General features: G+C 64.5%; 52 protein-coding genes and 1 pseudogene (1 of these 53 running past the window's edge). 37 read left to right on the forward strand and 16 right to left on the reverse strand.

The genetic code is table 11. From position 1 onward, the window contains the following. Positions 1 to 358 (forward strand): annotated as a pseudogene (locus AC0L3J_RS33195) (MFS transporter); the annotation flags it as partial. Positions 359 to 471: 113 nt separating this feature from the next. Further along, complete coding sequence (locus AC0L3J_RS33200) at positions 472 to 1,359, forward strand: dienelactone hydrolase family protein (protein ID WP_473349868.1); 888 nt, start codon at positions 472 to 474, stop codon at positions 1,357 to 1,359. 58 nt (positions 1,360 to 1,417) lie between these two features. Here AC0L3J_RS33200 and AC0L3J_RS33205 read toward each other — a convergent pair whose 3' ends face one another. Then, entirely contained in the window at positions 1,418 to 2,683 is a 1,266-nt protein-coding gene (locus tag AC0L3J_RS33205; protein ID WP_473349869.1) for a serine hydrolase domain-containing protein, read from the reverse strand. Positions 2,684 to 2,803: 120 nt separating this feature from the next. Next, positions 2,804 to 3,655 carry an SDR family oxidoreductase gene (locus AC0L3J_RS33210; RefSeq protein WP_473349870.1) on the reverse strand — a complete coding sequence of 284 codons (852 nt, stop codon included), beginning with the start codon at positions 3,653 to 3,655 and terminating at the stop codon, positions 2,804 to 2,806. A 144-nt stretch (positions 3,656 to 3,799) separates the two neighbouring features. Between AC0L3J_RS33210 and AC0L3J_RS33215 the strand changes: the two genes are divergently transcribed. Then, on the forward strand, positions 3,800 to 4,516 hold the full coding sequence (locus AC0L3J_RS33215; protein WP_473349914.1) for an HAD family hydrolase: 717 nt from the start codon (positions 3,800 to 3,802) through the stop codon (positions 4,514 to 4,516). Between the two features lie 68 nt (positions 4,517 to 4,584). Here AC0L3J_RS33215 and AC0L3J_RS33220 read toward each other — a convergent pair whose 3' ends face one another. Both AC0L3J_RS33220 and AC0L3J_RS33225 read right to left on the reverse strand, forming a co-directional pair. Continuing rightward, complete coding sequence (locus AC0L3J_RS33220) at positions 4,585 to 4,992, reverse strand: nuclear transport factor 2 family protein (RefSeq protein WP_473349915.1); 408 nt, start codon at positions 4,990 to 4,992, stop codon at positions 4,585 to 4,587. Between the two features lie 100 nt (positions 4,993 to 5,092). Continuing rightward, the gene (locus tag AC0L3J_RS33225; RefSeq protein ID WP_473349871.1) at positions 5,093 to 6,577 is read right to left on the reverse strand and encodes a mannitol dehydrogenase family protein; all 1,485 of its coding nucleotides are present in this window, start codon (positions 6,575 to 6,577) and stop codon (positions 5,093 to 5,095) included. A 144-nt stretch (positions 6,578 to 6,721) separates the two neighbouring features. Between AC0L3J_RS33225 and AC0L3J_RS33230 the strand changes: the two genes are divergently transcribed. The 6 genes from AC0L3J_RS33230 to uxuA all read left to right on the forward strand — a co-directional run bounded on the left by AC0L3J_RS33230 (position 6,722) and on the right by uxuA (position 12,971). Then, positions 6,722 to 7,531, forward strand: coding sequence for a FadR/GntR family transcriptional regulator (locus tag AC0L3J_RS33230; RefSeq protein ID WP_473349872.1), 810 nt, complete (start codon positions 6,722 to 6,724; stop codon positions 7,529 to 7,531). Positions 7,532 to 7,634: 103 nt separating this feature from the next. Beyond that, positions 7,635 to 8,594, forward strand: a complete 960-nt coding sequence (locus tag AC0L3J_RS33235; protein ID WP_035963484.1) for a sialic acid TRAP transporter substrate-binding protein SiaP — start codon at positions 7,635 to 7,637, stop codon at positions 8,592 to 8,594. A gap of 135 nt (positions 8,595 to 8,729) precedes the next feature. Beyond that, complete coding sequence (locus AC0L3J_RS33240; protein WP_018454000.1) at positions 8,730 to 9,308, forward strand: TRAP transporter small permease; 579 nt, start codon at positions 8,730 to 8,732, stop codon at positions 9,306 to 9,308. 4 nt (positions 9,309 to 9,312) lie between these two features. Next, the gene (locus tag AC0L3J_RS33245) at positions 9,313 to 10,719 is read left to right on the forward strand and encodes a TRAP transporter large permease (RefSeq protein ID WP_473294910.1); all 1,407 of its coding nucleotides are present in this window, start codon (positions 9,313 to 9,315) and stop codon (positions 10,717 to 10,719) included. Then, a complete protein-coding gene (locus AC0L3J_RS33250; RefSeq protein ID WP_473349873.1) occupies positions 10,716 to 11,765 on the forward strand; it encodes an L-idonate 5-dehydrogenase in 1,050 nt (349 codons plus the stop codon). The genes AC0L3J_RS33245 and AC0L3J_RS33250 overlap by 4 nt, the downstream gene beginning before the upstream one ends. A gap of 15 nt (positions 11,766 to 11,780) precedes the next feature. After that, complete coding sequence (gene uxuA, locus AC0L3J_RS33255) at positions 11,781 to 12,971, forward strand: mannonate dehydratase (RefSeq protein ID WP_473349874.1); 1,191 nt, start codon at positions 11,781 to 11,783, stop codon at positions 12,969 to 12,971. 140 nt (positions 12,972 to 13,111) lie between these two features. On the opposite strand, the gene AC0L3J_RS33260 is transcribed toward uxuA, so the two are convergent. Beyond that, the gene (locus AC0L3J_RS33260; RefSeq protein WP_473294907.1) at positions 13,112 to 14,050 is read right to left on the reverse strand and encodes a LysR family transcriptional regulator; all 939 of its coding nucleotides are present in this window, start codon (positions 14,048 to 14,050) and stop codon (positions 13,112 to 13,114) included. Between the two features lie 212 nt (positions 14,051 to 14,262). Here AC0L3J_RS33260 and AC0L3J_RS33265 point away from each other — a divergent pair, with 212 nt between their 5' ends. From AC0L3J_RS33265 to AC0L3J_RS33320, 12 genes are all read left to right on the forward strand, one after another. Continuing rightward, the gene (locus tag AC0L3J_RS33265) at positions 14,263 to 15,345 is read left to right on the forward strand and encodes an ABC transporter ATP-binding protein (protein ID WP_473349875.1); all 1,083 of its coding nucleotides are present in this window, start codon (positions 14,263 to 14,265) and stop codon (positions 15,343 to 15,345) included. A gap of 36 nt (positions 15,346 to 15,381) precedes the next feature. Continuing rightward, positions 15,382 to 16,098, forward strand: coding sequence for an HAD family hydrolase (locus AC0L3J_RS33270; RefSeq protein WP_473349876.1), 717 nt, complete (start codon positions 15,382 to 15,384; stop codon positions 16,096 to 16,098). A 17-nt stretch (positions 16,099 to 16,115) separates the two neighbouring features. After that, a complete protein-coding gene (locus AC0L3J_RS33275; protein WP_473349877.1) occupies positions 16,116 to 17,423 on the forward strand; it encodes an NAD(P)/FAD-dependent oxidoreductase in 1,308 nt (435 codons plus the stop codon). A gap of 22 nt (positions 17,424 to 17,445) precedes the next feature. After that, positions 17,446 to 18,495, forward strand: coding sequence for an ABC transporter substrate-binding protein (locus tag AC0L3J_RS33280; RefSeq protein WP_473349878.1), 1,050 nt, complete (start codon positions 17,446 to 17,448; stop codon positions 18,493 to 18,495). Positions 18,496 to 18,568: 73 nt separating this feature from the next. Then, positions 18,569 to 19,381, forward strand: coding sequence for an ABC transporter permease (locus tag AC0L3J_RS33285; protein ID WP_473349879.1), 813 nt, complete (start codon positions 18,569 to 18,571; stop codon positions 19,379 to 19,381). Further along, on the forward strand, positions 19,378 to 20,163 hold the full coding sequence (locus AC0L3J_RS33290; protein WP_473349880.1) for an ABC transporter permease: 786 nt from the start codon (positions 19,378 to 19,380) through the stop codon (positions 20,161 to 20,163). Before AC0L3J_RS33285 ends, AC0L3J_RS33290 begins: the two co-directional genes overlap by 4 nt. A 198-nt stretch (positions 20,164 to 20,361) precedes the next feature. Then, complete coding sequence (locus tag AC0L3J_RS33295; RefSeq protein WP_473349881.1) at positions 20,362 to 22,023, forward strand: thiamine pyrophosphate-binding protein; 1,662 nt, start codon at positions 20,362 to 20,364, stop codon at positions 22,021 to 22,023. A 3-nt stretch (positions 22,024 to 22,026) separates the two neighbouring features. Next, positions 22,027 to 23,292, forward strand: a complete 1,266-nt coding sequence (locus tag AC0L3J_RS33300; protein WP_473349882.1) for an NAD(P)/FAD-dependent oxidoreductase — start codon at positions 22,027 to 22,029, stop codon at positions 23,290 to 23,292. 9 nt (positions 23,293 to 23,301) lie between these two features. Continuing rightward, positions 23,302 to 24,045 carry an aspartate/glutamate racemase family protein gene (locus AC0L3J_RS33305; protein ID WP_473349883.1) on the forward strand — a complete coding sequence of 248 codons (744 nt, stop codon included), beginning with the start codon at positions 23,302 to 23,304 and terminating at the stop codon, positions 24,043 to 24,045. Between the two features lie 315 nt (positions 24,046 to 24,360). Next, entirely contained in the window at positions 24,361 to 24,900 is a 540-nt protein-coding gene (locus AC0L3J_RS33310; protein ID WP_473349884.1) for a phosphonopyruvate decarboxylase, read from the forward strand. 5 nt (positions 24,901 to 24,905) lie between these two features. Next, positions 24,906 to 25,490, forward strand: a complete 585-nt coding sequence (locus tag AC0L3J_RS33315; protein WP_473349885.1) for a thiamine pyrophosphate-dependent enzyme — start codon at positions 24,906 to 24,908, stop codon at positions 25,488 to 25,490. A 54-nt stretch (positions 25,491 to 25,544) separates the two neighbouring features. Continuing rightward, positions 25,545 to 26,327, forward strand: coding sequence for an SDR family NAD(P)-dependent oxidoreductase (locus tag AC0L3J_RS33320; RefSeq protein WP_473349886.1), 783 nt, complete (start codon positions 25,545 to 25,547; stop codon positions 26,325 to 26,327). Between the two features lie 149 nt (positions 26,328 to 26,476). Here the strand turns inward: AC0L3J_RS33320 and AC0L3J_RS33325 are convergent, their stop codons facing one another. Genes AC0L3J_RS33325 through AC0L3J_RS33335 form a run of 3 tightly spaced genes read right to left on the reverse strand, consistent with a single transcriptional unit; the run spans position 26,477 to position 30,244 of the window. Then, positions 26,477 to 27,271 (reverse strand): IclR family transcriptional regulator, encoded by a 795-nt coding sequence (locus AC0L3J_RS33325; protein ID WP_473349887.1) that lies wholly within the window; start codon positions 27,269 to 27,271, stop codon positions 26,477 to 26,479. A 17-nt stretch (positions 27,272 to 27,288) separates the two neighbouring features. Next, positions 27,289 to 29,022 carry an FAD-dependent oxidoreductase gene (locus AC0L3J_RS33330; RefSeq protein ID WP_473349888.1) on the reverse strand — a complete coding sequence of 578 codons (1,734 nt, stop codon included), beginning with the start codon at positions 29,020 to 29,022 and terminating at the stop codon, positions 27,289 to 27,291. A 7-nt stretch (positions 29,023 to 29,029) separates the two neighbouring features. Then, a complete protein-coding gene (locus AC0L3J_RS33335) occupies positions 29,030 to 30,244 on the reverse strand; it encodes an ABC transporter substrate-binding protein (RefSeq protein ID WP_473349889.1) in 1,215 nt (404 codons plus the stop codon). A 370-nt stretch (positions 30,245 to 30,614) separates the two neighbouring features. On the opposite strand from AC0L3J_RS33335, the gene AC0L3J_RS33340 reads away from it, so the two are divergent. The 9 genes from AC0L3J_RS33340 (at position 30,615) to AC0L3J_RS33380 (ending at position 41,759) form a co-directional block, all read left to right on the forward strand. Then, a complete protein-coding gene (locus tag AC0L3J_RS33340; RefSeq protein ID WP_473349890.1) occupies positions 30,615 to 31,916 on the forward strand; it encodes an MFS transporter in 1,302 nt (433 codons plus the stop codon). A 263-nt stretch (positions 31,917 to 32,179) separates the two neighbouring features. After that, on the forward strand, positions 32,180 to 33,529 hold the full coding sequence (locus AC0L3J_RS33345) for an ABC transporter substrate-binding protein (protein WP_473349891.1): 1,350 nt from the start codon (positions 32,180 to 32,182) through the stop codon (positions 33,527 to 33,529). An 82-nt stretch (positions 33,530 to 33,611) separates the two neighbouring features. Further along, a complete protein-coding gene (locus AC0L3J_RS33350) occupies positions 33,612 to 34,490 on the forward strand; it encodes an ABC transporter permease (RefSeq protein WP_473349892.1) in 879 nt (292 codons plus the stop codon). Next, positions 34,487 to 35,422, forward strand: coding sequence for an ABC transporter permease (locus AC0L3J_RS33355; protein WP_473349893.1), 936 nt, complete (start codon positions 34,487 to 34,489; stop codon positions 35,420 to 35,422). The genes AC0L3J_RS33350 and AC0L3J_RS33355 overlap by 4 nt, the downstream gene beginning before the upstream one ends. Positions 35,423 to 35,430: 8 nt before the next feature. After that, positions 35,431 to 36,537, forward strand: coding sequence for an ABC transporter ATP-binding protein (locus AC0L3J_RS33360; RefSeq protein WP_473349894.1), 1,107 nt, complete (start codon positions 35,431 to 35,433; stop codon positions 36,535 to 36,537). A 21-nt stretch (positions 36,538 to 36,558) separates the two neighbouring features. Further along, complete coding sequence (locus AC0L3J_RS33365) at positions 36,559 to 37,050, forward strand: (2Fe-2S)-binding protein (RefSeq protein ID WP_473349895.1); 492 nt, start codon at positions 36,559 to 36,561, stop codon at positions 37,048 to 37,050. A gap of 2 nt (positions 37,051 to 37,052) precedes the next feature. Next, entirely contained in the window at positions 37,053 to 39,440 is a 2,388-nt protein-coding gene (locus tag AC0L3J_RS33370; protein WP_473349896.1) for a xanthine dehydrogenase family protein molybdopterin-binding subunit, read from the forward strand. An 11-nt stretch (positions 39,441 to 39,451) separates the two neighbouring features. Further along, positions 39,452 to 40,249 (forward strand): FAD binding domain-containing protein, encoded by a 798-nt coding sequence (locus AC0L3J_RS33375; RefSeq protein WP_473349897.1) that lies wholly within the window; start codon positions 39,452 to 39,454, stop codon positions 40,247 to 40,249. 16 nt (positions 40,250 to 40,265) lie between these two features. Continuing rightward, complete coding sequence (locus AC0L3J_RS33380; RefSeq protein WP_473349898.1) at positions 40,266 to 41,759, forward strand: amidase; 1,494 nt, start codon at positions 40,266 to 40,268, stop codon at positions 41,757 to 41,759. A 173-nt stretch (positions 41,760 to 41,932) separates the two neighbouring features. On the opposite strand, the gene AC0L3J_RS33385 is transcribed toward AC0L3J_RS33380, so the two are convergent. Continuing rightward, complete coding sequence (locus AC0L3J_RS33385; RefSeq protein WP_027519799.1) at positions 41,933 to 42,832, reverse strand: LysR substrate-binding domain-containing protein; 900 nt, start codon at positions 42,830 to 42,832, stop codon at positions 41,933 to 41,935. A 180-nt stretch (positions 42,833 to 43,012) separates the two neighbouring features. On the opposite strand from AC0L3J_RS33385, the gene AC0L3J_RS33390 reads away from it, so the two are divergent. Further along, positions 43,013 to 43,810, forward strand: coding sequence for a fumarylacetoacetate hydrolase family protein (locus AC0L3J_RS33390; RefSeq protein WP_027519798.1), 798 nt, complete (start codon positions 43,013 to 43,015; stop codon positions 43,808 to 43,810). Between the two features lie 99 nt (positions 43,811 to 43,909). Here the strand turns inward: AC0L3J_RS33390 and AC0L3J_RS33395 are convergent, their stop codons facing one another. Together AC0L3J_RS33395 and AC0L3J_RS33400 are read right to left on the reverse strand one after the other, a co-directional pair. Then, positions 43,910 to 44,761 carry an HpcH/HpaI aldolase/citrate lyase family protein gene (locus AC0L3J_RS33395; RefSeq protein WP_473349899.1) on the reverse strand — a complete coding sequence of 284 codons (852 nt, stop codon included), beginning with the start codon at positions 44,759 to 44,761 and terminating at the stop codon, positions 43,910 to 43,912. Then, positions 44,761 to 45,264, reverse strand: a complete 504-nt coding sequence (locus AC0L3J_RS33400) for a MaoC family dehydratase (protein WP_446479956.1) — start codon at positions 45,262 to 45,264, stop codon at positions 44,761 to 44,763. The genes AC0L3J_RS33395 and AC0L3J_RS33400 overlap by 1 nt, the downstream gene beginning before the upstream one ends. Before the next feature lie 179 nt (positions 45,265 to 45,443). On the opposite strand from AC0L3J_RS33400, the gene AC0L3J_RS33405 reads away from it, so the two are divergent. Beyond that, positions 45,444 to 46,610, forward strand: coding sequence for an acyl-CoA dehydrogenase family protein (locus AC0L3J_RS33405; RefSeq protein WP_473349900.1), 1,167 nt, complete (start codon positions 45,444 to 45,446; stop codon positions 46,608 to 46,610). 55 nt (positions 46,611 to 46,665) lie between these two features. Here the strand turns inward: AC0L3J_RS33405 and AC0L3J_RS33410 are convergent, their stop codons facing one another. The 5 genes from AC0L3J_RS33410 to AC0L3J_RS33430 form a co-directional block, all read right to left on the reverse strand. Continuing rightward, positions 46,666 to 48,249 carry an AMP-binding protein gene (locus tag AC0L3J_RS33410; RefSeq protein WP_473349901.1) on the reverse strand — a complete coding sequence of 528 codons (1,584 nt, stop codon included), beginning with the start codon at positions 48,247 to 48,249 and terminating at the stop codon, positions 46,666 to 46,668. Positions 48,250 to 48,282: 33 nt separating this feature from the next. Further along, positions 48,283 to 48,918, reverse strand: a complete 636-nt coding sequence (gene upp, locus AC0L3J_RS33415) for a uracil phosphoribosyltransferase (RefSeq protein WP_473349902.1) — start codon at positions 48,916 to 48,918, stop codon at positions 48,283 to 48,285. A 147-nt stretch (positions 48,919 to 49,065) separates the two neighbouring features. Further along, positions 49,066 to 49,194 carry a hypothetical protein gene (locus tag AC0L3J_RS33420; protein ID WP_456768271.1) on the reverse strand — a complete coding sequence of 43 codons (129 nt, stop codon included), beginning with the start codon at positions 49,192 to 49,194 and terminating at the stop codon, positions 49,066 to 49,068. A 125-nt stretch (positions 49,195 to 49,319) separates the two neighbouring features. Next, positions 49,320 to 49,511: a hypothetical protein gene (locus AC0L3J_RS33425; protein ID WP_473349903.1), complete on the reverse strand. Its 192-nt coding sequence runs from the start codon at positions 49,509 to 49,511 to the stop codon at positions 49,320 to 49,322. A 145-nt stretch (positions 49,512 to 49,656) separates the two neighbouring features. Continuing rightward, complete coding sequence (locus tag AC0L3J_RS33430) at positions 49,657 to 50,124, reverse strand: hypothetical protein (protein WP_473349904.1); 468 nt, start codon at positions 50,122 to 50,124, stop codon at positions 49,657 to 49,659. A gap of 411 nt (positions 50,125 to 50,535) precedes the next feature. Here AC0L3J_RS33430 and AC0L3J_RS33435 point away from each other — a divergent pair, with 411 nt between their 5' ends. The 5 genes from AC0L3J_RS33435 to AC0L3J_RS33455 all read left to right on the forward strand — a co-directional run. Next, positions 50,536 to 50,625, forward strand: coding sequence for a K(+)-transporting ATPase subunit F (locus tag AC0L3J_RS33435; RefSeq protein WP_018454042.1), 90 nt, complete (start codon positions 50,536 to 50,538; stop codon positions 50,623 to 50,625). 31 nt (positions 50,626 to 50,656) lie between these two features. After that, a complete protein-coding gene (gene kdpA, locus AC0L3J_RS33440; RefSeq protein WP_473349905.1) occupies positions 50,657 to 52,360 on the forward strand; it encodes a potassium-transporting ATPase subunit KdpA in 1,704 nt (567 codons plus the stop codon). Between the two features lie 65 nt (positions 52,361 to 52,425). Then, a complete protein-coding gene (kdpB, locus tag AC0L3J_RS33445) occupies positions 52,426 to 54,540 on the forward strand; it encodes a potassium-transporting ATPase subunit KdpB (RefSeq protein WP_473349906.1) in 2,115 nt (704 codons plus the stop codon). Between the two features lie 108 nt (positions 54,541 to 54,648). After that, positions 54,649 to 55,251, forward strand: a complete 603-nt coding sequence (locus tag AC0L3J_RS33450; protein ID WP_473349907.1) for a K(+)-transporting ATPase subunit C — start codon at positions 54,649 to 54,651, stop codon at positions 55,249 to 55,251. A gap of 37 nt (positions 55,252 to 55,288) precedes the next feature. Beyond that, positions 55,289 to 56,048 carry the 5' portion of a DUF4118 domain-containing protein gene (locus AC0L3J_RS33455; RefSeq protein ID WP_473349908.1) on the forward strand. The gene runs 1,964 nt beyond the window's last position, so the window shows 760 of its 2,724 coding nt (coding positions 1-760); the start codon lies at positions 55,289 to 55,291; the stop codon falls past the right edge of the window.

Consider the following 56,048-nt stretch of genomic DNA (forward strand, 5'->3'; position numbering starts at 1 on the left):
GCTGCTGCTGACCTACCCGACCTTCCTGTGGATCGTCCATGCGCCCGGCGCGTTGTCGCTCCTGGTTGGTTTCGGTGTCCTGTCCGTCATCGGCTCGCTGCCGTTCACCGCGTTCTACGCGACCTTCACCGAGGCGCTGCCTCAGAACATCCGCGGCGGCGTGTTCGCGACCGTTTATGCGGTCGCGATCGCGAGCTTCGGCGGGACGGCGCAGCTCGTGGTCACCTGGCTCCTCCACGTCACCGGGAATCCGCTGGCGCCGGCCTGGTACCTGCTGCTTGCGGCGATCGTCGGACTTGGCGCAATGAGCCTCATGCCCGAGACTGCGCCGGTGAAACAGCGTCGGAACAAGATCTGAAAACAAGGCCTGAAAGCGCCGCGCTCGCAGGCTGGTGATTTGCGTTTCACCGACAACTATTGGCGAATGCGTCGCCCGACGGATCAGGGCCGCGCATCAGGAAGGACGAACCGATGAGTATCGAAACCACCATGACATCCGACGTCGTCGGGCTGACCAAGGTCGCCCCGGTCTCGCGCCGCGGATTCATGAGCGCCACCGCGGCCGTCGCCGCCGGCTACACGCTTGCGGCCGGGCCCGTGCGCGCCGAGGCGATCACGACCGACACCAGCGGCCTCCAGACCGGGGACGCCAAGATCAAGGTCGGCTCCGAACAGATGCCTGCGTATTTTGCCCGGCCCGCCGGCAACGCCAAGGCACCAGTGATCATCGTGGCGATGGAGATTTTCGGCCTGCACGAATACATCAAGGACGTGACGCGGCGCTTGGCCAAGCTCGGCGCATTCGCGATCGCGCCCGACTACTATTTCCGTAAGGGCGTCGATTTGACCAGGGTCACCGAGATCAAGGACCTGCTGCCGATCGTCAACGCCAAGCCGGACGCCGAGCTGCTGTCCGATCTCGATGCGACGGTGGCGTGGGCGGGATCGCAAGGCGGCGACACCGGTAAGCTCGGCATCATCGGCTTTTGCCGCGGCGGACGCACCGTCTGGGAATATGCCGCTCACAGCGGCAGCCTCAAGGCCGGCGTCGCCTTCTACGGTCCGCCGGTCGATCCAGCCAATCCGCTATGGCCGAAGAGCCCGATGCAGCTCGCGCCCGAGATGAAGGCACCGGTGCTCGGCCTCTATGGTGGCGCCGATACCGGCATTCCCGTCGCCCAGGTCGAGCAGCTCAAGGCAGCCTTGGAGCAGAACAAGAAGACGGCCGAGTTCAAGATCTATCCGGAAGCGCCGCACGGCTTCCATGCCGACTACCGCGGCAGCTACCGCAAGGACGCCGCAGAAGATGCCTGGAAACAGGCCCAGGCCTGGTTCAAGAAGTATGGTGTCCTGAGCTGACGCCGATCTTCAAAAGGGCGGCCCGAGCGGCCGCCCTTTTTATTCCAAGGCGTCGATCTCACTTCACCATCGCGCCATAGACGATGTCTTGAACCTGTTCGCGATAATATTTCCGCAGCTCGCCCGGCGCCGCCGTTCCCACCACGACCACGAGACGCTCCTTGGGGTCGCAGAAGAATTGCGTACCGTACGCGCCATTCCAGGTGAACTCGCCGGGATTGCCGGGGACCGACGACAATCCCTCGCTGGTGCGGACCGCGACCGAGAGGCCGAAGCCGAACCCGGCGCGATGCGGCTCGATGTTCGCCACGTTGTTCTTGATCTCCGGGCCGAGATGATTGGTCGTCATGTGATGCACGGTCCTGGGACCGAGGATGCGCTGGCCGTCAAGATCGCCGCCGTTGAGCAGCATCTGTCCGAAGCGGATGTAGTCGCCGACGGTCGCGAACGAGCAGGCGCCACCGCAGTCGGATTTTGTCGGCGTGTCCAAAAGCTTGATGGCTTGCGGCTTGCCGGTCAGCGGATCGTTGGCGAACGGGCGGGCGAGGCGAGCGCGCTGTGCGTCGGTCGGATGGAAGGTCGCGTCCTTCATGCCGAGCGGCTGCCAGACATTGGCGGCGAGATAGTCGCCGAGCTTCTGCTCGCTGACCTTCTCAACGACGGCGCCGAGCACGTCGATCGAGAAACCGTATTCGAACTCGGTCGAGGGTTGATGCGCCAGCGGCAGCTTTGTGATGCGATCGATGAAGGCCTGAGTGTCGCCTTCGATCGCCGGAGCTGTGCCTTCCGGATATTGCCGTGCCACCGGGCTCGCGCTGTCTGGGCGGCCGCCATACATCAGGCCGGACGTGTGTCGGTACAGGTCGTGAATGAAGATCGGTGACGCCTGCGGCTCGAGCTTCAACGAACCGTCGGCCTGCTGAACGCCGACCTTCATGTCGGCAAATCCGGGATAATAGTCGGACAGCTTGGCCTGGAGCGGCAGCTTGCCCTGCTCCATCAATGTCAGGCCCGCGACCGCCGCCATCGGCTTGGTCATCGAGGCCAGCGCGAAGATCGCGTCGATAGGCATCGGCGTGCCCTTGTCCGGATCCAGCATACCGTAGGCCTTGTAGTGCACAAGCTTGCCGTCACGGGCGATCGCGACGACCGCGCCGGGGACGCGCTTGGCGGCGATCTCACGCGCGAAGAAATTGTCGAGCCGTGCAAGGCCTTGTTTCGAGAAGCCGACGTCGTCTGGATTGGCTTCGGGCAGCGGTGCGGCGCGCGCTGCGCCGAACGTGATGGCGGCAACGGTCGCGGCGATCATGGCGATCGTCTTCATTGGATCCTCCCAAGCGCGGACTCGTTTTGCTGTGGCCCGCTCAGTGGTTAGATCACGACCGTACCGGAGCGAAGTCAAGCGCGAGCAGGGCATGTCTGGGACGCCGGGAATGCCGGAACCCTATCGTCCCTCTCCCGCGTGCCACAACGCATTCAGAGCGTGGCGGTAGGTCGGATACGCAAGCGTGACGCCGAGCTCGCGCTTCATTTTCGCGTTAAAGACGCGGGCGCTGCTCGCATAGAAGCTGCGGGCCATCGCCGACATCTCGGCGGTCTCGAACGGCTCTTCCGGCGGCGGTGCAACGTTCATCAGCTTCGCCGCGTAAGCAATCACGTCCTGCGGCGGCGCCGGCTCGTCGTCACAGACGTTCCAGATGCCGCCGCTCGGGTGATGAATCGCGGCCATGATCGCGCTCGCAATGTCGTCGACGTGGATGCGGTTGAACACCTGTCCCGGCTTGATGATGCGCCGGGCCGTTCCAGCGCGCAGCGTCACCAGCGCGTTACGGCCGGGGCCATAGATACCCGCAAGCCGCAGGATCGCGGCGTCACCACCAGTCGTCTCGGTCCACGCCTGTTCCGCCGCGACCCGCATGCGCGTGCGCTCGAGGCTGGCCTGCGGCGGCGTGCTCTCGTCGACCCAGCCGCCGGCGTGGTCACCGTATACGCCGATGGTGGAGAGATAGATGATCCTGCGGTGGCGGTCCGTGGCCAGCACGTCCGAGAAGGTCGCGATGGCAGGATCGCCGCTGCTGCCGGGCGGGATCGAGACGAGAAGGACGTCGGCGTCGCTGATACGTTCGACTGTCTCGCGCGCCGGACTGCTGCCGGAGAAAGCATGCACCTCGATGCCGGCGAGGTCGCCCCGCTGCGCGGGATCGCGCACCGTGCCGGCGATACGCGAGAAGCGGCCACCGAACAGGCGGACGAAGTGCCGGGCACTGTAGCCGAGGCCAAGGATAAAGAGCCGCATACGTCTTCCTTGCAGGTCGGGGTTCCCGTTCGCGCCGCAGCGCTCCTCCGCTCATAAGAGATTTTTGGGTCGGGCAAAAGATATTGCAATTTGTCTCGCCCGCCTGTGCAGGCGATGGTCGCTCACCGGAGGGACGCATCGATCATGCAGGCAGAAGCGCCAGCTATCATGCTATCTGACGCGGCTGAGCTAGTCCGCCGCGCCGCCGCGCTGATCTTCGACGTCGACGGCACCCTGGCCGAGACCGAAGAGCTGCATCGGCAGGCCTTCAACCATGCCTTCATCGGCCACGGTCTCGACTGGCAGTGGGACCGGGCCGTCTACAAGGACCTGCTGCGGGTTACGGGCGGCAAGGAACGGATCCGCGCCCACCATGAAAGGCTGAGGATCGCCGCGCCATTATCGGATGTCGACGTCGCGGAACTCCACCGCATCAAGACCGCGCATTATGCCGAACTGGTCGAAACCGGCTGCTGCCCCTTACGGCCCGGGGTGACGGATCTGCTCGCTGCTGCCAAGGCGCGCGGCCAGCGGCTCGCGATCGCGACGACCACGTCGCACACCAACATCGACGCGCTGCTGTCGCGGGCGCTGGGAACGGGCTGGGCCGCGGATTTTGATGCGATCGTCGCCGGGGATGACGTGCGGCACAAAAAGCCTGCGCCGGATGTCTATGTCGAGACCCTGGCGCGGCTGAAGCTCAACGCGTCCGACTGCGTCGCGATCGAGGATTCCACCAACGGCCTGATCGCAGCCGCGCGGGCGAACATTCCCGTGCTCATCACCAGAAGCGTGTTCTTCCGGGACGATGATTTCAGCGGGGCGCGGGTCGTGCTGGATGATTTGTCTGGGCTCGGGTGAGGCGCCAAAACAAAAAAACTGAAAAACAACCCCATGCACAGTAGAATGTGCCTGCGGGCCGGCCGCCCTCAATGGACGCGGTGGCTCGCTCTATCGTCCTCAGTTTGCTCGACAATCTGCGCGATCGGGCTCGACTGATGGTGCACCAGGCGCCAGTCGTCGCCGACGCGCCGAAAATGGTTGGCGGCGGCCAATGCTGTGCCATCGACGATCTCGATGCAGAGCACGCGCGCGCTGTCGCCGTCGATGATGGCCTGGGGTTCCGCGCAAACGATCTGCGGCCGTTCCGGACTCTGCAGGATGTCGCGCCAGCTTCCGATCACCGTGGCCCGGCCGATGATGGCCGGCCAGCCGGGATGAATGCAGGAAATGGCGTCATCGTCCGCCCACATCCGCTCCATTTGGTCGAAATCGCCGCTCGAAAAGGCGGCGTAGAACGCTGCGTTCGCGGCGATCACCTTGCTGTCCTTTGCCATGCCTCTCGGGTGGGGCAATGACAGGCAAAAATCAAGCGCGACTTCAGTCGACTTTCCGTTCGATCTGGACCGCAATGCAGCATTGCTGCCCGTTTTGTGGTCACGCCGAGACCAGCGTCTCCACCGCACGCCGCGCGCCATCCTTGTAGAGTCGGCCGAGCGCCGCGGTCACGGCCTCGCGCAGGCGGGGCTCCGCGCCCAGCGGCCCGAACACTTTTGCGACGCCGAGCAGCGCGGGCGCCAATCGTTCGGCGACGGGACCTGCCTCGCGCGCCAAATCGGCGAACTCGGCGGCGAGCGGATCGCGCACGTCGATGGTGCGGCCCTTGTCGTCGAGGCCGGTGACGTAGCGCATCCAGCCGGCCACCGCGAGCGCATGCGTTGCGATCGGCAGGTTCCTGGCGAGACGATCCTGGATCGCGCCGAGCAGGCGCTGCGGCAACTTTTGCGAGCCGTCCATCGCGATCTGCCAGGTGCGGTGATGCAGTGCCGGATTGGCGAAGCGCTTGAGCAGCGAGGCGCGATAGGCGGCCAGGTCTGCGCCGGCAGGCATCGTCAGCGTCACCGCGGCCTCTTCCATCACCTGCGCGGCGAGGCGCGCGAAATGCGGATCCTGCATGGTGTCGGCGATGGTCTCGTAGCCGGCGAGATAGCCGAGATAGGCCAGCGCCGAATGGCTGGCGTTGAGCAGCCGCAGCTTCATCAACTCGAACGGCTTGACGTCGTTCACCAGTTCGACGCCGGCGGCGGCAAGATCGGGCCGGCCCGCCGTAAAGCGATCCTCGACCACCCATTGCGTGAAGGGCTCGGTCATGACGGGCCATGCGTCGTGCAAACCGAACGCGGATGAAACCGCATCGCGGTCACCATCCGTCGTCTCCGGCACGATGCGGTCGACCATGGTCGAGGGGAAGGCCGCCGTATCCGCGATCCACTTGCCGAGATCCTTCGAGCGCAGCGCGGCGAATTGCGTCACGATCCGCTGCACGGTGTGGCCGTTGGCGGCGAGATTGTCGCAGCTCAGCACGGTGAAGGGCGGGGCGCCCAGGGCCCGCCGGCGCGCCAGCGCGGCCACGATGAAGCCGGGAGCCGAGCGCGGCGCGTCGAAATTGTTGAGGTCGTGCACGACATCAGGATGGCGCTCGTCGAGATCGCCGGTCTGCGGCGTGTGGCAATAGCCCTTTTCGGTGACGGTGAGTGAGACGATGCGAATGGCGGGATCGGCCATTCGCTCGACCAGTCGTGCCGGGCTCTCGCGCGCGACCACGCTGTCCAGCAGCGCACCGATGATGCGGTGTTCGGTGCCTTCGGCTGCACGGACGGCAACCGTATAGAGATGATCCTGCGGGGCGAGGGCGTCGCGTGTGTCGGAGCTGCGCAGGCTGGCGCCGACGATGCCCCACGAGGTGGCGCCGGCCGCAAGGCAATCATCGATGACGACGGCCTGGTGGGCGCGATGAAACGCGCCAAGGCCGAGATGCACGATGCCGGAGGTGACGCGCGAACGGTCGTAGGCCGGGCGGCGAATGCCGGGTGGCAGCCGGTCGAGATTGGCGCGGCCAAGGCGTGTCGAACCAGGACGCATGGTCGTCTCTCCCTTGTTTGGCCGCTGCTTGACATGGCGCCTGTCCTCGGTCAATGCTGCGGTCAATTGGTAAGACCAATTTTCCAAAATTGGCGGGCCGCGGGCAGCGAGAGCTGCCGGCATGACCCTTTCGGGAGGACCAGCGTGCCGCTGGAAGCTGTGGAGGCGAGACGGCTTTATCGCCAGGTCGCCGATCAATTGCGAAGCCTGATCGACAGCGGCGAGTACGCGGTCGGCAGCCGCTTGCCGACCGAACGCGAGCTCGCCGAGCAGCTCAGGATTTCCAGGCCGACGGTGCGCGAAGCGCTGATCGCGCTGGAAGTCGAGGGGCGCCTTCGTATCCGCGTCGGTTCCGGCATCTATGTGATCGAGCCCGCGACGGTCGCGGCGACCGCGCCTGCCTCCGTCATCGAGGGCCCGTTCGAGCTGTTGCGCGCCCGCGAGTTCCTGGAAAGTGCCATCGCCGAAGAAGCCGCGCGCGTGGCGACGAAGGACGACGTTGCCCGCATCGATGCGTCCCTTGTGGCGATGGAGAATGTAGAACACCCCGGCGAAGCCTCGATGGTCCACGACCGCGCCTTCCACGTCGCGATCGCCGGAAGCCTCGGCAATGCCGTTCTGGTGCGCGTGGTCGGCGAGTTGTTCGACCAGCGCCTCAATCCCTATTTCGCGCAGCTTGCGCATTATTTCGAGAGCCCGGGCACGTGGCGCACCGCGCTCGACGAGCATCGCGCGGTGCGCGACGCCATCGCCGCACACGATCCTGAAGCGGCGCGCGACGCGATGCGCGATCATCTCGCGCGATCCCAGGAGCGCTTTGCGCAGAACTTCGGCGCCGAGAAAGCGGCAGGACCGTCTTCCGGGCGCACCGCGCGATCGACGGCAAAGCCGTCAAAACCGGAACGTGCGCCGAAGAAGAGCCGAGCTGCGAGCAGCAGTGCGCGACAGCGATGACATTGTGCAGCCCGCACCCGCGTTGGGGCGGGCTGACAAGAAGCGGATTTAAAAGAAGCAGACTTGAAAAATGGAGGAAAAGTCAGTGTTGAAAAAGATGACAATGGTGCTGGCGGTCTCGGCCGCGGCGATGATTGCTACGACTGGCGCCGGCATGGCGCAGACCAAGCTCAAATGGGCCCATGTCTACGAGACCTCGGAGCCGTTCCACACCGCGTCGGTCTGGGCCGCGCAGGAGATCGGCAAGCGCACCAACGGCCGCTATGCGATCGATGTCTATCCGGCCTCGCAGCTCGGCAAGGAGGCCGACATCAACCAGGGCCTCTCGCTCGGCTCGGTCGACATCATCATCTCCGGCTCGAGCTTCGCGGCCAAGAGCTTTCCGCCGATCGGCGTGACCTATTATCCCTACACCTTCCGCGATGCGGATCATCTGCTCGCCTACACCAAGAGCGACATCTTCAAGGAGCTCACCAAAGGTTATGAGGACAAGAGCGGCCACCACATCGTCGCGGTGACCTATTACGGCGTGCGTCAGACCTCGTCGAACAAGCCGATCAAGACCTGTGCCGACCTCAAGGGCCTGAAGATGCGCGTGCCCGACGTTCCCGCCTATCTGGCGATGCCGCGCGCCTGCGGCGCCAACACCGCGCCGATCGCGTTCGCCGAAGTCTATCTGGCGCTCCAGAACGGCACCGTCGAGGCGCAGGAGAACCCGCTGACCACGATCGAGGCCAAGAAGTTCTACGAGGTGCAGAAGCACATCGTGCTGACGGGCCATATCGTCGATCATCTCAACACGGTGGTGGCCGGCGCGCTCTGGAAGAAGCTCAGCGACGAGGACAAGAAGATCTTCACCGACGTGGCGCAGGAAGCCGCCGCCAAGGCGACCGCGGAGATCAAGCAGAACGAGGCCAAGCTGGTCGCCTTCTTCAAGGAGAAGGGCCTGACCGTCACCGAGGTCGACAAGAACGAGTTCCGCGACACCGTGCTGAAGAACGTCGCGTTCGAGACCTTCGGCTACCGCAAGGCCGACTGGGAACGCATTCAGGCGGTGAAGTGACGACATAGTCGTCATCCCGGGCGGTCCGCAGGACCGAACCTCAGGTGCGCAATTGCGCACCTGAGAATCTCGAGGTTCCGCGTTTGGTGCTGACGCACCATCCCGGAACGACGTGACCAGTTTGAGGAGCAACCCATGTCCACCGCCGAAACGCACCGGCAGATCACCGCGGACGAGATCGCCCACACCTTCGAGGAAGAGGCGACACCCAAGGTCGATCTCGGCATCTACGCTTTCGAGGACTGGGTCGCGCTGGCGATCTTCTGGGTGATGGCGCTCGCCGTCTTCCTCCAGTTCTTCACCCGCTACGTGCTCAACGACAGCTACGCCTGGACCGAGGAGATCGCGACCTACTGCCTGATCGGCGTGGTCTTCATCGGCTCCTCGATGTGCGTGCGGCTGTCGCGGCACATCCAGGTCGATCTGCTCTATCGCTATCTGCCGCACCTCGTGGCGCGCGCGTTGTCGACGGTGATCGACCTGATCCGGATCGTCTTCTTCGGCTACGCCATCAAGCTGGTCTGGGTCTACATCCAGATCATCGGCGACGAGTCCATGACCACGATCAATCTTCCCAAGGACTACGTCTATTACGCCGTGCTGGCGGGGTTCGTGTTGATGTTCGTCCGCTCGGTGCAGGTGGCCATACAACATTTGCGGCAGGGCTACTCGATCCTCGAACGTCCCGGCGCCTACGACGGTTTTGAAGGGTAATCCCATGTTGCTGTTGCTTGGAGGCTTTCTCGTCCTGATGCTGCTCGGCGTTCCCGTGGCGATCGCCATGGCCGCGTCGTCGCTGCTCTACATTCTGGTTAGCGGGGTGACGCCCGACGTCACCCTGGCTCAGCGCATGATCGCCGGCGTCGAGAGCTTTCCGCTGCTCGCCGTGCCGTTCTTCATCCTGGCCGGCAATCTCATGAACATCGCCGGCGTCACCGGGCGCATCTACAAGTTCGCCGTCGCGCTGGTTGGCTGGATGCGCGGCGGCCTCGGCCACGTCAACATCATCGGCTCGGTGATCTTCTCCGGTATGTCCGGCACCGCGATCGCGGATGCCGCCGGTCTCGGTACCATCGAGATCAAGGCGATGAAGGACCACGGTTACACCACGGAGTTCTCGGTCGGCGTCACCGCGGCCTCGGCCACGCTCGGGCCGATCATCCCGCCGTCGCTGCCTTTCGTGATCTACGGCATGATGGCGAACGTCTCGATCGGCGCGTTGTTTCTGGGGGGCGTCATTCCAGGCGTCGTGCTGACGCTGCTGATGATGGCCACCGTCACCTACTTCGCGCACAAGAACAAATGGGGCAGCGATACGCCGTTCTCCTGGCCGCAATTGGGATCGGCGGGGCTCGAGATCCTCGTCGTACTGAGCTTCCCGATGGCCGTCTGGCTTCTGACGGTCGCCGGTCTCTCCACCAATTGGGCAGTTGGGCTTGGCCTGGTCGTGCTGCTCGCGCTCGACTGGTACTTCGACTTCTCCGCGGTGATGGCGCTGATGGCGCCGGTGATCCTGATCGGCGGCATGACGCTCGGCTGGTTCACCCCGACGGAAGCGGCGGTCGCCGCCGTGATCTGGTCGCTGTTCCTCGGCCTGGTACGCTACCGCACCATGACGATGAAAACGGTCGCGAAGGCTACTTTCGACACCATCGAGACCACGGCTTCGGTGCTGTTCATCGTCACGGCAGCCTCGATCTTCGCCTGGCTGCTGACGGTGTCGCAGGCAGCCCAGATGCTGTCGGACTGGATGCTCAGCATCACCCACAACAAATGGGTGTTCCTGGCGCTCGCCAACGTCCTGATCCTGTTCGTCGGCTGCTTCATCGACACCACGGCCGCGATCACCATTCTGGTGCCGATCCTGCTGCCCATCGTGCTCAAGCTCGGAATCGACCCGATCCATTTCGGTCTGATCATGACGCTGAACCTGATGATCGGCCTGTTGCACCCGCCGCTCGGCATGGTCTTGTTCGTGCTCGCCCGCGTCGCAAAACTCTCGGTCGAGCGCACGACGGTGGCGATCCTGCCCTGGCTGGTGCCGCTGATGCTCGCGCTGATCGCGATCACCTACATCCCCGAACTGACCCTCTGGCTGCCGAAATACATGGGACTTTCCAAATGACCTCAACTGCTCTCGCCGCAACCCTGTTTGGCCCCGAAGATCTGCGCATGGTCGAGCATCCGCTCGACAAGCTCGCTGAAGGCATGGTGCGCCTCCGTTTCGGCGCCGGCGGCATCTGCGGCTCGGACATGCATTATTTCCGTCATGCTCGCACCGGCGATTTCGTGGTGAAATCGCCGCTGGTGCTCGGCCACGAGATCTCCGGCGAGGTCGTGGAGATCGCGGGCTCCGCGGCGAACCTGAAGCTCGGCGACCGTGTCGCCGTCAACCCGTCGCGCTGGTGCGGCCATTGCGTCGCTTGCCGCCAAGGCCGGCAAAACCTCTGCGAAAATATCTACTTCATGGGCTCGGCCTCAAAGACTCCGCACATGCAGGGCGGCTTCGCCAATTACTTCGACGCGATTCCGGCGCAGTGCGTGAAGATCCCCGATCATGTGTCCTATCAGGCCGCGGCGCTGGCCGAGCCGCTCGCGGTCTGCCTGCACGCGGTCGCGCGTGCCGGCAACATCGAAGGCAAGCGCGGCATCATTTTCGGTGCCGGTCCGATCGGGCTTCTGACCATGCTCGCTGCGCGCCGCGCCGGCATGACCGACATCACGGTGGCCGACATCGCGCCGGCGCCGCTGGCTTTTGCGACCCGGCTCGGCGCATCTCACGTCGAGAATGTCGCGGCCGGCGAGGAAGGCCTGAAGGCGCAGGCCGCGTCGCGCCCCTACGATGTCGCTTTCGAAGTCTCGGGCACGGCTGCAGGCCTTGCCAGTGCGATCGGTATCGTCAGGCGCGGTGGCGTTGTCGTACAGATCGGCAATTTGCCGGGCGGCCAGATTCCAGTGCCCGCCAATGCGGTGATGGCCAAGGAGATCGATTTGCGCGGCTCGTTCCGGTTCGGGCTCGAATTCATGACCGCGGTGGAGCTGATCGCGGACGGCAGTGTCGACGTGCTGTCGCTGGTCACCGCCGAGCGGCCGCTGTCCACCGCGCCGGATGCGCTGCGGCTGGCGCTCGACCGCTCGCAGAGCGTCAAGGTCGTGCTGACCGCGAACTGATCCGGGAGATTTTTTATGATGCTTGAGGGATGGCGCTGGTACGGGCCGGACGATCCGGTCTCGCTCGATGATGTCAGGCAGGCCGGCGCGACGGATATCGTCTCGGCGCTGCATCAGGTACCGATCGGCGAAGCCTGGACACGCAAGTCGGTCGAGGAGCGCAAGAACTTCATCGAGCGTGGCCAGCCCGGCCGCTCGCGATTGACCTGGTCGGTGGTGGAATCGATTCCGATCCCCGACGACGTCAAGCGTCTCGGGGCTAAGGCGACGCGCTCGATCGAGGCGTGGATCGCCAGCCTGGAGGCGGTCGCCGCCTCCGGCATCAAGATCATCTGCTACAACTTCATGCCCGTCGTGGATTGGTGCCGCACCGATCTGGAATGGGAGTTGCCGAACGGCGCCCGTGCCATGCGCTTCGACCAGGACCGTTTCGCTGCGTTCGAACTGCACATTCTGAAGCGTCCCGCCGCCGTCCAGGAATACTCACCCGAGCAGCAGGCTCGCGCGAAAAAGCTGTTCGACCAGATGAGCCAGGCCGATATCGACTATCTCGTCATGGTGATCGCCAGCGCGTTGCCGGGGTCGACCACCGAGCCGATGACGATCCCGCAATTCCGCGATCGACTCGAAACGTATCGCGACATCACGCCGAAAATCCTGCGGCAGCATCTCGCCGAATTTTTGGGTCGCGTCACGCCCGTCGCCGAGCAGCTCGGCGTTTCGCTGACGCTGCATCCGGACGACCCGCCGCGCCCGCTGTTCGGCCTGCCGCGCATTGCCTCCAGCGCCGATGACTATCAGGCGCTGTTCGATGCCGTGCCGTCAAAGGCCAATGGTATCTGCCTGTGCACGGGGTCGCTCGGCGTGCGCGCCGAGAACAATCTCCCCGCCATGGCCGAACGCTTCGGTCCGCGCATTGCCTTTGCGCATCTGCGCGCGACCAAGCGCGAAGCGGATGGTTTGTCCTTCTACGAGTCCGATCATCTCGACGGTGACGTCAACATGGTCGCGGTGCTGAAGGCGCTGCTGAAGGAGAACGCGCGGCGTTCGCCTGACAAGAGAATCGTGTTCCGGCCCGATCACGGCCACCGCATGCTCGACGACCTCGCGGCGACCAAGCGCACCAATCCAGGCTACACCGCCATCGGCCGCCTCCGCGGCCTCGCCGAGCTGCGCGGCGCAATCCGCGCAATCGAGCATCGGTAGAGGCCAAAACTCTATCCACACCGTCATTGCGAGCGCAGCGAAGCAATCCAGAATCTCTCCGCGGAAAGACTCTGGATTGCTTCGCTGCGCTCGCAATGACGTGGAGGGAGAGGTGCCTCACTCCAACACCTCCCGCTCGCTCAATAGCAGGCGGCCATCGCGCCGAGCTTCGGATAGAGCCGGTCGATCGCGGCGATCTCGCTTTTCATCTGTGCAGTGATCCAGTCGCGGATCTCGGCGGCGATGGGGCGCATCGGCCGGTTGCGCGGTGGCAGGAATTCGCAGATGCGGCGCGTGGTGGTGAGCGTGTCGGACGCCGGCACCAGTGCGCCGGTCAGCATCCAGTGCGAGGCGACCGTCAGCCAACCGAGCGCGATGCCCTGGCCGAGCAGGGCGGCCTGCATCACGACGGCATAGTCCGTGAAGCTCAGCGCCTTGGCCGCGCCGCGACGCCCGGTGAGAAGCGATGCGTAATCCGCGGCCCAGTCGCCCGGCGTCTCGGCGAGCCGAATGATGGTGTTGCCCTCGGCGGGATCGGTTTCGCCGAGATAGGCAGGGCTGCACATCGGCAGCATGACCTCCTTCATCACCAGCGTGCCGCCGGATGACGGCTCCTCACGATCGCGGAAGCGCATGCCGAGGTCGACATTCTCCACCGGTCCGCGCAGCGCGCCGGAGATCAGTTGGAAGCGCAAATCGACGTGAGGAAATTGCTTCTGCAGCTTGTCGATGCGCGGCATCAGCCAATGCGTGGTGAAGGCGGAGGAGACCGATAGCGTCACCGTCTCGGTGCCCTTGCGGCGCCGTTCGATCTCGACCAGCCCGCTCTCGATGCTGCGAAAGCCTTCGAGCACGCGGCGATACAAGAGTTCGCCTTCCTCGGTGAGCACCGCGCGTCCCGCCTTGCGATCGAATAGGCGGACGCCGAGATGGTCCTCGAACTGGCCTAGCATCCGGCTCACCGCGGGCTGGGTGACGTTCAATTCGGCGGCCGCAGCCGTGAAGCTGCCATTGCGCGCCGCTGCGTCGAAGACGAACAGGGCGTTACTTGAGGGCAGCATCCGGCGCAGCTCGGGCATAACGCCATGTTATGGGCCAGGTGAGAATTTGGCAATTGCCGAGTTTTGCCAAGTCTGATGTCATCGACGTGACAGCCTAAAGACAGGGCTTGCGAGCGAAGATGTTGGTGCGGTGCACGCTTCGACCGTGAGTGCTCAAATGTCTTGTCTATAAAGCAGGCTTATGGCGCGCAGTGAGGCACGCCATTGCAGGGACATGGCGAGGTCGATCGTTGGACAAACGAGCGGAAAGCGTCGAGATCAGATCCGCGAGCAAGGCCTATGGCGCCGTTCGCGCCCTCGACGACGTGTCCCTCAATGTCGCCGCCGGCGAGTTCGTCTCGCTGCTCGGCCCCTCCGGCTCCGGCAAGACCACGTTGCTCGGCATCCTCGGCGGCTTCATCCTGCCATCGAGCGGAACGATCCTGTTCGGCGGCCGCGACGTCACATGGATGCCGCCGCACAAGCGCGACATCGGCGTCGTGTTCCAGAACTACGCGCTGTTCCCGCATATGAGCGTCGGCGAGAATGTCGCCTTTCCCTTGCGCGCGCGACGGCTGCCGAAGGCGACCTGGCCGGATAAGGTGCGCGCGGCGCTTTCGATGGTCGGCCTTGCCGGCTACGAAGAGCGCGGTATCGCGCAACTCTCCGGCGGCCAGCGCCAGCGCGTGGCGCTCGCACGCGCCATGATCTTCGAGCCGCGGCTGATCCTGATGGACGAACCGCTGTCCGCGCTCGACAAGCAGCTGCGCGAATCCATGCAGATCGAGCTGCGCACGCTGCACAAGCGCATCGGCGCCACCATCATCTACGTCACCCACGATCAACGCGAAGCGCTGACCATGAGCGACCGCGTCGCTGTGATGAAAGACGGCAGGCTGATCCAGATCGACGCGCCCGAGCGCCTGCACGACCATCCCGCGGATTCCTTCGTCGCGAGCTTCATCGGCGAAGCCACGATGCTACCCGTGCGACGCGTCGATGCCTCCGGCGTTGCGCTCGGCAACGTCCTTCTGCGCAGCGCCCGCGCCATTCCCGACGGGGACGCGCTGATGCTCGCCGTGCACAGCGAAAAACTGCTGATCGACGACGGCGCGCCGGACACCGCCTGCAATCGGCTCACCGGCACGGTCACCGACATCGTCTATCAGGGCGAGAGCCTGCGCATCTTCCTGGCGCTCGCCGATGGCATCGTGCTGAGCCTGCGCCAGGCGAGCCATCACGAAGCCTACAGCCGCATCCCGCCGCTCGGCGGCAGCCTCACCGTGACCCTACACCCCGAGGACACCATCGTCGTGCCCAGGGTGAGGGACTGAACCCAAGCCTTGTCCAACCGAGAGAAGAAGCCAAAAATGTCGTCAGCAGCCTCGTTCAGCAATTTCAAGGTTCTCACCTTCGACGTCGTCGGCACCTTGATCGACTTCGAGACCGGCGTGCTCTCCGCGGTGCGTCGGATCTCGGGCAAGTCGCCGGCCGAGCTCAGCGACGACAAGATCTTCGAATCCTACAAGCGCGGTCGCGACAAGCATCACGAGCGTTCGAGCGAGGTGATGTTTCATGTCTATCGCTATCTTGCCAAGGAGCTCGGGCTGCAGGCCGATGACGCCTCCTGCGACGTCTTCCAACTCGCGGTGCTGCGCTGGGGACCGTTCCCGGACTCGGTCGAGGCGCTCAAGCGCCTGCGCACCAAATTCAGACTGGTCGCCATGACCAACGCCGACCGCGTCGCGCTCTCCTGTTACGCGCATGCGCTCGGCAATCCCTTCGACGATACCGTGTGCGCCGACGAGACTGGTGTTGCGAAACCCGATCCGGAGTTCTTCGCGTACAACAAGGGGCGCCAATCTGCTTTCGGCTACAAGCAGTCCGATATCCTTCACGTCGCCCAGAGCCAGTATCACGATATCCGGATCGCGCGGAAGCTCGGCTACAAGGTGTGCTGGATCGAGCGCCGCCAGGGCATGGCCGGCTTCGGAGGCACACCGGCCGTGGAGACGCTGACCAAGCCGGACTTCCATTTTTCGACGTTGAAGGCGCTCGCCGACGCGGCCATCGGGCCGGCGGTGTAACTTTTGTGAGCGCGGAGATGACGCAGAACTGGAGCGCATTGCCGTCGGCCAACTCGCTGTGGGAAGCCACGGCGGAGCCGGCGCGCGCGTTTCCGGTCCTGTCCGGCGAGAGCCAAGCGGACGTGGTGATCATCGGTGCCGGCTATACCGGCCTGTCCGCGGCCCACCACATCGCCAAGAGCGGGCTCAGCCCCATCGTGCTCGAGGCCAACCGCCCGGGCTGGGGCGCGAGTGGCCGCAATGGCGGCGTGATCACCGCAAAATTCCGCCTCTCGTTCCGCGAGATCGACGCCGTGCACGGCCGCGCCATGGCGCAGCGCATGTACGGGATCGCGCATGAATCCACTGATATCGTCGAGGAGCTGGTCTCCGAATTTGGCATCACCAGTGCCGCGTTGACGCGCACCGGCCAGGTCAAGGCCGCCCACAACGAGACGACCCTGAAGGCTGCGATCGACGAAGTGGCGTGGATGAAGCAGGAAATGGGCGATGCGGAGGTCCGCATCCTCGACAAGGGGCAAGTGCGCGACGAGACCGGCTCCGACATCTTCGTCGGCGGCGTGCTCAATCCCGGCTCCGGCGGCATCCATCCACTGAATTATCTGCACGGCCTTGCCGATGGCGTGGCGCGCCGCGGCATCCCCATTTTCCAGGAGTCGCCCGTCGTAAAACTTCGGCGCGACAATAGCGGCATCGTCGCCGAAACGCCGCAAGGCGCGGTGCGGGCGAAACAAGCGATCATCGCCACCAACAGCTATTCCGACCTCACCGGCGCGACCGCGAACATGCAGCGCACGCTGATCCCGTTCCGCAGCGCCATCATCGCGACCGACAAGCTGCCGCGCAACCTCGCGGGAAGCCTGATGCCGACCGGGCGCACCTACACCGAGACCAAGCGCATGATGCGCTGGTTCCGGATGGTCGACAACCGCGTGATTTTCGGTGGCCGCGGCGCGTTCGGCAAGCAGGATTCGGAAACCGCCTTCGACGCGTTGCGCAAGGCGATGGTCGGCATCTTCCCGGATCTCGCCGACGTCCCGCTCGCCTACAAATGGTCGGGCCTGGTCGGGATGACGCTGGACTCGGTGCCGCATATCGGCCGGCTCGACGACCGCACGCTGTTCTCGATGGGCTACAACGGCGCGGGCGTGGCGATGTCGAGCCTGATGGGCCGCTATCTCGCCGCCTTCGTGCGCGGCGAGACGCCAGAGGTCGGGCTGCTCGACGCGCGGCGATTGAAAGCCATCCCGTTCTATCCGTTGCGCGAGCCCGCCGTGCGCATGGTCGCGGGCTGGTACCAGTTTCTCGACGCGATCGGACAGTGAGATTTACCTGGAGGAGGCGAGGATGAATACGAAACGGCTTGTTGGATTTGGCTACACGCTGGTTGGCGCGATCGCGCTCGGCGGCACCGCGGCCAGCGCCGCCGAGCAGATCACCTTCGTCTCACAAGGAGGCGCCTATCAGCAGGCGCAGACGGTGGCGATCCTCGATCCCTCCGCCAAGAAGCTCGGCATCACCATCAATCAGGATTCGATTCCCGACGCCTGGCCTGCGATCAAGACCCAGGTCGGCAGCGGCAAGCCGATCTGGGACGTTGTCGATACCCCAACCGGCAACTGCCTGCGTGGCGGCGAGCAGGGGCTGATCGAGAAGCTCGACTTCTCGAAGATTCCGAATGGCGCCGCGATGCCGGAGGCGTATCGCAGTCCCTATTCGGTGTCCTACGAGTTCTATTCCAGCGTGCTGGCCTATAGTCAGAAAACGTTTCCAAAGGACGCGCCGAACAGCTGGGCCGATTTCTGGGACGTCAAGAAATTCCCCGGCCGCCGTGCGCTGCGCAACCACCCGTTCGCAACGCTCGAGGCGGCGCTGATGGCCGACGGCGTCGCGCCCGACAAACTCTATCCGCTCGAGGTCGACCGGGCCTTCAAGAAGCTCGAAGAGATCAAGCCGCACGTCACGGTGTGGTGGACCTCCGGCGCACAGTCAGCGCAGCTTCTCAATGACGGCGAGGTCGACATGGAGATGGCCTGGAACGGCCGCGTCAGCGCCGTCGCGAAGGAAGGCGCCAAGGTCGCCTTCACCTACAACCAGGGGATTTTGCAAAGCACCTCGCTCTGCATCCTCAAGGGCGCGCCGAACCTCGACACGGCCGTGAAATTCCTCAACGAGGCCGTCGATCCCGTGCACCAGGCCAATCTGCCGCTGCATATCGATTATGGCCCGGGCAACCCGAAGGCGTTCGAGACCAACGTGATCAAGCCCGAGCGCGCCGCGCAATTGCCGAGCGAGCCGGCCAATGCGGCCAAGCAGGCGCTGATGTCCTACGCCTGGTGGTCCTCGCCGGCGGGCGAAGCCGCCGAGAAGCGTTGGGCGTCGTTCATGCAGAAGTAGGCGAAGCGAGGCTGCGTTGACGATATCCGTGCCAGATCCATCGCAAAAGCATCAGCGCCGGGAGCATGCGCTGATGCTGGCATTGGTGTCGCCGGCGCTGCTGGTGATCTTGGCTCTGATCATGCTGCCGGTCGGCTGGCTGGCCTGGCAGTCGATCTACCATGACGGCTTCACGCTGGAGAACTATCGCCGCGTCTTCACCGAAGACATCTACTGGCGCAGCTTTGCGCTGACCTTCGAGATCAGCCTCGCGGTCACGGCAATCGCGCTGCTGCTCGGCTATCCCGTGGCATATCTTGCCAACTCGGTGCCAAAAGGATGGAGTATTCTCATCCTGTCGCTGGTCGTGCTGCCATTCTGGACCAGCGTGCTGGTGCGCGCTTATGCCTGGCTGGCGCTGCTCCAGCGCACCGGTGTAATCAATCAGCTTTTGCGTTATCTCGACGTGACGAGCGAACCGCTCGCGTTGGTGCACAACACCTTCGGCACGGTGGTTGCGACGGTACACATTCTCCTGCCATTCATGGTGCTGCCGCTCTATGCCACCATGCAGAAGATTCCGAGCGATCTCATGCAGGCCGGCGCCAGCCTAGGGGCGAGCCCGTCGCTCACCTTCGTCCGCGTCTTCCTGCCGCTGTCGCTGCCGGGCGTGCTCGCAGGCTCAACCATGGTGTTCGTGCTCTGCCTCGGCTTCTACATCACGCCGGAACTGCTCGGCGGCGGCCGCACGGTGATGGTGTCGATGCTGGTGAGCCGCAATGTCGAGCTCTACAACCAGTTCGGGGCTGCGAGCGCGGTCGCCGTCGTGCTGCTCTTGAGCGTGCTCGCGATCTTCTTCGCCGTCAGCCGCTTCATCTCGCTCGATCGCATATTGGGGCAGAAATGACGCGATGGTCGCCCGCCCGGATCGCTCTCTATGTGATCAGCACGCTGGTGCTGGTCTACCTGATCCTGCCGGTGCTGATCATCGCGCCGATCTCCTTCTCCAGCGCGCGCTTCCTGACCTTCCCGCCGCCGTCGTTCTCGCTGCGTTGGTATCAGCAGTATTTCTCCAACGCGGCCTGGATGCAGGCGACGCGGGTGACACTGACTGTCGCGCTCCTGACCGTGGTGATCGCGACGCCGCTCGGCGTCGCCGCCGCCTATGCCATCAGCCAGTCGAAGCTGCGCATCATGCGGCTGATCCACATGCTGCTGCTGTTGCCGCTGGTGGTGCCGATCATCATCACTGCGGTGGGCATCTTCTTCCTCTATGCCAAAATCGGCCTGGTCGCGACGCTGCCGGGCCTGGTGCTGGCGAACGTGATGTTGGGCCTGCCATACGTCATCATCTCGGTGCTGGCGGGCTTACAGAGCTTCGACCCGGCGCAGGAGATGGTCGCACGCAGCCTCGGCATGAACCGCCTGCGCAGCTTCTTCGCGGTGACCCTGCCGCAGATCAAGTCCAGCGTGATCGCAGGCGGCATCTTCGCCTTCATCTCGGCGATGGACGAGACCATCGTCGCGCTCTTCATCTCCGGCGGCCAGTATCAGCCCCTGACCAAGCGCATGTTCACCGCGCTCCGCGACGAGATCGACCCTACCATCGCTGCCATCTCGACGCTGATGACCGCGGCCTCGTTCATGCTGGTGCTGTTGGCGAGCGCGCGGCAGCGCAAAGGGGCATGACGGCAAGGGGGCCTGCTTCCCGGTCGACGTCCGAGAGAGGCATGGCTGCCGCCGCCATTTGCCGGAGAGGCATGACGAGGCCGTAATGCCGGGCAGCGGTTTCGGCCTTGCACCTTGTTTCCGGCTGTCCTACGCCAGCCCGGAACAAAATTTTCGCGAAGCTGCGAAATGCATTGCCAAAGCCTTGAGGGAGCCGTCATGACCATTCGCAACACCCGCACCGGGGGCCAGATCCTGATCGATCAGCTGGTCGCGCAAGGCGTCGAGCGCGTCACCTGCGTGCCGGGCGAGAGCTACCTTGCGGCGCTCGACGCGCTGCATGACAGCCCGATCGACGTCATGATCTGCCGCGCCGAAGGGGGAGCTGCGATGATGGCGGAGGCCTATGGCAAGCTCACCGGCCGTCCCGGTATCTGCTTCGTCACCCGCGGCCCCGGCGCCACCAATGCCAGCCACGGCGTCCACATCGCGATGCAGGATTCCACGCCCATGATCCTGTTCGTCGGTCAGGTCGACACCGGCATGCGTGAGCGCGAGGCGTTCCAGGAGCTCGACTACAAGGCGGTGTTCGGCACCATGGCGAAATGGGCGGTCGAGATCGATCGTCCCGACCGCATTCCGGAGCTGGTCGCGCGCGCCTTCCGCGTCGCCATGCAGGGCCGTCCCGGTCCCGTCGTGATCTCGCTGCCCGAGAACATGCTGACCGAGGCCGCTGCCGTTGCGGACGCCATGCGGATCGAGCCGGCGGTGAGCTGGCCGGCGCCCGCCGATATCGAGCGCGTTGGCGCCATGCTTGCGAGCGCCAAGGCGCCGTTCGTCATTCTCGGCGGCTCGCGCTGGACCGATGAGGCGACCAGGAGCATCGCGCGGTTTGCCGAGCGCTTCGACTTGCCGGTCGCGACCTCGTTCCGTCGCGCCTCGCTGATCGACGCCGATCATTCGCATTATGCCGGCGATCTCGGCATCGGCCCGAGCCCGGGCCTGAAAGCTCGCATCGACGACGCCGATGTCATTCTGCTCATCGGCGGCCGCATGTCGGAGATGCCGTCCTCATCCTACACGCTGCTCGACATTCCGACCCCGCGGCAGAAGCTGATCCACGTTCATCCCGGCTCGGAAGAGCTCGGCCGCATCTATCAGCCTGAGCTCGCGATCCAGGCCACGCCCGCCGCGTTCGCGGCCGCGGTCGAGACGCTGAAGCCGGCAGGCGCCGTTGCCTGGAAGGGCGAGGCCGCCAAGGCGCATGCCGATTATCTCGCCTGGACCGACAAGGCGCGCGAGCTGCCGGGCACGTTCCAGTATGGTCAGGTCATGACCTGGCTGCGCGATCGCCTGCCCAAGGACGCGATCGTCTGCAACGGCGCCGGCAATTATGCCGGCTGGATCCATCGCCATCACCGCTTCCACAGCTTTGCCTCGCAGCTTGCTCCGACGTCGGGCTCGATGGGCTATGGCGTGCCGGCCGCGGTGCTCGCGAAGCGGCAATATCCGGATCGGACCGTCATCGCCTTTGCCGGCGACGGCTGCTTCCTGATGAACGGCCAGGAGTTCGCGACTGCCGTGCAGTACGACGCAGCCCTCGTCGTCATCGTCGTCGACAATGCGCAATACGGTACCATCCGCATGCACCAGGAGCGCGACTATCCCGGTCGCGTGGTCGGCACCCAGCTCAAGAACCCGGATTTCGCGATGTACGCAAAAGCGTTCGGCGGCCACGGCGAGCGCGTCGAGCGCACCGAAGAGTTCGCGCCGGCCTTCGAGCGTGCGCTCGCCTCGGGCAAGCCGTCGATCCTCCACTGCATCATCGATCCGCGCGCGATGTCGGTCAGCAAGGACTTTACGCCTGCGGTGAAGGCCTAAGCGATGTCGGAGGGCCGCCACGTCGCCATCATCGGTGCCGGCGCGGTCGGCGTGATCAGCGCCATCGAGGCGCTGCGCGAAGGACATCGCGTCACGCTGATCGATCCGGGCGAGCCCGGTGGCGAACAGGCGGCGAGCTACGGCAATGCCGGCTGGCTCTCCTCGCATTCGGTGATCCCGCCGGCCGAGCCCGGCGTCTGGAAGAAGGTGCCGGGTTATCTGATGGATCCGCTTGGACCGCTCGCGATCCGCTGGTCTTATCTGCCGAAGGCGCTGCCCTGGTTGATCAAATATCTGCTCTCGGGCTGGACCGAGGCGCGGGTCGAGACGACGGCCTTTGCGCTACGCTACCTTCTGAAGGATGCGCCGCTGTTGCACAGGAAGCTCGCGGAGGAGGCGGGCGTTCCTGAATTGATCGAGCGTAACGGCGTGATGCATGTCTTCCCGTCGCGCGGCAATTTCGACGATGATCTCGGCTGGCGCGTACGCAAGCGCGTCGGTGTCGAATGGCTGGAGCTTTCGGCCGACGAAATGCGTCAGCGCGAGCCCGATTTGCATCCGCGCTACACGTTCGGCGTGGTGGTGGAAGAGGCCGGGCGCTGCCGCGACCCCGGAGCCTATGTCGCGGCCCTCGCGCAACATGCGCTGGCAAGCGGCGCCAAGCTTGTGCGCGCCAAGGCAATCGGGCTGAAGCTATCCGGCAACAAGCTCGTGGCTGTCCTGACCGAGACCGGTGAGATTGCGTGCGATGCCGCAGTGATTGCCGCCGGCGCGCATTCGAAGCGGCTCACGGCATCCGTCGGTGATCCGCTGCCGCTGGAGACCGAGCGCGGCTATCATGTCATGATCGAGAATCCGGAAACGGGCCCGCGCAGCTCGATGATGGCCTCGGATGCGAAGATGGTGGTGAACTGGACCGACAAGGGTTTGCGCGCCGCCGGAACGGTCGAGATCGCAGGCCTCGAGGCCGCGCCGAACTGGAAGCGCGCCGAGATTTTGCGCAACAACCTCTTCAGCATGTTCCCGAAACTGCCGACGGACATTCCGGCTTCGCGTATCAAGACCTGGTTCGGCCATCGGCCCAGCATGCCGGACGGACGTCCCTGCATCGGTTACGCGCGGGCCTCGCGCGACATCGTCTATGCCTTCGGCCACGGCCATATCGGCCTGGTCGGCTCGGCGCGCACCGGTCGTCTCGTCGCCCAGCTTCTGAGCGGCAAGCCGCCGGAAATTCCGCTCGCACCGTTTTCGCCCGATCGTTTTCTCTGAGATCGCATCATGACCGCTCCAGCCAGCTCGTCCCCCCGAATCGCCCGCGGCGGCAAAGCCATTTATGGGGCGCCGCTCGGCATCCTGATGCTGGAGGCGCGCTTTCCCCGCATTCCCGGCGACATGGGCAACGGCACCACCTGGCCTTTCCCCGTGCTCTATCGCGTGGTGGGTGGGGCTTCGCCGGAGAAGGTGGTGCTGAAGGGTGCGGCCGGTCTGCTGCCTGACTTCATCGATGCGGCAAAGGATCTAGTGCGGCTCGGGGCCGAAGCCATCACCACCAATTGCGGCTTCCTCTCACTGTTCCAGAAGGAGATCGCCGCCGCGGTCGGCGTTCCCGTCGCGACCTCGTCACTGATGCAGGTGCCGTGGGTGCAGGCAACCTTGCCGCCTGGCAAGCGCGTCGGCGTCGTCACGGTGTCCGGTTCGTCCTTGACGCCGGCCCATCTCGCAGGTGCCGGCGTGCCGCTCGATACGCCGCTGGTCGGCACCGAGCACGGCAAGGAATTCTTCCGTGTCCTGATCAAGGCCGAGAAGGACGACATGGATATCGCGCAGGCCGAGCGTGACGTGGTCGAGGCCGGCAAGGAGCTGGTCGCCAGCAACCCGGATGTCGGCGCGATCGTGCTGGAATGCACCAACATGCCGCCTTATGCAGCGGCGCTTCAGGCCGAGGTCGGATTGCCCGTCTATGACATCTATTCCATGATCACCTGGTTTCACGCCGGACTGCGGCCGCGTCGGTTTGGCTAAAGGTCGAGAAGCTGCAGATGGCTGCTCTTCCTTCTCCCCTTGTGGGAGAAGGTGGCGCGAAGCGCCGGATGAGGGGTATCTCTCCGCGCGTGAATGCGCGAAGAGATACCCCTCACCCTAGCGAGTTCGTATCAGCCTGCGGTGATGCCCTCTCCCACAAGGGGAGAGGGCGCAGCAATGCGCATGGTGCTCTGGTCCCGCAGGCGACAGCGAAAGGCAGCTATACAATCCCTCGATACCTGATCGCGCCAGACGGTCAGAGCTTTCGCGCCTGAACATCGCTAGAGTGCTGCTCGGAATCCACGGAGACATGCGGTGCACAGCATTCAATCCAATCCCGACACGCGCGCAGACGATTGGCCGTCAGAGCTCTACCGCATCCTGAAAGCCGCCGACGTGCGGCAGATGTCCTACGTCCCCGATGCCGGCCACAGCCAGCTCATCCGTCTGTTCTCGGCCGACCGCGACGTCACCACCAACGTGCTGACGACGGAAGAGGAGGGCATCGCCGTTGCCGCCGGCGCCTGGCTCGGCGGCCAGCGCAGTGTGCTCTTGATGCAGTCGAGCGGTGTCGGCAATTGCATCAACATGCTGTCGCTGTCGGCGATCGGACGATTTCCACTGCTGATGCTGGTGACGATGCGCGGCGAATGGGCCGAGTTCAACCCCTGGCAGGTGCCGATGAGCCGGGCGACGCAGCCCTCGCTGGAGGCGATCGGCTTGAAGGTAATGCGGGCGGATACGGCGGAAGATCTGGTCGAGACCGTGGAATCGGCCGCAGCGCTCGCCTACGATTCCGATCAGCAGATCGCGGTGCTGATCGGGCAGCGCCTGATCGGCAAGAAGAAGTGGTGATCCCAATGCAAGCTCAACTCGATCGTCGCGCCGCCGTTGCCGCGCTCATGAAGAACCGCAAGGACACGCTAGTCGTCTCCGGCCTCGGCTCGCCGACCTATGACCTTCACTCCGTCGGCGATCATGACGGCAATTTTTATCTCTGGGGCGCCATGGGCGGCGCTGCGTTGATCGGGCTTGGCCTCGCGCAAGCCCAGCCGGGAAAACGCGTCCTCGCTTTGACCGGGGATGGCGAGCAGTTGATGGGCCTCGGCGGCATCGCCACCATCGGCGTCGCACGCCCGCGCAATCTCGACATCGTCGTGATCGACAACCAGCATTTTGGCGAGACCGGGATGCAGGCGAGCCATACCGGGCGCGGCGTCGATCTCACCGCAATCGCTGTGGCTTGCGGCTTTGCCACGACTGGAACCGTGCGGACGCTCGAGGAAGTGGAACGTCTGGCGACGCAGCTCGACGAGCCGGCCGATGGCCCGCGGCTTTTTGTCATCAAGGTTCTGGCCGAAAATCCGCCGCGCTCGCTGCCCTCGCGCGATGCTGTCTTTATCAAAAACCGGTTCCGTGCTCATCTCGGCTTCGCGGCTGCGTAAGCCGGGTCTCACCCGGCGACAGTCTGCCCCAAGCAGCTATCCTGGAGTGAGACCATGAAACTAACCGGCAAGGTCGCCGCCATCACCGGCGCGGCGCGCGGCATCGGCAAGGCCTGCGCGAAAAGATTCCTGGACGACGGCGTCAAAGTCGTCATCTCGGATGTCGATGCCGATGGCTTGGCCGCGACGGCCGCCGAACTCGCGCGGCCGGATGCCTTGCGCACCGTCGTCGGCAATGTCGCCAAGTGTGCTGACGTCGACCAGCTGGTCGCCACCGCCGTGAAGGAGTTCGGCCGACTCGACATCATGGTCAACAACGCCGGCGTCGCCCGCAACCGGGACATCCTGGAGATTTCCGAAGAGGAATTCGACGAAATCATCGGTATCAATCTGAAGGGTGCGTTCTTCGGGGTACAGGCGGCGGCGAAGCAGATGATTGCGCAAGGTAGCGGCGGCGGGGTCATCATCAACATGTCCTCGGTGAATGCACTGCTGGCAATCCCAGCGCTTGCGACCTACGCCATGTCCAAGGGCGGCATGAAGCAGCTCACATCAGTGGCCGCCGTCGCGCTGGCCCCGCACAATATTCGCGTGGTGGCCGTCGGACCGGGCACGATCCTGACCGACATGGTGGCATCGTCCATCTACACCTCAGAGGATGCCCGCAAGACCGTGATGTCACGCACGCCGGCCGGCCGTGGCGGCGAGCCGGGCGAGGTTGCCTCAGTCGTCGCGTTCCTGGCGAGCGACGACGCCTCCTACATCACGGGGCAGACCATCTATCCCGACGGCGGCCGGCTGATCCTGAATTACACGGTGCCGGTGAAGGAGAAATAGGGGGCGAAAGGTCACCGCACTCTTCCGTGTCATCGCCCGCGAAGGCGGGCGATCCAGTATTCCGTGACGCCTGCGAGTGAGCCGAAGGGCCGCGGCGTACTGGATGCCCTGCCTTCGCGGCGCATGACAGCGTTGGTTGCAGGGCAACCTCACTCAGCCGCAGCCGTCATCCCGTAACCCAGCCGTTTCGAGATCCCGCCCGCGCAATCGCGTAGCGCATGAGCGAGCGGGCTGTCCCACCGCGCGTCAAAAGTACCTTCCGGCCCCATCGCGGTGATCACCAGCGCGACATGGCCGGAATGGTCGAACACCGGCGCGGAGAATGCGTTGACGCCGGGCAGGGGGTCGCCGAGCGCGCGGGCGAGGCCGTGCTTGCGGACCTCCGTGAGCATCTCAGTGAGCTTCGCGCCTTTCACGGTGCGCTTCGGATTATAGCCGACGCCGTGACGATCGAGGCCGCTTTCAAGTGCGGCGTTGATCGTCTTCTCCGGCAGGAAGGCCGCAAAGGCCCGACCCGTGGCCGTCTCCAGCAGCGCCATCACCGAGCCGGCGCGCATCACGATATGAATGGGCTGGCCGGGTTCTTCCAGCTGCACCACGGTCGGGCCGTGCGTGCCCCAGACCGCGAGCGAGACCGCATGCCCGATCTGACTCGCGAGCGCCGCGATCTTCGGTCCTGCGATGCGTACGCCGGAGAGGCGGCGTAGGCTGATCAGGCCGAGCTCCAAGGCCAGCGCGCCGATCTCGTAGCGGCCGGTGGTCTCGTCCTGCTCGATCAGGCCGATGCGGGAGAAGCTGGCGAGATAGGGATGCGCCTTGGCCGGCGTCATGCCGGCCTCGCGCGCGAGATCGCGCAGCATCATCGGCTCGCCGCTGCGGGCGAGGGCGCGGAGCAATTCTCCGCCAACCTCGATCGACTGGATGCCGCGGCTTTCTCTTTTCATACGCCTCCGGGCGTGGCTTACGCCGCGTTGCGCTTGGCGGCGCTGTCGGCGAGATGACGGCCGGCAATGTAGCCGAACGTCAGCGCCGGCCCAAGCGTGATGCCGGCCCCGGGATAATTGCCGCCCATGATGCTGGCCATGTCGTTGCCGGCGGCATAGAGCCCCGGAATGACCCGGCCTTCTGCGTCGAGTGCCCGCGCGTTCTCGTCGGTGACGATGCCGGCATAGGTGCCGAGATCGCCGACCACCATCTTGATGGCGTAGAACGGCCCGTTCTCGATCGGCGCGACGCAGGGGTTCGGGCCGTGCAGCGCATCGCCCTGGTAGCGGTTATAGGCCTTCGAGCCCTTGCCGAAGGCGGCGTCGTGTCCCTGTGGTGCGGTCGCATTGAACTGCTTGACGGTCTCGACAAACGCCATGCTGTCGATGCCCGCCTTTGTCGCGAGCGCCTCCAGCGTTTCGCCGCGCATGAGATAGCCGGTCTCGAGGTGATGACCCAGCGGCATCGGGAATGGCGGCACACAGCCGAGGCCGTATTTGCGCAGGGTCGGGTGATCGCACACCAGGTAGGCCGCGATCTCCTCGCCGGGCTTCGCAGCCTTGACCATGGCCTGGACGAAGTCGTGATAGGAATTGCCCTCGTTGGCAAAGCGCTTGCCGTCACGCATTACCGCGATCACGCCGGGTTTGGCGCGGTCGATGAAATGCGGCATCACGCCCTTCGATCCGTCCTTGCGCGTGGTCAGCGACACCGGCACCCAGGCCGCCGCGTTCGGCAAGCGATCCTCGACATGCCCGCCGGCGCCTTCGGCAAGACGCAGGCCGTCGCCGGTGTTGCCGGTAGGTCCCGGCGAAAAATGCTCATTCCCGGTCGGTGCGTGTGGAAACATCTTCTTGCGCCGTTCGACATCATGCGGGAAACCGCCGCAGGCGAGCACGACGCCTTGTCTTGCACGAATGCGGACGTCGCGTCCCTCGCGGGCGACGATGGCGCCGGTGACAGTGCCGTTCTCGACCGTCAGCTCGCGCACCGGGGCGGACAGCCACATCGGAATCTTCAGATCCTGCGCGGATTTTGCCAGTCGCCCGGCGAGCGCATTGCCGTTGGTCAGCGTCATGCCACGGCCATAGCGCAGCACGTCCATCAGATGCCGCGACAGGCGCTTTGCGACGTACACCGCCGAGGTCAGCGACTTCGTCGCGCGCATGAAATGGACGATGTCCTTGCCGGATCCGAGCATCATCCCGAATACGGTCAGCTCGGGCAGGGGCATGCCGAGGGTCTTGATCTGGTCGCCGAGCTCGCGGCCGTCGAACGGGCGTGCCACCATCGAACGACCACCCTGGGTGCCGCCGGGCGCCTCGGCGTGGTAGTCCGGGAACACCAGCGGCATGTCGAAACGGAGCGCAGTCTTACTGGTGAAAAAATCGACCGCCTCGGGGCCAGCGCTCAGGAACGCATCGACGCGTGCGGCGTCAAAATTGTTGCCGGCTTCATGGCGCAGGTAAGTCCGCGCCTGCTCGGGCGTCTCCGCGATGCCGTAAGCCTTGGCCAGCGAGGTGCCGGGAATCCACAACCAACCGCCGGAGCGGGCGGTGGTGCCGCCGAAGCGCGGCTCCTTCTCGACGATCAGGACGTCCAAGCCGCGATCGCGCGCGGTGATCGCGGCCGACATGCCGGAGCAGCCCGATCCGGCCACGAGCACATCGCACTCGTAAGTCTCAATTGCGCTGCGCTCGTTGCCGGTCATGCAGGCCTCACTTCTTGAGCAGCGGACATTTGGATTCGGAGACCGGGCGGAAGGCGTCCTCGCCCTTCACCGTCTTGATGATCTCCAAATAATCCCAGGGTTCCTTGGACTGCTCGGGCGTTTTCACCTTGGCGAGATACATGTCGCGAATGACGCGGCCGTCCTCGCGCAGGCGTCCGCCATGAACGAATGTATCCTCGATTGGCAGCTCGCGCATCTTGGCCATCGCCTTGGTGGGATCATCGGTGCCGGCGGCCTTGATGGCCTTGAGATAATGCAGCACCGAACCGTAAACGCCGGTCTGGATCATGGTCGGCATCACCTTGGTGCGCTCGTAGAATTTTCGCGACCATGCGCGGGTCGCCTCGTCCATGTTCCAGTACGACGCCGTGGTCATGTAGGTGCCCTGCGCGGATTTGAGCCCGATCGCATGCACGTCGGTGTCAAACATCAAGAGGCCGACCAGCTTCTGGCCGCCTTGGACCAGGCCGAACTCGCCGGACTGCTTGATCGCATTGTCGGTGTCCTGGCCTGCATTGGCGAAGGCGACGACGTCCGATTTCGAGCTTTGCGCCTGGAGTGCAAAGGAGGAGAAATCGGCCGTATTGGTCGGGTGCTTCACGCCGCCCAAAACCTTGCCGCCCATCTCGTTGATGAAGCGCGTGGCGTCCTTCTCGAGTTGCTGGCCGAAGGCGTAGTCGGCGGTGATGAAGTACCAGGACTTTCCGCCTTCCTTGATCACGGCGGAGGCCGTCACCTTCGACAGCGCGTAGGTATCGTAGGTGAAGTGGACCGTGTTCGGGCTGCAAAGCTCGTCGGTCAACGAACTCGCGCCGGGGCCGGAGAGCAGCGCAATCTTGTTGCGCTCGCGCACCATATTGTGGACGGCGATCGCGATGCCGGAGTTGGGGATGTCGACGACGGCATCGACCTTGCCGTTGTCGAACCAGCCGCGCACGATCTGCACGCCGACGTCGGTCTTCATCTGGTGGTCGGCGCTAATGATCTCGATCGGCTTGCCGAGCACGGTGGGCCCGAACTCCTCTACCGCCATTTTCGCGGCCTCCACGGAGCCCGGTCCGCTGTTGTCGCGGCCCCAGCTCGACAGATCCGTCAGCACGCCGATCCGCACCGCGTCGTCGGAGATTTGCGCGTTCGCAACGGCGGTCATGGCAGCCGAAGTCATGGCCGCGAGCATGGCGCAGGCCAAAAGCCCTCTCATCGTCGTTCCCTCTCGTTTATGGGCCGCTTGGCGCGGCTGGTCGTTGTGGCGCTAAATTAGATATTAGCTAATAAGTTTGTCAATGGGGAATAATGGCTCTACGTCGTCCCGGCGAAGGCCGGGACCCATACCGCGTGATCTCTCGATGCCGGGCGGTCGCAGCACCGGAGCACGGGTCTTCGCCAAACTCCTCCCTGTGGTTATGGGTCCCGGCCCCCCGTGCGCAATTGCGCACTAGGCCGGGATGACGGTGAGGAGGCAGTGGCGCGAAAAATCTCGCACCGTGATCTGGGGAGAACTAACACTCCCGCAGGTTGCAACCGCAATCATGATTAGCCATGATGCCACCCGGAAATTGTGGGGCATGGCAATGACGGCAGCATCGGGGGTCTCCAGTGCGGCGGAGAAATCGACGACGGCGCATGTGGTGTGGGCGAGCGCGCTCGGCACCGCGATCGAGTGGTACGACTTCCTGATCTACGGCACGGCGGCGGCGCTGGTGCTGAACAAGCTGTTCTTCCCGAGCTTCGATCCCTTCGTCGGCACGCTGGCGGCGTTCTCGACGTATGCGGTTGGCTTCGTCGCGCGGCCGATCGGCGGTGCGATCATCGGGCATTATGGCGACCGGCTCGGCCGCAAGAAGATGCTGGTCGCCACCATGATCGCGATGGGACTGGGCACGTTCCTGATCGGCTGCCTGCCGACCTACAGTCAGATCGGCGTCTGGGCGCCGATCTTTCTCGTCATTTTGCGCTTCGTCCAGGGCATCGGGCTCGGTGGCGAGTGGAGCGGGGCGGTGGTCATGGTGGCCGAGCACGCCGGCAACCGCCGTGGCTTCTACGGCAGCCTGGTGCAGATCGGCTTCCCCGTCGGCGTCGCCGCGTCTACCGGCATTTTTGGTCTGATGACGCAGCTGCCCGAGGCGGACTTCCTGAGCTGGGGCTGGCGCGTGCCGTTTCTGATCAGCATCCTGCTCGTCGGTGTCGGCTTCATCGTGCGGCTGAAACTTGCGGAGACGCCGCACTTCAAGGAGGTGCTCGAGCGCAAGGAGGTTCTGGCGCAGCCGGCGCTGGAAGTCCTGCGCCGCGACTGGCGCGGCTTCCTGCTCGCGATCGGCATCACGGTGTCCGAAGTCGGGCTCGCTTATCTCCTCACTGTTTTCACCGTGGTCTACGCCACGACGCAGCTCGGTCTGCCGCGGCAGGTGATCCTGAACGCGGTGGTCTATGCCGCGCTCGTCGAGCTCGCGACGCTGCCCCTCGCAGGCTGGCTGTCCGACATCTTCGGCCGCAAAGCGCTGTATCTCGCCGGCGGCGTGTTCTCGGTGGCGCTGGCGTTTCCGTTGTTCTGGTTCCTCGACACCAGGGATCCGGCGCTGATCACGCTCGCGCTCGTCGTCACGATGACACTGACGCATGCGTTGCTGTTCGGGCCGAAGGCCGCCTTCATGCCGGAGCTGTTCCGTACTCAGGTGCGCTACAGCGGTGCATCGCTGGGAGCCAACGTTGCCGCGGCGCTCAGTGGCGGCTTCTCGCCGCTGATTGCGACGGCACTGCTGGCATGGGCCGGTTCTTATTGGGCCGTGTCGGTCTACATCATCGCGCTGTCGGTCATCACCATCATCGCAACGCTGATGGCGCCGGAGACGGCGCGGGACCAGCTCAGATCCTGAGGACCGCCTTCATCGCGTCTGCCGCGCGAACGGGCCCGCACGTTCGAAGCTATCGTTTTTGTATGCAGGTCCTGACGCCTTCTTATGCGCGCTGCCAAAAGCCGATGCAGCGGGGCGAACCATTAGCCGCGTTTATGCGGCGAATTTTTACTTCCAATTTTACTTCACCACATCCCGCCCATAGCCTCCCTCGCAATTGATCACATCCGCAGCCGGTCAATGGCGACCGGTGCGCAGCGTTCATCGTAGCCAACGAGGGTTCCATGCTTGACAGGGACAAGGGGACATCCACTGCCAATCCGGCGGGGACGAGCGACAAGCCTGCGAAAAAACTGAGCCGGCGCATGCTGTTGAAGGGCGCTGCGGCGGTCGCTGGCGCGGCCGCAGGATCGGACGCGATCCGCGGATTCCCGACGATCTGGGCGCAGGAGATCAAGGATATCGAGCTGCGCCATGTCGGCGTGTCCTATTCGGTGGTGAAGGCGATCGGCGACCAGGCGGCCAAGGATCTCGGCTTCAAGGTGACGATGCAGAATCTGGACACCTCCGCCGCCATCAACCGCTTCATAAGCCAGCCAAATACGGTCGACATCGCCGATCTCGAGGGCTGGCAGGCCAAGCTCGCTGCCAAGCGCGGCGTGATCCAGGGCATCGAGGTCAAGAAGGTCAAGGAGTTCGACAACATCCTGCCGATCTTCACCAAGGGTGAGATCGACGGTCACAAGATCCCGCGCCAGGGCATCTCGCCCTACGAGGCCATGTATATCGCCAAGCCGGATTCGATCGATTTGAACGACGGCGTGACCGAATGGGCGACCTTCCTGCCGCAGGTCTACAACGCCGACTCCATTGGCTATCGCCCCGACCTCGTCGGCCATGAAGTCACGGAATGGAAGGATCTGATTGATCCGAAATTCAAGGGCAAGGCCGCGATCCTCGACGTGCCCGCAATCGGCATCATGGATGCCGCGCTCTGCTTCGAAAGCGCCGGGCTGATCAAGTACGGCAACAAGGGCAACATGACCAAGGAGGAGATCGACTTCACCTGCAACAAGCTGATCGAGCTCAAGAAGCAGGGCCAGTTCCGCGCGACCTGGACCACCTTCGACCAGTCGGTGCAGCTGATGGCGGCGGGCGAAGTGGTCATCCAGTCGATGTGGTCGCCGGCGGTGGCCGCGGTACGCGTGAAGGAAATCCCCTGCGTCTACGCGCCGGTCAACATCAAGAACGGCAAGGAAGGCTATCGCGGCTGGTGCAACGGCATGGGGCTGATGAAGCATCTCTCCGGCAAGAAGCTGGACGCGGCCTACGAATATCTCAACTGGTATCTGTCGGGATGGCAGGGCGGCTTCGTCGCGCGCTACGGCTATTACAGCCCGGTGCCTTCGACTGCGAAGAAATTCCTCACGCCGGCCGAATGGGCGTTCTGGTACGAGGGCCAGCCCGCGCCCGAGGTGGTCAACGACCCCTATGGCGTGCCAATGGAGAAGAGCGGCACCAAGCGTGACGGCGGCTCGTTCCTCGACCGCGTCAAGAACATCTCCTGCTGGAACACGCTGATGGATGAAGCCGCCTACATGAACAAGCGCTGGAACGACTTCAAGGTGGCCTAAAACCTGCTTCACCTGACGTGAACGAAGCGCCGGCGCGGCGATGCGCCGGTGCGAAAAGACCGACTTCGAGGCGTTTGCCGACATGCAGACCAGTCAAACCCCACCACGCGCAAATCTCGCCGGCTGGCTCTACGTGTCGCCGCTCGTGCTGGTGCTCGTACCGTTCTTCGTGGCGCCGATCCTGGTCGTGCTGGCCGCGAGCTTCTTCGCCACCGACGGCTTTGGCGGGCTGACGCCGGGCTTCACGCTCGCAAGCTATGTCGAGGTGCTGCATTCAGCGCTGACGCTGAAGCTGTATCTGGCGACGATCAAGTTCACGGTGCTGACCTGGATCTTCACACTGATCATAGGCTTCTTCGTCGCATACTTCCTGGTCTTCCACGTCCGCAACCAACTACTGGCGATTGGTCTGTTCCTGCTCTGCACGGTACCGTTCTGGACCTCGAACATCATCCGGATGATTTCCTGGATTCCGCTGCTCGGCAAGGAAGGCCTGATCAACCAGGCGCTGCTGGCAATAGGCGTGATCCGCCAGCCGCTGGAAGTGCTGCTGTTCTCGGACCTGGCGGTCGTCATCGCCTATGTCCACCAGCTTACCATTTTCATGATCGTGCCGATCTTCAATTCCATGGCACGGATCGACAAGAAGCTGATCGAGGCCGCGATCGATGCAGGCGCCAGCCGCTTCGACATCATGCGCCTGATCGTGGTGCCGATGTCCAAGAGCGGCATCGCGCTCGGCACCATCTTCGTCGTCTCGATCGTGATGGGCGATTTCTTCGTCGTCAAAGTGATGTCCGGCGGCGGCTCGGCCTCGGTGGTCAGCGCCTTCTACGAGGACGTCGGCGTGCTGCAATATCCGACCGCGGCGGCCAGCGCGGTGCTGCTGACGCTGGTGCTGGTCGCGATCGTCTCGCTGATCCTGCGCACCGTCGACATCAGGCAGGAGATCACGCGATGAGCGCGGTTCTCGCCGACATGCCCAAGACTGACATTTCCAAGACTGACATGTCAAAGACTGACATGTCAAAGACGGTCGCGCCGGCGACGACCAAGGCGATTGCACCGAGCAAGGGCGGCCGGCCGTGGACGTTCTATCTTCTGGCGACGCTATTCGGGTTCTATGTGATCGCGCTGTACGGCCCGATGTTCTGCATCTACGTCCTGTCGTTCCAGGACATCCGCGGCGGCCTCGTGTTCCCGATGAAGGGGCAGTCGCTGCACTGGTTCGTCGATCTCTTCACCCAGGTGCGAACCGGTGACGTCAAGGGCTCGTTCGATCGTTCGATCAAGCTCGCCGTCATTGTCACTGGCATCACGGTGGTGGTCTCGTTCCTCGCCGGGCTCGGCTTTCGCAAGCGCTTTCGCGGCGACACGGTCGTGTTCTACATGATGATCGGCAGCCTGGTTGCTCCGGGTCTCGTGCTCGGCCTCGGCACCGGTCTGTTGTTCCAGGCGCTCGGGCTCAATGCGAGCTGGTACACCTCGGCGCTCGGCGCGCAATTGTCCTGGACGCTGCCGTTCGGCGTGCTCGTGATGTTTGCGGTGATGTCGCGCTTCAACAACGTCTGGGAGGAGGCGGCCTACGACCTCGGCGCCAGCCGCTGGCAGTCGATCCGGCTGGTGATGATCCCGGTGCTGGCGCCCGGCCTGGTCGCGGTCGCGCTGTTCGGCTTCACGCTCTCCTACGACGAGTTCGCCCGCAGCCTCCAGACCGCGGGCTCGCTCAACACGCTGCCGCTGGAGATCTGGAGCATGACCTTGAACGTCACGTCCCCCTCGCTTTACGCGCTCGGCACGGTCACGACGATCGTCTCCTTCATCGTCATCGGCGCGAGCCTGGGCAGCATCGTGCTGATCCAGAAGAAGCGCGGCAGCAGCACAAAGGGTTGAGCTCGGAAATGAAGAGCGATCGCGGCGATATCGAACTGGCGGGCATCTGCAAGAGCTTTGACGGCGTCACCAATGTGGTCGACGGTGTCAACCTCAAGATCGCCGACGGCGCCTATTGCTGCTTCATCGGCCCGTCCGGCTGCGGCAAGACCACGATTTTGCGCATGATCGCCGGCCACGAGGACCCGACCGCCGGTGAGATCGTGATCGGCGGCCAGAACGTCGTCGGCCTCGCGCCGGTGCAGCGGCGCACCGCGATGATGTTTCAGTCCTACGCGCTGTTCCCGCATCTGACCGTGCGCGAGAACATCGCCTTTGCGCTCCGCGTGCGCGGCATGTCGAAGCCCGATCGCCTGCGCGCAGCCGATGCCATGATCGAGAAGGTGCGTCTGACGCAGTTCGCCGACCGCCTTCCGGCGCAACTCTCCGGCGGCCAGCAGCAGCGCGTGGCGCTGGCGCGCGCCGCGATCACCGAGCCGAGGGTGCTTTTGCTCGACGAGCCGCTCTCCGCCCTCGACGAGCAGCTCCGCGTGCAGATGCGCCAGGAGCTCAGGCGGATGCAGCAGGAGCTCGGCATCACCTTCATCCACGTCACCCACACCCAGCTCGAGGCAATCGCGCTCGCCGATCTCGTGGTGGTGATGGAGCAGGGCAGGATCAAGCAGGCGGGCGCGGCCCGCGACGTCTATGCCCATCCGCACGATCGTTACGTCGCCGAGTTCATGGGCGGGCAGAACGTGCTGTCGGGGCGGGTCGAGAAGGTCAACGGTTCGACCTTTACGCTCGCGCAGGCCGCGCCTGATGGCATCGAGGTCCCGCTTCAAGCGCGGTCCACGGTCAGCGTCGGTGACAAGATCGATATCGCCGTGCGCCGCGACGATGTCGCGCTGGTCCGGCCGGGCAGGGAGCTGCCGCCGGGCTGCTCCAATTCGCTGCCGAGCCGCGTGCTCGCGATCGAATACCAGGGCTATTTCGTCAAGGTCATGCTCGACGCCGTGCCGGACGACGCGTTCGTCGCCTACGTGCCGGAAAAGACCTTCTTCGCGGATCCGTTCACCGTCGGCGACGTCGTGATGGCCACATGGGCCACCGGCAGCGCGCTTCCACTCGCCTAAAGACCCGTCGCGCACAGGAGTATGATCGTGCAGATATCCTTCACACTCAACGGACGGCCAACCACTGTCGATGTCGAGCCGGCGACGCTCGTCGCAGAGCTGCTGCGCGAGCAGCTCAACCTCACCGGCACCCATATCGGCTGCGACACGAGCCAGTGCGGCGCCTGCGTGGTGCATCTCGACGGCCTGCCGGTGAAGAGCTGCACGCTGCTGGCGCCTGCGCTCGACGGTGCGACGCTGCTCACCATCGAGGGCCTGCAAGGTGCGCCGGGTTCGAACCGGCTGCATCCGATGCAGGAGGCGTTTCGCGAGCATCACGGTCTGCAATGCGGCTTTTGCACGCCCGGCATGCTGATGACGGCGGTGGCGCTCGCGACCGAGAAGCCGGACCTCACGGAAGCCGACGTTCGCCACGGCCTTGAAGGCAATATCTGCCGCTGCACCGGCTATCAGAACATCGTCGTCTCGGTCATGGCTGGCGCTGCCGCCATGAACGCCGCCAGGGGAGAGTGACCATGGGCCATGTGATCGGGATCGGCGCTTCACCCAAACGGAAAGAGGACCAGCGCTTCCTCACCGGCCGCGGCAATTACGTCTCCGACATCAAGCGTCCCGGCATGACGGCGGGTGTGTTCGTGCGCTCGCCGCACGGACACGCGATCCTGCGGGGCATCGACAAGAGTGCGGCCCTCGCATCGCCCGGCGTCATCGCGGTGTTGACCGGCGAGGATACCGCCGCGGACAAGCTGGGATCGCTGCCCTGCGGTTGGGGTATCACGGACGCCAAGGGCGTGCCGATGAAGGAGCCGCCGTTCCCGATGCTGGCGCAGGGCAAGGTGCGCTTCGTCGGCGACATGGTGGCCTTCGTTGTCGCAGAGACGCCGGCGCAGGCCAGCGCGGCAGCCGAGCTGCTGACCGTCGATTACGAGGTGCTCCCCTCGGTGGTCGGCGTGCTTGAAGCCGTGCGGCCCGGCGCGCCGCAACTGTTCGACGACGTTCCGAACAACATCTGTTGCGATTGGGAGCTCGGCGACAAGGCGGCGGTCGAGACCGCGTTCCGGAAAGCGGCGCATGTCGCAAAGCTCAGCCTCGTCAACAACAGGCTGATTGGCAACCCGATGGAGCCCCGCGCGGCGATCGCCGAGTATGAGCCCGGCACGGATCGTTTCACGCTGTGGACCACCAGCCAGTTCCCGCATGTCGTGCGCTTCCTGATGGGCGCGCTGGTGCTGAACATTCCGCAGCACAAGCTGCGTGTGGTCGCGCCGGATGTCGGCGGCGGCTTTGGCGTCAAGCAGTTCCACTACGGCGAGGAGGCCGTGATCACCTGGGCCGCCAGGCGCGTGATGCGGCCGATCAAATGGGTGGCGAGCCGCTCCGAAGGCTACGTCTCCGATCGCCACGGCCGCGATCACGTCACCGAGGCCGAGCTCGCACTCGACGAGACCGGAAAGTTTCTGGCCTTCCGTGTCAACACGCTCGCCAATATGGGCGGCTATCTCTCGACCTTCGGGCCGAACATCCCGACCAATCTCTACGGTCCGCTGCTCGGCGGCGTCTACACCACGCCTGCCATCTACTGCAACGTGAAGGTGGTCTTCACCAACACGGTTCCGGTTGACGCCTATCGCGGCGCCGGCCGTCCCGAGGCGACCTTCGTGCTGGAGCGCATCGTCGACGTCGCAGCCAGCGAGATGGGAATCGACCGGGTCGAGATCCGCCGACGCAACATGATCCCGAAGGAGGCCTATCCCTATCAAACGCCGGTGCTGGTGCAGTACGATTCCGGCGATCCGATGGGGTGTCTCGACGGCGCTCTTGTCGCGGCCGACGTCAAGAACTTCGGTATCCGTAAGGCGGAGTCGGCGCGCAGGGGCAAATTCCGCGGGCTCGGCTACTCGACCTATGTCGAGGCCTGCGGCCTTGCGCCGTCACGCTTCGCGGGACGATTGGGCGCGCGCGGCGGGCTCTATGAGAGTGCCACGGTGCGGGTGCATCCGACCGGCCAGGTGACGGTCATGATCGGCACGCACAATCACGGCCAGGGCCACGAGACGACGTTCGCGCAGATCGTCTCGGAAAAGCTCGGTGTCGCGTTTGACAATGTCGACATCGTGTTCGGCGATACCGATCGCGTGCAGTTCGGCATGGGCACCTATGGCTCGCGTTCGCTGGTGGTCGGCGGCGCGGCGCTGTCGAAGGCGACGGACAAGGTGGTCGCGAAGGGCAAGAAGATCGCTGCGCATCTGCTTGAGGCGGCCGAAGTGGATATCCAGTTCGAGGCCGGAAAATTCTCGGTCGCAGGCACCGACCGCATGAAGACGTTCGAGGAGATCGCGGGCGCCGCCTACGTGCCGCACGACTATCCGCTCGAAGTGCTGGAGCCGGGTCTGGAAGAGCAGGCTTATTATGATCCCGTCAACTTCACCTATCCCGGCGGATGCCACATTGCCGAGGTCGAGATCGACCCGGAAACCGGCACAGTGACGCTGGTCAATTACACCGCGGTGGACGACGTCGGCACGGTCATCAACCCGATGATCGTGGAGGGCCAGTTGCACGGCGGCATCGTGCAGGGCGTCGGTCAGGCGCTGTACGAGAACGCGGTCTATGACGAGAGCTCGGGCCAGCTGCTGTCGGGCTCGCTGATGGACTATTGCATGCCGCGCGCCGATCACATGCCGATGATGAACATCGCGACCCATTCGACGCTGTGTACGCATACGCCGATGGGCGTGAAGGGCTGCGGCGAGGTCGGCACCATCGGTTCGCCGGCCGCGGTCATCAACGCGGTGGTCGATGCGCTGTCGCATCTCGGCGTCACCCATGTCGACATGCCGGCGACGCCGAACCGGATTTGGCGCCTGCTGCAAAATGCATCGCTGCCGGTCGCTGCGGAATAGGGAGGATGACAATGAAGCCGTTTGCCTATCACCAACCGGACCGGATTCCCGACGCTGCCAAACTGCTGACCTCGATCGAGGACAGCAAGCTCGTCGCCGGCGGCATGACGCTGATCCCGACGCTGAAGCAGCGGCTCGCCAGTCCGCCTGCCCTAGTCGACCTGTCGAGGCTCGGACATCTGAAGGGCATCACCGACGATGGCGCCACCATCACCATCGGTGCGATGACGCCACATGCCGTGGTGGCAGCCTCGAAGCTGGTGCAGGCGAAGATCCCCGGTCTCGCCGCGCTGGCCTCGATGATCGGCGATCCCGCCGTGCGCATCCGCGGCACCATCGGCGGCTCGGTCGCGAACAACGATCCCGCGGCCGATTATCCGGCAGGTGTGCTCGGATTGGGCGCGACCGTCGTCACCAGCACGCGCGAGATCGCGGCCGACGGGTTTTTCCGCGGCCTGTTCGAGACCGCGCTCGAACCTGGCGAGATCATCACGGCGATCCGCTTTCCGGTGCCGCTCAGGGCGGGCTACGCCAAGTTCAAGGCGCCGGCGTCGCGCTATGCGCTGGTCGGCGTGTTCGTCGCGAAATTCGCCGATGGCGTTCGCGTGGCCGTGACCGGAGCGGGCTCCGGCGTATTCCGCGTTCCTCCGATGGAAGAAGCGCTTTCTCGAAGTTTCGATCCGTCCGCGATCGCGGCGATCAGGATCGACACCGAGGGTCTTACCTCCGACATCCATGCCGAAGCCGACTACCGTGCGCATCTCGTCACGGTCATGGCCAAGCGCGCCGTCGACGCGGCGCTCAGCTAGCACTTCAGGGTTGATGATGACTGATGGTTCCGGCCGAACGGCCTTCCCGCCGGCGCCGACTGGCCTTGGCTCGCTTTCCGCAACCGAGATCTTGGCCGGCTACCGGCGCAAGGCGTTCACTCCGCGCGATGTCGTCGACGACACCATTGCCGCGCTGGAGGCGACGAACGAGGCCTGCAACGCGGTGGTGACGCCGATGTACGAGCAGGCGAGGGCGGAGGCCGATCGTCTCACCAGGGAGATGCGTGCCGGTGAGGCCAAGGGGCCGCTCGCCGGTATACCCGTGACGATCAAGGACCTGGTCTTTGTCGCGGGCGTGCCGGCCTATGGCGGCTCGCCGATGAACAAGGCCTTCGTGCCCGATGTCGACGCGGCGGTTGTCTCGGCGCTGAAGGAGGCGGGTGCAATCGTCACCTGCAAGACCACGACCTGCGAGTCCGGTTATAAGTTGACGGCGGACAGTCCGGTCACCGGCACCACGCGCAATCCCTGGAATCCCGGTCGCACCAGTGGCGGATCGAGCGGCGGGGCGGCGGCGGGCGTTGCCGCCGGCTGCGGTCCGATCGCGATCGGAACCGATGGCGTCGGCTCGATCCGCGTGCCCTCGTCCTTCTGCGGTGTGTTCGGCCTGAAGCCGACCTTTGGCCTGGTGCCCCGTTCGCCCGGCTTCTCGCCACCGTCCTGGGGGTCGCTCGCGCATACCGGGCCGATCACACGCACGGTCGCGGATGCCGCGCTGACGCTGGAGATCATCGCCGGCTACGATCTGCGCGATCCCGCGAGCCTGCCGGTGCCGGCGCGGCGGTTCGACACGAAGGCCGCGCCGTTGAACGGCATTCGTATCGGCGCCAGCGTCGATCTCGGCTACGCCGCCGTCAGCGCCGATGTGCGCGCGGCGTTCGGCAAGACGCTGGCCATTCTCGATGCCTGCGGCGCGCAGGTCACCATGGATGGTCCCGGCCTCGATCCCGGCATCCTCGAGCACACGCTGAAGCCGATCGCCTTTACCGAACAGGCGGCCGCGGTCGCGAGCAAGAGCAAGGCCGATCTCGCCAACTCCGAAGCAGATTATCTCGACGTCATCAGTGCCGGCCGGCGCTACAGCGGCACGGACTATATCGAAGCGGGGTATCGCCGTGGCCAGGCTCGTAGCGGCTTCCTGAAGCTTTTCGAGCGTGTCGATGCGCTGGTGACGCCGACCGTCGCGGTGACAGCGTTCGAGGCCGGCCGCCTCGGCGTCGAAACGATTGACGGCGGCAAGGTCGATCCGCATCTCGGCTGGTCGCCCTTCACCTGGCCGATCAACCTCGCCGGCCTACCGGCGGCGACGCTGCCCTGCGGCTTCGATCGCGATGGAATGCCGATCGGCTTGCAGATCGTCGCTCCCTGGCTCGACGAACCCACGATCTTCCGCATCGCCGCCGCGTTCGAGGCGGCCCAGCCATGGGCGGCGTTCTGGCCGTCACTAACGCTCCGCGAAAGTCCCGCGCGCGCGAAAGCGGCGCCTTAACCTCGCCCCGCTTGCGGGGAGAGGTCGGATTGCATCGGAGATGCAATCCGGGTGAGGGGATTTTCCGCGAGGGCAGCTCTCACCGAATGTGCGGAAGCAGCCCCTCACCCCAACCCTCTCCCCGTAAGAACGGGGCGAGGGAGCGCACCATCGCAGCGGGAACAGGCCCCAGCTCAGGACAGCTCGATCGGGTCGCCGCGGCCGCTGAGCTCTTCGTCGAGGCGCAGATAGTGCGCGAGATAATCGTGCAAGGCGGTCGCCGCCTTCGAGGTCGCGCCGCTCGACTTGTAGAGCAGCAGCTCGATCTTCGGCAGCGGCGGCAGGCCTTCGTTCGGGCCGATCTCGCGCATCGCCGGCACCAGGGCGCTGCGGCCGAGTACGGTCACGGCCATGCCGGCGAAGGCCGCTGCCTGGAGGCCGCCGACGCTTTCGCTGACGCAGGCGATGCGCCAGCGCAAATTCGCGCGTTCCAGCGTGTCGATCGCGTAGTCGCGATAGATGTTGCCGGGCGGCAGCAGCGCCAGCGGAATGGGCCGTTCCTGGTGCGCGGCAGACTGCTCGCCGGTCATCCAGACCAGTTGCTCGCGTCGCACCACCTGGCCGCCCGTAAAATCGTTCATGCGGGTGACGAGCGCGATGTCGACATCGCCGCGCTTGACCAGGCCCACCAGCGGCGTCGAGAGCGCGCAATTGAGCTCGACCTGGACCCGGGGGAAGGATTTTCGGAACACGCTGAGGATCTGCGGCAGCATGAAGGCGGCATAGAGGTCGGGCGTGCCGAGTACGACCTGACCCTCGATCTCCTGTGACGCCAGTTGCGAAATCAATTCGTCATGCAACCGCAGGATGGACTTGGCGTAGGTGAGAACCGTGGTGCCGTCCTCGCTCAGCGTCAGGCGGCGCCCGGCATGCTCGAACAATTGCTTGCCGGTGAGCTCCTCCAGCCGCTGCAATTGCAGGGTGATCGCCGGCTGGGTGCGGCCCAGCCGCCGCGCGGTCTCGGTGATGCTCCCGGTCTCGACCACGGAGATCAGCGACCGGAGCATGCGGATGTCGAGGCTGATGAGGTTCATGCGGCGTCCATGTCGCCCAGAATTTATGCAAGTTCCATGCTAGGGCGAAAGGGAGCAGGCGGCCCGTTCTCGTCGATTAGAGCACGTGCCGGTCCAGCATTGCTGGCATACTGAATATTGATTATCAGGCGGCTCGGCGCGCATGATGCGCCCAACGAACATAAAAAGGGAGCACAAAACATGAAAGAGACATCCGCAACGCGACGAGAGCTGCTCGCAATTGCCGCGGCCGCAGGTGCTGCCTCAATCGCGGAAGTTGCGCCGGCTGCGGCGCAGGCAGGGCCGAAGCCGATCTTTCCGGTGCCGATGGTCACCATCCCGATCGTCGGCGAAGCCCAGGTGTTTCAGGTCCGCCGCATCTACTGCATCGGGCGCAACTATGCGGCGCACGCGATCGAGCGCGGCTCGGACCCGAACCGCGAGCCGCCGTTCTTCTTCCAGAAGCCGACCGACGCTATCCAGAACGTCGCTGTGGGCGAGGTCGCCGATCATCCCTATCCGTCGCTGACCAAGAACTATCATCACGAGGTCGAGCTGGTCGCCGCGCTGAAATCCGGCGGCAGCAACATCCCGGCCGAGAAAGCGCTCGACCACGTCTATGGTTACGCGCTCGGCCTCGACATGACCCGGCGCGATCTCCAGAACGGGATGGCCGCGGAGAAGAAGCCCTGGGAGATCGGCAAGAGCTTTGACCACGCCGCGGTGATCGGCCCGATCCACCCGGCCAGCAAGACCGGTCATTTCGACAAGGGCGCCATTTCGCTGGCGATCAACGGGACGGTGAAGCAGAGCTCGGATCTCAGCAAGATGATCTGGAGCGTGGCCGAGCAGATCGCAAAACTGTCGGAAGCGTTCGAGCTCAAGGCCGGCGACATCATCTATTCCGGCACGCCCGAGAATGTCGGCCCGGTCGTGAAGGGCGACGTGCTGTTGTGCAAGCTCGACGGCTTGCCGGACATGTCGATCAAGATCGTCTGATCTTCGCCTCTCCCCGCGTGCGGGGAGAGGCCGGAATTTACGCGAGCAAATTCGGGGTGAGGGGGACTCTCCGCGAGTTCAGTTTATTCCTTTCCTGCTCTAGCTCTGGCCGAGGATCTTCTTCGCGGCGCGAAGATGCGGCTTGTCGATCATCTGGCCGTCGAGGCGCAGCGTGCCGGAGTTCGGATTGCTCGCGAACGCCGCGATCACCTTCTCCGCCCAATTGCGCTCGGCCTCGGTCGGCTCGAACGCCGCGTTGACCACGTCGACGTGCTTGGGATGGATCAGCGCTTTCGCCGAAAAACCGTCGCGCCGCGCCGCGCGCGTTTCCTGTTCGAGCCCCGCCAGATTGTCGATGTCGGTATAGACGGTGTCGATCGGCGCGACCTCGGCCGCGGCTGCCGCCATTAAGCAGAGATCGCGCGCCAGACGATAAGGGCTGTGGAACACGCCGCCAGACGCCTTTTCAGTAGCGCCGAGCGAGGCCGAGAGATCTTCCGCGCCCCACATCAGGCCCGCGAGGCGAGGAGAGCAGCCCTTGTAGCTGCCGAGCCCGAAGATCGATCCTGCGGTTTCGGTCGCGACGCAGACGATGCGTGTCGAGCCGATGGCGATGCCAGCCGCAGCCTCCAAAGCTTCCAGCCATGTCGCGACCTGTCGCACGTCGTCACCGCCCTGCGATTTCGGCAGCACGATGCCGTCGGGCTTGCCCGGAATCACCGCGGCAAGGTCGGCGAGCGTCATGCCGGTGTCGAGCGCGTTGACGCGGACATAGAGCTGATGGGGTTTGTTGCGGCCGTTGAGCATCGCCAACGTCAACCCGCGCGCCTCCGGCTTCTTGTCGGTGACGACGGAATCTTCGAGGTCGATGATCAGCGCGTCGGCCTTGCCTTCGCTGGCCTTCTCGAATTTGCGCGGGGAGTCGCCCGGCACGAATAGCATCGAACGCATCAGACTGGCCTCTTGTGCATCATCGCCATGCGGCGGCATTTGCCGACGATCTCGTCGTTCTGGTTGAGAGCGTGGTGCTCGAACTCGACGATGCCCGCCTTGGGGCGCGATTTGGATTCCCGCAACGAAAGCACCTTGGTCGTCGCTCGCAAAGTGTCGCCATGGAAGACCGGTTTCGGAAACGTGACGTCGGTCATGCCGAGATTGGCAACGGTGGTGCCCATGGTCGTATCATAGACCGTCATGCCGATCATGATGCCGAGCGTGTAAAGGCTGTTGAAAATGCGTTGGCCGAACTCGGTCTGGGCCGCAAAATGTGCGTCGATGTGCAGCGGCTGCGGATTGAGCGTCAGCAGGCTGAACATGGTGTTGTCCATCTCCGTGACGGTCCGCGTCAGGGGATGCCTGAACTCCTGGCCCACGGAAAACTCTTCGAAATAAAGTCCGGCCATCGCGGTTTCCTCCCTGCGAAATAACGGCGCGCCCGCATCCTCGCGCCGCATGACCCTATGCATGCTACACACAGTTGATAGGGAAATTCACGTATCTGTACCCTGTTTTTCAAGTTAAAGAACGCAACCGAAGGCACGTTCGGGCGCACCAATCCGCCACGGCCGTCGAGTGGGGAACGCGACGAGGGGGAGATTGCGCGATCGCTTCTCCCAAGAAGGAGATCAAGAATATGGATTTCGCGCTCACCGCTCAGCAGGAAGCCATTCGCGACGCCGTCGCAAAGGTTTGCGAAGACTTTCCCGACGCTTATTGGCTGAAGAAGGACCACGACGGCGGCTTCCCGCACGACTTTCACAAGGCCATGGCGGACGCCGGCTGGCTCGGCATCTGCGTGCCGGAGGAATATGGCGGCTCCGGCCTCGGCATCACCGAGGCCGCGATCATGATGCGCGCCATCGCGGAATCCGGCGCCGGCATGTCCGGTGCATCCGCGGTGCACATCAACGTGTTCGGCCTCAATCCCGTGGTTGTGTTCGGCACCGAGGAACAGCGCAAGCGCATGCTGCCGCCGATGGTCGAGGGCCGCGAAAAGGCATGCTTTGCCGTGACCGAGCCCAACACCGGCCTCAACACGACCCAGCTCAAGACCCGCGCGGTGGCCAAGAACGATCGCTACATCGTCAACGGCCAGAAGGTGTGGATCTCGACCGCGCAGGTCGCGCACAAGATCCTGCTGCTGGCGCGCACCACGCCGCTCGAGGAGGTGCGCTCGCCCACGCATGGGCTGAGCCTGTTCTATACGGACTTCGATCGTAACAGGATCAAGGTCCACGAGATCGAGAAGATGGGCCGCAAGGTCGTCGATTCCAACGAGCTGTTCTTCGAGGATTTCGAGGTCCCCATGGAAGACCGGATCGGCGAAGAAGGCAAAGGCTTCCAGTATATCCTCGAAGGCATGAACCCGGAGCGCATTCTCATCGCCGCGGAAGCCGTCGGCCTCGGCAAGCTCGCACTCTCGCGCGCGACCGAATACGCCAAGACCCGCGTTGTGTTCAACCGGCCCATCGGCAAGAACCAGGGCATTCAGCATCCGCTGGCCGTCAACTGGGTCGAGCTCGAGGCGGCCTGGCTGATGGTGATGTCGGCGGCCTGGCAATACGACAAGGGCATGCCTTGCGGCGGCGCCGCCAATGCCGCGAAATACATTGCGGGTGAGGCCGGATATCACGCCTGCGAGCAGGCGGTGATGACCCATGGCGGCTTCGGCTATGCCAAGGAGTTCCACGTCGAGCGTTACTTGCGCGAAGTTCTGATCCCGCGCATCGCGCCGGTCAGCCCGCAGCTTGCGCTCAGCTTCATTGCGGAAAAGGTGCTTGGGCTGGCCAAGTCATACTAGGTAATGCGCGACCTTTTGGCCGAGACGAATTCGCGCGCTATCCCAGTGGCCGTGCTTATTCCGCGGCGATCCGCTCCATCGCCATGGCCCGAAGTCGGGCGCGCTGGATCTTGACGCCGTTGGCGCTGTCGGTGACGGGGAAGGCCTCCACGACATAGATCCGCGCCGGGACCTTGTAGCCGGCGAGCCGCTCGCGCAGGCGCGCGGTCAACGCGTCCTGCCGCGGCGGCTCGTGGGGGTGCTGGGCGGGGACCACGAAGGCAACGCAGCGTGCGTTTCCCTTCAGATCGACCGCGACGACCTGGGCGTCGGCCACGCCAGCGCACGATTTGAGCGCGTCCTCGATCTCGCCGGGCGCGACGAGGAAGCCGCCGAGCCGCATGGCGTCGCCCGCGCGGGTTTCGTAGACGAAGGAACCGTCGCCGCGCAGCCGGCCGATATCGCCGGTGCGGAAGAAGCCGTCCGCGGTGATGGCGTCGCGCGTCGCGTCGGGATTGTTGTAGTAGCCGAGGAAGCGTGACGGCGCATGGATCTCGATCTCGCCGGACACGCCTGGAGCGGCGAGATCGCCGGTCTCGGTGTCGCGCACACGGATCCTGGCCTCCGGCGACATCGGCCAGCCGCCGCCCTCGATGCGATCGGTGAACGCGTCACTCGAGCGTGCGATCGAGAACAGGGCCTGCACTTCGCTCGAACCATAGAGGCCGTGCAACGGCATGCCGCGCGCCTCGGCCTCGGCGGCAAGCTCGCGCCAGCCGGGCTGGAACGCGGCAAAGCCGCAGACTTCGAGATGCGGAAACGGACGCGGCACGTCGGTGAGGGCGAGGATGCGGCGGAACATCTCGTCCGAGCCAAAAGCGTGCGTGATCCCGCACTCGCGGAGAAGCTTCAGCGCCGGCGCGGCCTCGAAGGCGTCGAGCGCATGGACCGTCACGCCCGCCGCGACGAAGCCGAGCAGGCTCGTCATGCCGAAGGTGCCGCAGAACGGCAGCATCGCCAGAAGCGCATGGCGCTGCGGCGAGAGTTTGAGCGCTTTGGCGACGGAGGCGGCGTGGCCCGCCAGCGTCCGCTGCGAATGCGCGACAAGCTTTGGTCCTTTGGTCGTGCCTGACGTCGTGTAGAGCAGAACCGGCAGATCGAAATCATCCTGAGCCGGCGGGGCAGGCGGATAGCGCTTCTCGAAGGCATCGAAGCGCACGTATGGCCATTGGGCGGGAATCGCATCCGCGCCGACCACCGCGATCTCTCGCAGCGCAGGCACCTCGTCCTTGGCGACGTCGGCGAGAATAGCGGCAAAGTCGATCGAGCGGAACGCGGCTTCGATCACCATCAGCCTGGCGCCGGACAGCTTCAGGAGATGGGCGACCTCCGCGGTGCGGTAGCGTGTATTGACGGCGGCGACGGTTGCCCCAAGCCGGGCGGCGGCGAACAACAGCGCGATCCATTCGATCCGGTTGACCAGCCAGACCGCGACGACGTCGCCCTTGCCGATACCGCGCGCGGCAAGCCAGGCGGCGGTCTGCTCGATCTTTTCCGAGAATTCCGCGCGCGAGACCGGCGTGCCGTCGAACACGAAGGCCGGATCGGCGGCGGCTTCGGTCCGGATCAGCGATTGCAGCGAAAATTCGTTGGCGCTCATGGCAACCGGACTAACCCGACCGCGCGAACCTGTCTACTTGGTGCCGAACATCCGGTCGCCGGCGTCGCCCAACCCCGGCACGATGTAGCCGTGGTCGTTGAGCCGCTCGTCGATCGCGGCGGTCCAGACCGGCACGTCCGGATGCTCGCTCTGGAACTGTGCGATGCCTTCAGGCGCGGCCAGAAGGCAGACGAAGCGGATGTCGCGGGCGCCGCGCGCCTTCAGCAGCGAGGCGCCGGCGCAGGCCGAATTGCCAGTCGCCAGCATCGGATCCATCAGGATCACAGTGCGGTCCGATAGGTCCTGCGGCGCCTTGAAGTAATACTCCACCGCCTGCAGCGTCTCAGGATCGCGGTAGAGCCCGATATGGGCGATGCGTGCCGACGGCATCAGCGCCAGCATGCCGTCGAGGAAGCCGACGCCCGCGCGCAGGATCGGCGCCAGCGTGAGCTTCTTGCCGGCAATCTTGGGCGCCCGCATTGGCGAAATCGGCGTCTCGATATCGACCAGCTCCAGCGGCAGGTCGCGCGTCACCTCGTAACCGAGCAGCATCCCGATCTCGTTCAGGATCTCGCGAAAGCTCTTGGTCGAGCGGTCCTTCTCCCGCATCAGGGAGAGCTTGTGCTGGACCAGGGGATGGGCGATGACGTTGACGTTGCTGATGCTCATGAAACCGATCTACACGGTTCCGTGAAACTGCGCCAGATCGACCGGGTGTTTTTGGCCACGCCTTTTAGCCGTGCCTCTTGGCCACAGAGCCGGTTGCTCGCCCCGTAGGCAGCCATGGTCAATTCGCGGTCGATGGGGCGTGAGGGCTTATGCTCCGAGCCCGCGCGCCACGAGTGTGATGACGAGCGTCAGGACCGCGCCCCAGATCAAGCTCAAGGTCACCGTCAGGACCGTCGTGGTGATCGCCTGCTCCAGATTTCGCTTAAGCGGCTGCACGTTAGCTGTCCGAAGTTGGTGTCGCCGCGATGCGCGTGCTGAGCAGGAGCACGGCCATCAATGCGACCAAGATGATGATCTTCAGCGCAACCATGTCTGGACCACCTCACGGTCAAGGGCGCTGGTCACGCGTGGAGGCGCCAGACAAGGATCGCGGTCTTCAGCGCGATCAGCGCGGTAAGCACGCTTCCCATCGAGAGCATGGTCAACGCGCCAAGGGCGAAGCGCTCGAACCCGGCCTTGCGTGCCGTTGATAGTCGCGCCGGGCGTTCGGCTCCATCGAAGGGCCGGTCAAAGCCATGTGTCAGCATCGACATGCTGGAAGTCCTCATTCGTGGCGGCGAAGCTGCCGCTTTGATCTGCCCCGCATGATGGCTGTCGCAGCATAGGAATGCGAGACGACTGTCGGTGCTGCGATATAGGAACGTCATAAGTGCCCCGAACCGGGCCGTGTCCGGCGGGCTAGCCGAAATTTTCGCAGCCGACCGGCTCATAGAGCGGGTCAGACGCGGGACGAACAACGGGAACGCTCGAACGCGAAACTTCCACGGCCAATGTCTCGACCTCGATGAAAGCCGCCAGCAGCGCGAGCGCGAGATCGGCGTGGCGGGCTTCGACCGCGGCATCGAGCCAATCCGGCAACTCGCGCTCGCGCGATAGCGCACAGTGCCATTCGCCCTCGTCATAGGCGATGCGGCGGACCCGCCATAGCGGCAGCTCCAGCTCTATCAGCGCCAGCGTGGCATCGGCCCAGGCCTCGACATCGATCAGGCGCAAGACGCGTGCGGTGCGTTCGCTTTGTCCAAGCGAAGGGAAGCGGCGGCAGGCGTGCGCGACGATGTCGAGCATCAACGATCGGGTTATCGCCTGCGTGCTGCGCAAACGATCGCTGAGTGACGGCGGTTCGTGGTGTCGGCGTGCGGCGCTCATGTCAGGCCTCCTGGAAAATGGCGTCGGTCAGTCGGCCGGCCTCTCCAAGATGGCCAAAATGGCATTTGAAAACGAGATGGGGGCGGGGCGAGAGATATAGGGATTTCATAAGCGTGGGCCGCCGCCTGCCTTTATGAGATTCCTATAACTTCGCCACGGCCCTCGTCTCGAAAACCTATGCCTGGGGTGGCACTTCAGCCCGGTCAAAAGTCCCGTTAGGCGCCGTGGAAATGCACCGGCATTTCATTTCACGCGCCGACCGGGTCTCCCGAGAAACGGTTGCGCCGAAATCAAGGGCGCAACGAGGAGTATCTCCATGATGGACATTCTGATGCTGGCGCTGGGCTTCGGCTTCTTCGCCCTTGCGATCGGCTACACCTACGCCTGCGAACGGCTTTGAAGGAGCGGACCATGATCTTCGATTATTCGCTCGCAGGCGCCGTTTCGCTCGGCCTCCTGTTCTACCTCACTTACGCGCTGCTGCGGCCCGAGCGGTTCTGACCGTGCTCCTGAAGCCTGAAGGGTTAATTCCATGACTGTGATCGGTTGGCTGCAGATCATTCTCTTTTGCGTCATTGTCGTCGCGCTCACAAAACCGCTCGGCTGGTACATGACGCGCGTGTTCAACGGCGAGCGAACCTTCCTGTCGCCGGTGCTGCGTCCGATCGAGGCAGGCATCTACTGGTTCTCCGGCGTCGACGAGAAGCGCGAGCAGCATTGGCTGACCTATACGGTCGCCATGCTGCTGTTCCATGTCGGCGGCTTTCTCATCATCTACGGCGTGATGCGGTTGCAGGCGATTTTGCCCTTCAATCCGGCCGGCCAGGCGGCGGTCGCCGCGGATCTCTCCTTCAACACGGCGATCTCCTTCATCACCAACACCAACTGGCAGAATTACGGTGGAGAGAGCACGCTGTCCTATCTCGTGCAGATGCTCGGCCTGACGCACCAGAACTTCCTGTCGGCGGCGACCGGCATCGCACTCGCGGTCGCCCTGATCCGCGGCTTCTCGCGCGCCTCGATGCGTACGATCGGAAATTTCTGGGTCGATGTCACGCGCTGTACGCTCTACGTGCTGCTGCCGATCTGTGTCGTCTATACGCTTTTCCTGGTCTGGCAGGGCATGCCGCAGACGCTCGGTGACTACGTCGAGGCGACCACGCTCGAAGGTGCCAAGCAAACCATCGCGGTCGGCCCGGTCGCCTCGCAGGTCGCGATCAAGATGCTCGGCACCAACGGCGGCGGCTTCTTCAACGCCAACGCGGCGCATCCGTTCGAGAATCCGACTGCGCTGTCGAACTTCATTCAGATGTTGTCGATCTTCGCACTTGGCGCGGCGCTCACAAACGTGTTCGGCCGCATGGTCGGCAACCAGCGCCAGGGCTGGGCAATCTTGTCCGTGATGGGTGTGCTGTTCGTCGCCGGTGTCGCCGTCACCTACTGGGCGGAGGCCAGCGGCACCTCGACCCTGCATGCACTCGGCCTGACCAGCGGCAACATGGAAGGCAAGGAGGTTCGCTTCGGCATCGTCGCGTCCTCCCTGTTCGCCGTGATCACGACGGCCGCCTCCTGCGGCGCCGTCAACGCCATGCATGACAGCTTCACCGCACTCGGCGGCATGATTCCGCTGATCAACATCGAGCTCGGCGAAATCATCGTCGGCGGCGTCGGGGCCGGCATGTACGGCATGCTGCTGTTCGTCATCCTCGCGATCTTCGTGGCGGGCCTGATGGTCGGTCGCACGCCGGAATATGTCGGCAAGAAGATCGAGGCGCGCGAGGTCAAGATGGCAATGCTCGCGATCCTGGTGCTGCCGCTGATGATCCTCGGCTGGACGGCGGTCGGCGTGGTCTATCCGGCGGCGATCGCCTCGATGGCGAATGCCGGGCCGCATGGCTTCACCGAGGTGCTCTATGCCTTCACGTCGGCGGCCGGCAACAACGGCTCGGCCTTCGCGGGCCTCACCGGCAACACCTTCTTCTACAATCTCACGCTCGCAAGCGCGATGTTCGTCGGCCGCTTCTTCATGATCATCCCGGCGATGGCGATCGCGGGTTCGCTGGCCGCCAAGAAATCGATCCCGCCGTCCGCGGGCACCCTCCCGACCACGGGCGGGCTGTTCGTCGGCCTCGTCGTCGGCGTGATCCTGATCATCGGCGGCCTGACCTTCTTCCCGGCCCTCGCCCTCGGCCCCATCGTCGAGCATCTCGCGATGAACGCCGGCCAAATCTTCTGACCAGCAAGTGTTCTGAACAGCAAGTGTTCTGATCGACCGCCTTCTGATTGTTCGGAGTGACCTCCATGGATACCATGAAACTGCAAAAACGTGCGTCCGTCTCGGCGATGTTCGATCCCAAGATCGTCGTGCCTGCGATCCGCGCGTCCTTCATCAAGCTCGATCCGCGCTTGATGATCAAGAATCCGGTGATGTTCGTGGTCGAGATCGTGGCTGCGCTCACCACCGTGATCTTCCTGCGCGACCTCGTCACGGGCGGCGGGAATCTCGGCTTTACCTTCCAGATCATCGTCTGGCTCTGGTTCACGGTGCTGTTTGCCAATCTTGCCGAAGCCGTGGCCGAAGGCCGCGGCAAGGCGCAGGCGGAATCGCTGCGCAAGACCCGCACCGAGAGCCAGGCCAAGCTGCTGACCGGCGCCGGCCTGGCCTTCAATCTCGTGCCGGGGACCAGCCTCAAGGTTGGTGACATTGTGCTGGTCGAGGCCGGCGATACCATTCCCTCCGATGGCGAGGTGATCGAGGGCGTCGCGTCCGTCAACGAGGCCGCCATCACCGGCGAGTCCGCGCCCGTGATCCGCGAATCCGGCGGCGACCGTTCGGCGGTGACCGGCGGCACCCAGGTGCTGTCCGACTGGATTCGCGTGCGGATCACGGCAGCGCAAGGTTCGACCTTCATCGACCGCATGATCAAGCTGGTCGAGGGCGCCGAGCGGGCGAAGACCCCGAACGAAATCGCGCTCAACATTCTGCTGGCCGGCCTCACCATCATCTTCGTGTTCGCCACCGTCACCATCCCGAGCTACGCGGCCTATGCCGGTGGCTCGATCTCGGTGGTTGTGCTGGTTGCGCTGTTCGTGACGCTGATCCCGACCACGATCGGCGCGCTGCTGTCGGCGATCGGCATCGCCGGCATGGACCGCCTGGTCCGCTTCAACGTGCTGGCGATGTCTGGCCGTGCCGTCGAGGCCGCGGGAGACGTCGATACGCTGCTGCTCGACAAGACCGGAACGATCACGCTCGGCAACCGCCAGGCGACCTCCTTCCGCCCGGTGCGCGGCGTCACCGAGCAGGAGCTCGCGGACGCGGCCCAGCTCGCCTCGCTCGCCGACGAGACCCCGGAGGGCCGTTCGATCGTGGTGCTGGCCAAGGACAAATACGGCATCCGTGGTCGCGACATGGCCGAGTTGGGAGCCACCTTCATCCCGTTCACGGCGCAGACCCGCATGAGCGGCGTCGATGCCGGCGGCTCGTCGGTGCGCAAGGGAGCGGTCGATGCGATCCTCAATTATGTCGGTGGCGGTGCACCGCTGGTGGTCGCCTCCGGCAATACGGCTCGTTCCATCCAGCCCGCCGGGCTCTCGGACATCGGCCGTGAGATCCAGACCATTGCCGACGACATATCGAAGGCCGGCGGCACGCCGCTGGCCGTCGCCAGGGACGGCAAGCTGCTCGGCGTCATCCAGCTCAAGGACATCGTCAAGGGCGGCATCCGCGAGCGCTTTGCCGAGCTGCGGCGCATGGGCATCCGCACCGTCATGATTACCGGCGACAATCCGATGACGGCGGCCGCGATCGCAGCGGAAGCCGGCGTCGACGACTTCCTGGCGCAGGCAACGCCCGAGGACAAGCTCAAGCTGATCCGCGACGAGCAGGCCAAGGGCAAGCTGGTGGCGATGTGCGGCGACGGCACCAACGACGCCCCGGCACTCGCCCAAGCTGACGTCGGTGTCGCCATGAACACCGGCACTCAGGCGGCTCGCGAGGCCGGCAACATGGTCGACCTCGATTCCAACCCGACCAAGCTGATCGAGGTGGTCGAGATCGGCAAGCAGCTCTTGATGACGCGCGGCGCGCTGACCACGTTCTCGATCGCCAACGACGTCGCGAAATATTTCGCGATCATCCCGGCGATGTTCCTGGCGTTCTACCCCCAGCTCAACGTGCTCAACGTCATGAACCTGTCGAGCCCGCAGAGCGCAATCCTGTCCGCGATCATCTTCAACGCGCTTGTTATCATCGCGCTGATCCCGCTGGCGCTGAAGGGCGTCGCCTATCGCGCGGTCGGGGCCGGCGCACTGCTCCGGCGCAATTTGCTGATCTACGGCCTCGGCGGCATCGTCATTCCCTTCATCGGCATCAAGGCAATTGACCTCGTGGTGACCGTTTTACACCTGGCTTGACCCCGTCATTGCGGGGAGCGAAGCGACGAAGCAATCCAGACTGCCTCCGTGGAAAGATCCTGGATTGCTTCGCTTCGCTCGCAATGACGAAAGAAATAGGAGAAACACATGCTCAGACAAATCCGCCCCGCCATCGTCCTGCTGCTGGTGCTCATCGCCATCACCGGCCTGGCCTATCCGCTGGCGATGACGGCTATCGCCGGCGCGATCTTCCCGGTGCAGGCGCAGGGCAGCCTGATCGAGAAGGACGGTAAGGTGATCGGCTCCGCCCTGATCGGGCAGGAGTTCAAGGACGACAAATATTTCCACGGCCGTCCCTCGGCAACGGTGGCGCCCGATCCGAACGATTCGACCAAGACGGTATCGATGCCCTACAACGCCGCCAATTCGGGCGGCTCCAATCTCGGCCCAACCAGCAAGGCGCTGGCCGACCGGCTGAAGGAAGACGTGGACAAGCTCAGGGGCGAGAATCCGAATGCCGCCGTGCCGGTCGACCTCGTGACGACCTCAGCCAGTGGCCTCGATCCAGATATCTCCCCCGAAGCGGCGCAATTCCAGGTGCCGCGCGTCGCGAAGGCGCGAAACGTGCCGGAGGATCAGGTCAAGCAACTGGTGGCTTCCAACACCGAGGGCCGCCTGCTCGGCCTGATCGGCGAGCCCCGGGTCAACGTGCTGGCTCTGAACCTCGCGCTCGATCGTGCCACGAAGTAGTCTAGGCTAGGTCCGCGCGGATGATTATATTGATCTGATGGTCCGAGAGCGCCGCGATCCCGAACAACGTCCTTCGCCCGAGGCGCTGCTGGAGGCCGCGCGCCGGGAGGAGGGCGTGAGCGGCAAGCTGAAAATCTTCGTCGGCGCCGCTCCCGGCGTCGGCAAGACCTACGAGATACTGCAAAGCGCCCACGCCAAGCGCAAGGCCGGCATCGACGTCGTGGTCGGCTTCGTCGAGACCCATGGCCGCGCCGAGACCGAGGCGCTGGTGCGCGGGCTGGAAGTGATCCCGCGCAAGAAGCTCGACTACCGCGGCCAGATTGTCGAGGAAATGGATCTCGACGCCGTGATCGCGCGCCGGCCGAAAATCGCGCTGGTCGACGAGCTAGCCCACACGAATGCCGCCGGTAGCCGCCATCCGAAACGCTATCTCGATGTCGAGGAGCTGCTGTCCCACGGCATCGACGTCTACACCGCCGTCAATATCCAGCACATCGAGAGCCTGAACGACGTCGTCGCGCAGATCACCCATGTGCGGGTGCGGGAGACCGTGCCGGATTCGGTGTTCGACCGCGCAGACGCCATCGAGCTGATCGACCTCACGCCCGACGACCTGATCCAGCGCCTGAAGGAAGGCAAGGTCTATGTCCCCAGGCAGGCCGAGCGGGCGCTGGAGCATTATTTCTCGCCGGGCAACCTGACCGCGCTGCGCGAACTCGCGCTGCGGCGCACGGCCGAACGGGTCGACGAGCAGCTGCTCAGCCACATGCAGGCGAACGCGATCGCCGGTCCCTGGG

The sequence above is a fragment of the Bradyrhizobium sp. Kon37 genome (genome assembly GCF_055807535.1).

What these genes read in the sequence shown, in the direction of transcription:
- AC0L3J_RS33200 (WP_473349868.1), top strand. Translation starts at nt 472, where the DNA reads ATGAGTATCGAAACCACCATGACATCCGACGTCGTCGGGCTGACCAAG.
- AC0L3J_RS33205 (WP_473349869.1), bottom strand. Translation starts at nt 2,683, where the DNA reads ATGAAGACGATCGCCATGATCGCCGCGACCGTTGCCGCCATCACGTTC.
- AC0L3J_RS33210 (WP_473349870.1), bottom strand. Translation starts at nt 3,655, where the DNA reads ATGCGGCTCTTTATCCTTGGCCTCGGCTACAGTGCCCGGCACTTCGTC.
- AC0L3J_RS33215 (WP_473349914.1), top strand. Translation starts at nt 3,800, where the DNA reads ATGCAGGCAGAAGCGCCAGCTATCATGCTATCTGACGCGGCTGAGCTA.
- AC0L3J_RS33220 (WP_473349915.1), bottom strand. Translation starts at nt 4,992, where the DNA reads ATGGCAAAGGACAGCAAGGTGATCGCCGCGAACGCAGCGTTCTACGCC.
- AC0L3J_RS33225 (WP_473349871.1), bottom strand. Translation starts at nt 6,577, where the DNA reads ATGCGTCCTGGTTCGACACGCCTTGGCCGCGCCAATCTCGACCGGCTG.
- AC0L3J_RS33235 (WP_035963484.1), top strand. Translation starts at nt 7,635, where the DNA reads ATGGTGCTGGCGGTCTCGGCCGCGGCGATGATTGCTACGACTGGCGCC.
- AC0L3J_RS33240 (WP_018454000.1), top strand. Translation starts at nt 8,730, where the DNA reads ATGTCCACCGCCGAAACGCACCGGCAGATCACCGCGGACGAGATCGCC.
- AC0L3J_RS33245 (WP_473294910.1), top strand. Translation starts at nt 9,313, where the DNA reads ATGTTGCTGTTGCTTGGAGGCTTTCTCGTCCTGATGCTGCTCGGCGTT.
- AC0L3J_RS33250 (WP_473349873.1), top strand. Translation starts at nt 10,716, where the DNA reads ATGACCTCAACTGCTCTCGCCGCAACCCTGTTTGGCCCCGAAGATCTG.
- uxuA (WP_473349874.1), top strand. Translation starts at nt 11,781, where the DNA reads ATGATGCTTGAGGGATGGCGCTGGTACGGGCCGGACGATCCGGTCTCG.
- AC0L3J_RS33260 (WP_473294907.1), bottom strand. Translation starts at nt 14,050, where the DNA reads ATGCCCGAGCTGCGCCGGATGCTGCCCTCAAGTAACGCCCTGTTCGTC.
- AC0L3J_RS33270 (WP_473349876.1), top strand. Translation starts at nt 15,382, where the DNA reads ATGTCGTCAGCAGCCTCGTTCAGCAATTTCAAGGTTCTCACCTTCGAC.
- AC0L3J_RS33275 (WP_473349877.1), top strand. Translation starts at nt 16,116, where the DNA reads ATGACGCAGAACTGGAGCGCATTGCCGTCGGCCAACTCGCTGTGGGAA.
- AC0L3J_RS33280 (WP_473349878.1), top strand. Translation starts at nt 17,446, where the DNA reads ATGAATACGAAACGGCTTGTTGGATTTGGCTACACGCTGGTTGGCGCG.
- AC0L3J_RS33285 (WP_473349879.1), top strand. Translation starts at nt 18,569, where the DNA reads ATGCTGGCATTGGTGTCGCCGGCGCTGCTGGTGATCTTGGCTCTGATC.
- AC0L3J_RS33290 (WP_473349880.1), top strand. Translation starts at nt 19,378, where the DNA reads ATGACGCGATGGTCGCCCGCCCGGATCGCTCTCTATGTGATCAGCACG.
- AC0L3J_RS33295 (WP_473349881.1), top strand. Translation starts at nt 20,362, where the DNA reads ATGACCATTCGCAACACCCGCACCGGGGGCCAGATCCTGATCGATCAG.
- AC0L3J_RS33300 (WP_473349882.1), top strand. Translation starts at nt 22,027, where the DNA reads ATGTCGGAGGGCCGCCACGTCGCCATCATCGGTGCCGGCGCGGTCGGC.
- AC0L3J_RS33305 (WP_473349883.1), top strand. Translation starts at nt 23,302, where the DNA reads ATGACCGCTCCAGCCAGCTCGTCCCCCCGAATCGCCCGCGGCGGCAAA.
- AC0L3J_RS33315 (WP_473349885.1), top strand. Translation starts at nt 24,906, where the DNA reads ATGCAAGCTCAACTCGATCGTCGCGCCGCCGTTGCCGCGCTCATGAAG.
- AC0L3J_RS33320 (WP_473349886.1), top strand. Translation starts at nt 25,545, where the DNA reads ATGAAACTAACCGGCAAGGTCGCCGCCATCACCGGCGCGGCGCGCGGC.
- AC0L3J_RS33325 (WP_473349887.1), bottom strand. Translation starts at nt 27,271, where the DNA reads ATGAAAAGAGAAAGCCGCGGCATCCAGTCGATCGAGGTTGGCGGAGAA.
- AC0L3J_RS33330 (WP_473349888.1), bottom strand. Translation starts at nt 29,022, where the DNA reads ATGACCGGCAACGAGCGCAGCGCAATTGAGACTTACGAGTGCGATGTG.
- AC0L3J_RS33335 (WP_473349889.1), bottom strand. Translation starts at nt 30,244, where the DNA reads ATGAGAGGGCTTTTGGCCTGCGCCATGCTCGCGGCCATGACTTCGGCT.
- AC0L3J_RS33340 (WP_473349890.1), top strand. Translation starts at nt 30,615, where the DNA reads ATGACGGCAGCATCGGGGGTCTCCAGTGCGGCGGAGAAATCGACGACG.
- AC0L3J_RS33345 (WP_473349891.1), top strand. Translation starts at nt 32,180, where the DNA reads ATGCTTGACAGGGACAAGGGGACATCCACTGCCAATCCGGCGGGGACG.
- AC0L3J_RS33350 (WP_473349892.1), top strand. Translation starts at nt 33,612, where the DNA reads ATGCAGACCAGTCAAACCCCACCACGCGCAAATCTCGCCGGCTGGCTC.
- AC0L3J_RS33355 (WP_473349893.1), top strand. Translation starts at nt 34,487, where the DNA reads ATGAGCGCGGTTCTCGCCGACATGCCCAAGACTGACATTTCCAAGACT.
- AC0L3J_RS33360 (WP_473349894.1), top strand. Translation starts at nt 35,431, where the DNA reads ATGAAGAGCGATCGCGGCGATATCGAACTGGCGGGCATCTGCAAGAGC.
- AC0L3J_RS33365 (WP_473349895.1), top strand. Translation starts at nt 36,559, where the DNA reads ATGATCGTGCAGATATCCTTCACACTCAACGGACGGCCAACCACTGTC.
- AC0L3J_RS33370 (WP_473349896.1), top strand. Translation starts at nt 37,053, where the DNA reads ATGGGCCATGTGATCGGGATCGGCGCTTCACCCAAACGGAAAGAGGAC.
- AC0L3J_RS33375 (WP_473349897.1), top strand. Translation starts at nt 39,452, where the DNA reads ATGAAGCCGTTTGCCTATCACCAACCGGACCGGATTCCCGACGCTGCC.
- AC0L3J_RS33380 (WP_473349898.1), top strand. Translation starts at nt 40,266, where the DNA reads ATGACTGATGGTTCCGGCCGAACGGCCTTCCCGCCGGCGCCGACTGGC.
- AC0L3J_RS33385 (WP_027519799.1), bottom strand. Translation starts at nt 42,832, where the DNA reads ATGAACCTCATCAGCCTCGACATCCGCATGCTCCGGTCGCTGATCTCC.
- AC0L3J_RS33390 (WP_027519798.1), top strand. Translation starts at nt 43,013, where the DNA reads ATGAAAGAGACATCCGCAACGCGACGAGAGCTGCTCGCAATTGCCGCG.
- AC0L3J_RS33395 (WP_473349899.1), bottom strand. Translation starts at nt 44,761, where the DNA reads ATGCGTTCGATGCTATTCGTGCCGGGCGACTCCCCGCGCAAATTCGAG.
- AC0L3J_RS33400 (WP_446479956.1), bottom strand. Translation starts at nt 45,264, where the DNA reads ATGCGGCGCGAGGATGCGGGCGCGCCGTTATTTCGCAGGGAGGAAACC.
- AC0L3J_RS33405 (WP_473349900.1), top strand. Translation starts at nt 45,444, where the DNA reads ATGGATTTCGCGCTCACCGCTCAGCAGGAAGCCATTCGCGACGCCGTC.
- AC0L3J_RS33410 (WP_473349901.1), bottom strand. Translation starts at nt 48,249, where the DNA reads ATGAGCGCCAACGAATTTTCGCTGCAATCGCTGATCCGGACCGAAGCC.
- upp (WP_473349902.1), bottom strand. Translation starts at nt 48,918, where the DNA reads ATGAGCATCAGCAACGTCAACGTCATCGCCCATCCCCTGGTCCAGCAC.
- AC0L3J_RS33425 (WP_473349903.1), bottom strand. Translation starts at nt 49,511, where the DNA reads ATGTCGATGCTGACACATGGCTTTGACCGGCCCTTCGATGGAGCCGAA.
- AC0L3J_RS33430 (WP_473349904.1), bottom strand. Translation starts at nt 50,124, where the DNA reads ATGAGCGCCGCACGCCGACACCACGAACCGCCGTCACTCAGCGATCGT.
- AC0L3J_RS33435 (WP_018454042.1), top strand. Translation starts at nt 50,536, where the DNA reads ATGATCTTCGATTATTCGCTCGCAGGCGCCGTTTCGCTCGGCCTCCTG.
- kdpA (WP_473349905.1), top strand. Translation starts at nt 50,657, where the DNA reads ATGACTGTGATCGGTTGGCTGCAGATCATTCTCTTTTGCGTCATTGTC.
- kdpB (WP_473349906.1), top strand. Translation starts at nt 52,426, where the DNA reads ATGGATACCATGAAACTGCAAAAACGTGCGTCCGTCTCGGCGATGTTC.
- AC0L3J_RS33450 (WP_473349907.1), top strand. Translation starts at nt 54,649, where the DNA reads ATGCTCAGACAAATCCGCCCCGCCATCGTCCTGCTGCTGGTGCTCATC.